We start from the raw sequence: 56,099 nt of genomic DNA on the forward strand, positions 1-56,099 counted from the left end.
AGCATCAGGATCATGACCACCGAGGTGAGCCCGGCCAGCGCGCCGATCGAGATGATGCTGGCGAAGACGGGCAGCCCGACGCTGCTGAAGGCCTCCGACAGGGGCGCCTCGGCGGACAGCTCGGTGTAGTCCTGCATGCCGACGACGACCAGCGAGACGGCCACGTAGAGGACCGTGCAGACGGCCAGGGAGCCGAGGATCCCGCGGGGCATGTCCCGCTTCGGGTCCCTCGTCTCCTCCGCGGCCGTGGCCACGATGTCGAAGCCGATGAAGGCGAAGAAGACGATCGACGCGCCGGCGATGACCCCGCCCCAGCCGAAGGTGCCCGGGCTGAACCCGAACAGCGTCTGGACCAGCGGGGCGTCCCAGCCGCTCGCGTCCGCCGCGGCGGGCTGGGCCGGCGGCACGAACGGGGTGTAGTTGGCCGCCTGGACGTAGAAGAAGCCGACCACGATCACCAGCAGCACGATGGCGACCTTGATCGCCACGATCACCGAGGTCACCCGGGAGGAGAGCTTGATGCCCAGCACCAGCACCGCGGTCATCACCGCGACGATGACGACCGCCGGGATGTTGAACCTCGCCTCCTCACCGGCGATCACGGTGGGCAGCGGGATGCCCAGGTCGCCCAGCAGCTGGTTGAGGTAGCCCGACCAGCCGACCGCCACCGTGGCCGCACCCAGAGCCAGCTCCAGGACGAGGTCCCAGCCGATGATCCAGGCGACGAACTCGCCGAACGTGGCGTAGGAGAACGTGTACGCCGACCCGGCCACCGGCACCGTCGAGGCGAACTCGGCGTAGCAGAGCGCGGCCAGCCCGCAGACCACGCCGGCGATGACGAAGGAGATCGCGACGGCCGGTCCGGCCTGGTCCCGGGCGACCAGCCCGGTGAGCACGAAGATGCCGGTGCCGATGATCACGCCGACGCCGAATACGGTGAGGTCCAGGCCGGAGAGGTTCTTCTTGAGCCGGTGCTCCGGCTCGTCGGTGTCGCGGATGGAGTCCTCGACGGACTTCACCCGGCGGGTGCTGGCGGCCACGGCGTCCTCGCTCTCGGCACGGTCGGGACCCCGGCAGCGTGGCACGGGGCTCCCCCGCCCGCACGCCTACGCTGCCGGCGTCGAGTCGATGGGGAGAGGAGTGCGGATGCCCGGCACGGAGGTCCCCCGCGGAACGCCACGCGGGCTGCCGACGGAACTCCCGTCGACCCGCCCCCGGCCCGAGGGCCGGCCGCGCACGACGCCGTCCCGGCCCCCGGGGGTGGGGCCGATCGTCGACTGCGCCGTCTACGTCGACGGGCACCGCCAGCCCCCGGTCGAGCCGCACGAGGCGCTGCCGGCCGCCGCGGCCCGGGGCGGCTTCGTCTGGCTGGGGCTCTACGCGCCGACCGAGGAGGAGCTGGGCACCATCGCCGCGCACTACGGGCTGCACCCGCTCGCCGTCGAGGACGCCGTCTACGCCCACCAGCGGCCCAAGCTCGAGCGCTACGGCGACGTCCTGTTCATGGTGCTGACCACCGCCACGTACGTGGAGCACGACCGGCTGACCGCGACCAGCGAGGTCGTGGACACCGGGGAGGTCATGGTCTTCGTCGGCCCGAACTACGTGATCACCGTGCGGCACGGTGAGCACGGCGCGCTGGCCGACCTGCGGCAGGGCCTGGAGGAGCAGACCGACCTGATGTGCCTGGGGCCGGCCGCGGTGCTCTACGCGGTCGCCGACCACGTGGTGGACGCCTTCGTCGACGTCGCCGCCGCCGTCGAGGAGGACGTCGAGGAGCTGGAGGCCTCGGTGTTCAGTCCCGAGCGGACCGACGACATCGGCCGGCTCTACCAGCTCAAGCGGGAGCTGCTGTCGCTGCGGCGGGCGGTCTCCCCGCTGGAGGTGCCGCTGCAGAAGCTGGCCGAGCGGCAGATCGACCCCGTCCCGGAGGCGATGCGCTCCTACTTCCGGGACGTCGAGGACCACGCCATCCGGGTGCGCGAGCAGGTCTCCGGCCTCGACGAGCTGCTCAGCTCGATCCTGCAGGCGTCGCTGGCGCGGGCCACGCAGGCCGACAACCAGGACATGCGCAAGATCAGCGCCTACGCCGGCATCATCGCCGTCCCCACGGCCATCGCCGGGATCTACGGGATGAACTTCGAGTTCATGCCCGAGCTGACCTGGCGGTACGGCTACTTCACGGTGCTGCTGATCATCGTCACGACGTGCTCCCTGCTCTACCGCGGCTTCAAGCGCAACGGCTGGCTGTAGGGGCTCTCTCCAGGCATAGGAGGCAATGCACACGTCACGACCCCTCACACCGTGTGCATTGCCTCCTATGCCTGCTGAGGGTGGTGACGCCAGTGCCCCGGTCGTCCACAGATTCCGAACAGACTCGCCGTCCGCCGCCTGGAACGGCGAGGCTCCGCCCGTGGACTGGCGCCCGGTGATCGCGAGGACGATGGCTGAGCGGGGTGGCTTGGCGACCCGCCGGCAACTGTTGGAGCACATCCCCCGCCGGGTCCTCGACGGCCACGTCGGTCGGCGCAACCTCGTGCGCGTCTTCCCGCACGTGTACCGGCTCCGGGACTCCCACGTCGACGACGCGACCGCCCTGCGAGCCGCCGTCCTCCACGCCGGCCCGGTGGCGGCACTGAGCCACACCACCGCCCTCGCTGTCTGGGGCGTCCGGCCACTCGAGCGGCCCCTGCACATGACGGTGGACCAGAGCATCAAGCGGGCGGGCAGCCCGGGTCTCGTCGTCCATCGGCGACTCCGCTTCGATCCGGAGTCGCGCCAGTGCGTCGAGCGGAGCGGGTTTCGGGTCACCGCGCTCGCCCGGTCGGTGATCGACTCCTGGCCGCTCCTGCCGACGGCGGAACGGCGTCCGCTCGCCCTGGACCTCGTGCGTCGAAGGCTGACGACGGCGGAACTGCTCGGCGAGGCACTCCTCGAGCGGCCCAACGTCGCCGGCCACCGGAGCCTGCGCCAGACCATCGAGCTCATCGCTGACGGCTGCCAGAGCGAGCTCGAGGTCCATGGTGTGCTGAACGTCTTCCGGCACCGTTCCCTCCCGCCCAGTGTCGGGCAGTACCGGCTCCGGCTCCCCACGGGGAGCGTTCGGATCGACCGGTGCTGGCCCGAGGCCATGCTGGCTGTCGAACTCGACGGCGCCCAGCACCACACCTCCCCGGAGGATCGGCGGAATGATCTCGGTCGGGACCGCGCTCTGGCCGCAGCCGGCTGGGTCGTGCTGCGCTTCACCTACGCCGACGTGTTGCGCGATCCGGCGGGCGTTCGTGCACGGGTCCTCGAGGTCTACCGGACCCGCCTGGCTCAGCTCGCCGGCTGAGCCCGCCCACCCGGGCCTAGGCATAGGAGGCAATGCACGCCCCTCAACCCACCCGGACGTGTGCATTGCCTCCTATGCCCGTCTCGCCCGCGGGTCAGCTGTCCTTCGCGGCGACCACGGCGTCGTAGACGGTGCGGCGGGGCAGCCCGGTGCGGACGACGACGGCGCGGATGGCGTCCTTGCGGGTGGCGCCCGCGGCCTCCTCGCCCGCCACCAGGCCCGCGAGCTCGGCCGGCGTCAGCACCACCGGCTCCGCGGGCGCCCCGCCGACCACCAGGGTGATCTCGCCGCGCACCCCGCCGGCCGCCCACTCCGCCAGGGCCGCGAGCGGCCCCCGGCGGACCTCCTCGTGCGTCTTGGTCAGCTCCCGGCACACCGCGGCGGGCCGGTCGTCGCCGAAGGCGGCCGCGGCGTCGGCCAGCGCGTCGGCCAGCCGGTGCGGCGACTCGAAGAACACCATCGTGCGGCGCTCGCCGGCCAGCCCGGTCAGCCGCGACCGGCGCTCCCCCGCCTTGCGCGGCAGGAAGCCCTCGAAGCAGAACCGGTCGACCGGCAGGCCGGAGACGGCGAGCGCGGTGGTCACCGCCGACGGGCCCGGCACCGAGGTCACCTCGACCCCGGCATCGATCGCCGCGCGCACCAGCGTGTAGCCGGGGTCGGAGACCGACGGCATGCCGGCGTCGGTGAGCAGCAGGACGGTGCGCCCCTCGGCGAGCGCGGCCAGCAGCCCGGGCAGCCGGGCCCGCTCGACCGACTCGTGGAAGGTCACCACCTTCCCGGCCGGGCGCACGTCCAGGTCGGCCGCCAGCCGGTGCAGCCGCCGGGTGTCCTCGACGGCCAGGACGTCGGCGGTCGCCATCGCCGCGCGCAGCCGCGGGCCGACGTCACCGGGCTGCCCGAGCGGCGCCCCACCGAGCACCAGCCGTCCACCCATGCCCCGAGCCTGTCACGGCGGCCGGCGCGGCACGCCCACATACCCTGGCCGCATGGCGGTGCTGGCTCCCGAGCGCACGGGGCGGGAGCCCGGGAGGCCCGGCCCCGCCCGCATCCGCCGCCTCCCGTTCCCCCGGCCGCGCCGCGACCGCACCCCGCCGCTGCCCGCCGACGAGCGCACCGCCTGGCTGCTCACCGCCCTGCTGGGCCTCGGCGCCTTCGCCGTGCGGGTGTGGGACCTCGGCTACCCCGGCGAGCTGCTCTTCGACGAGGCGTACTACCCGCCGCAGGCGCGCGAGCTGCTGGAGTGGGGCCACGAGTACAACCGCGGCTACACGTTCATCGTGCACCCGCCGCTGGGCAAGTGGCTGATCGCGGCCGGCATCGGGCTGTTCGGCTACGACTCCTTCGGCTGGCGGCTGCCCTCCGCGGTCGCCGGGACGATCGCCGTCGTCGTCCTCACCCGGCTGGCCCGGCGACTGACCGGCTCGACGCTGCTGGGCCTGCTCGCCGGGCTGCTGCTGGCGCTGGACGGGCTGGCCTTCACCCTGTCCCGGATCGGCCTGCTCGACGTCTTCCTGCAGGTGTTCGTGCTGTCCGCGGTGGCCTGCCTGGTCGTCGACCGCGACCGGGTGCGCGCGCGGGTCCGGGCGGGGGCGGCCGGGCCGCTGGGGCCACGCGGGTGGCGGCTGGCGGCCGGGTTCCTGTTCGGCTGCGCCTGCGCGGTCAAGTGGAGCGGGGTGTGGTTCCTGGCCGCCTTCGCGGTGCTGAGCCTGCTGTGGGAGCGCGCCGCCCGGTGGGAGGCCGGCGTCCCCCGGCCGACACGGGCCACGGCCCGGCACGGCCTGCCCGGGGCGCTGTGGGCGCTGGCCGCCGTCCCGGTGCTCACCTACCTGGCCAGCTTCACCGGCTGGTTCCTCGGCGAGACCTCGCAGGGCAGGGCGTGGGCGCAGCAGAACCCGGAGACGGCGTTCCCCTGGGTGCCCGACGCGCTGCGCTCGCTGTGGCACCAGCACGCCGAGTGGCTGGAGTTCCACAACGGGCTGTCCACGCCGCACCCCTGGGAGTCCGGGCCGTGGGCGTGGCTGGTCAACGGCCGGCCGATCCTGCTGTGGAACCCGCAGGGGCTCACCGACGCCGCCGGCGAGCAGGTGGTCCGCTACATCCTCATGGTCGGGACGCCGACCCTCTGGTATGCCTTCGCGCCGGCGCTGGTCTGGCTGGCCTGGCGGCTGGTCGCCCGCCGCGACCCGGCGGCCCTGGTCGTCGCCGTCGCGGTGGCCGCCGGCTGGGGCACCTGGTTCCTCAACCCCGAGCGCACGATGTTCGCCTTCTACACCGCGCCGGTGCTGCCGTTCTTCGTGCTCGCCGTGGTCCTCGTGCTGCAGGACGTCCTGGGCCCCCCGGGCGCGTCCCGGCTGCGCCGCCAGGCCGGCCTGGGCGTGGTCGCGCTCGGCGTCGCGGTGGTGGCGGCGACCTTCGTGTTCTTCCTCCCCGTCCTCACCGGGCAGCCGCTCACGCGCGTGGAGTGGCTGGACCGGATGTGGTTCCCGTCCTGGTTCTGACCCCCGGAGGACGACGATGACCGACCGGCCGGTGCGCACCGACCTCGACGGCGACGTGTGGCGGGTGACCCTCGCCGCGCCGGACACCGGCAACGCCCTCGACCCGGCGATGGCCGCGGCCCTGGCCGGGGCGCTGGGCGCCCGACCGCCCCGGGCCCGGGCGGTGCTGCTGCTCGCCGACGGCCCGCGGTTCTGCGTCGGCGGCGACGTGCGCGGCTTCGCCGCCGCCGCGGACCCGGGTGCGGAGGTGGGCCGGCTGGCGACCGACTGGCACGTCGTGGTGCGGGCGCTGCTGGACAGCCCGGTGCCGGTCGTGGCCGGGGTGCACGGGGCCGTCGCCGGCGCCGGCGTGGGGCTGCTGGGCGCGGTGGACGTCGTCGTCTGCGCCCGCTCGACCCGGATCCGCCCCGCCTACGCGGCGATCGGCTTCTCCCCGGACGGCGGCAGCACCTGGACCCTCGCGCACGCCCTCGGCCCGGCCCGCGCGCTGGACCTGGTGCTCACCGACGGCACGCTGGACGCCGAGGAGGCGCGGGCGTGCGGCCTGGTCGCCCGGGTGGTGGCCGACGACGACCTGCGCGAGTCCGCCGGGGCGCTGGCGCACGCGCTGGCCGCCGGGCCGGTGCGGGCGCTGGTGCGCACCCGCGCGCTCATCCGCGGCGCGGCCGCCCGCACCCCGGCCGAGCAGCTGGACCACGAGGCGCGGCTGATCGCGGAGTCCGCCGCGGACCCGGAGGGCCGGGAGGGCGTGCGGGCCTTCGTCGAGAAGCGGCGGCCGGACTTCCGCGCGGCGCGCTGACCCTCAGCCCGACAGCGCCGCCCGCAGCGCCGGCTCCTGCCCGGCCAGCCACGCCCGGTACTCCTCGGACCCCAGCCGCGTCCCCGACCGCCAGTACTCCAGGAACCCGGCGTGCCCGGCCGCGGCGTAGCGCTCGACGACCCCGCCGAACCACTCCTGGTTCTGCTGGATCGCCGCGGGCAGCGCCGCCCGTTCCGCGCCGGTCAGCCCGTAGGCGTCGGCGAACACCCGCAGCCGGCGCAGGCCCTGCCCCTGGCGGGCGTCGCGGACGGTCGCGTCGGGGCGCACCGGCGCCCACTGGCGGGCGGCGCACGCGACGTCCCACAGCCGGGAGCCGGGGCCGGCGAGGTCGAAGTCGATGAGCGCGACCGCCCGGCCGCCGCGGAAGACGACGTTGTCCAGGTTGAGGTCGTTGTGCCCCACCAGCTCCCCGGCGTAGGGGTCCGGAGGGGGCTGCGGCCAGCTGTGCGGCGTGGGGTCGAAGCCGGCGACGGCGCGGTGGTAGTCGGCCAGCAGCCGCGCCACGCTGCGCAGGGCGGCGTCGGTGAGCGCCCAGTCCGGGTAGGGCGGGGTCACCGCCGTCCCGGGGATGTAGCCGAGGACCTCCCGGCCCTGCCGGTCGGTGCCGAGCACCCGCGGGGCCCCGTCGAAGCCGACGGCGGCGAGGTGGTCCAGCAGGGCGTGCGTGGCCGGGCTGGTGCGGCGCAGCGGACGGCGGACGGTGTCCCCGACCCGGACCACCCGGCCGCGGTTGGCGACCCCGCCGGGCAGCGGGACCTCGGGGCCCGGCCGGTCCCACGGCGTCCCGGTGGTGCCCGCGGGACCGGTCACGTCGCCTCGAGCAGCGCCTGCGCGAAGGTGCGGTGGGTGACCAGGCCGCCGACCAGGCCGCTGCGCAGCGCGGCGAGCGCGGCGGGGACCTTGGGCAGCCCGTACGGGATGGCGAGCACCTCGGGCACGGCCCGCATCTGGTCGGCGTCGATGCCGAGCAGCCGCTCGGACAGCCCGGCGCGCACCGGCTCGCCGTCGGCGGTGAGGAAGACGCCGGAGACCTCGGCGCAGACGCCGAGCCGGCGCAGCTCCCGGCGGTCGTGCTCCCGGGCGGTGTCGTGGAGGGTGGACTGCCCGGGCGCCCAGGCGCCCACGCCGACGACGGCCTTCGTCACGCGCGGGAGCTGCGCGAGGGCGAGGGCGACCTCGTGCTGCCGGCGCAGGGTCCGGGCGGTGCCCGCGTCGGGCAGCGTGAACGGCGCGTAGAAGACGTAGGCCGGCCCGCCCGCCGCGCGGGCCACGTCGCGGACGACGTCGATCGAGGTCTCCTCGCCGCCGGGCAGGGAGAGCGCGCCGGTGAGCTGCACGACGGGGACGCCGGACAGCCGGGGCAGCGCCCGGGCCATCGCCCCGACAGCGCGCGACCAGGCGACCCCCAGCACGTCCTCGGGGCCGACCACCTCGGCGAGCAGGTCGGCGGCCACCTGACCGAGCTGCCGGCGGACGGCATCGGGGTGCTCGTCGCGGGTGTCCACGACCACCGCGTGCTCGAGGCCGAAGCGGCTGCGCACCCGCGCGGACAGGTCGACGTCGACCAGCCCCCGGTCGCCGATCTCGATGCGCACCAGGCCGCTGCTGAGGGCACCCTCGATGAGCCGGGCGACCTTGAAGCGGCTGAGCCCGAACTCCTCGGCGATCTCCACCTTGGAGCGCCCGTCGAGGTAGTAGCGGCGGGCCACCGAGGCGGACAGGACGAGGGCCGCCGGGCCGGTCAGCGGCTGGGCCACACCCGCACCTCCTGCTCATGTGAGCGGTCGGCGCCCATTCTGGCACTCGGCCCTTGACGTGCCCAGACGTGACTCAGAACACTCGGTGGAGCGAGCACACCGACCTCTTCCCCGCTCCCGCGGCGCGACGGCCGTCGGCGTGCCCGCGGATCCGGGACGCCCGACGGAGAGCAGAGGCACACAGTGACCGCAGCCGCACAGACGCCGACAGGCAGCTCGGGCGCGAGGGTCGCGGTGCAGAAGTTCGGCACCTTCCTGTCCGGGATGATCATGCCGAACATCGCCGCGTTCATCGCCTGGGGCCTGATCACGGCCTTCTTCATCGAGACGGGGTGGACGCCGGTCGCCGAGCTCGGCGGCTTCGGCACCGACGAGAACGGCGAGGAGAACACCGGGCTGGTCGGCCCGATGATCACCTACCTGCTGCCGCTGCTGATCGCCATCCAGGGCGGCCGGATGGTGCACGGGCTGCGCGGCGGCGTGGTGGCCGCGGTGGCCACCATGGGCGTCATCGTCGGCACCGACCAGCCGATGTTCCTCGGCGCGCTGGTCATGGGCCCGCTGGCCGGCTGGGTGATGAAGCAGCTCGACCGGCTGTGGGAGGGCCGGGTCAAGCCGGGCTTCGAGATGCTGGTGGACAACTTCTCCGCCGGCATCGTGGGCGCCGCCCTCGCCGTGCTCGGCTTCTTCTCCTTCGCCCCGGTGGTGTCCGGGATCTCCACGGTGCTCGGCAACGGCGTGGACTGGCTGGTCGACAACGGCGTGCTGCCGCTGGCCAGCATCATCATCGAGCCGGCCAAGGTGCTGTTCCTCAACAACGCGATCAACCACGGCGTGCTCACCCCGCTCGGGGTGTCACAGTCGGTCGAGGACGGCCGGTCGATCCTGTTCCTGCTGGAGGCCAACCCCGGCCCGGGCCTGGGCGTGCTGCTGGCCTGGATGGTGTTCGGCACCGGGATGGCGCGCAGCACCGCGCCGGCCGCCGCGGTCATCCACTTCTTCGGCGGCATCCACGAGATCTACTTCCCGTACGTGCTCATGAAGCCGGTGCTGCTGCTGGGCGCCATCTCCGGCGGCATGGTGGGCATCGCGACCCTGACCCTCTTCGACGCCGGCCTGCGCGCCCCGGCCGCCCCCGGGTCGATCATCGCCGTCCTGGCGCAGACACCCTCGAACGCCTTCCTCGGCGTCGTGCTGTCGGTGCTGCTGTCGGCGGCGACGTCCTTCCTGGTGTGCTCGGTGCTGCTCAAGGCCAGCCGCAAGAAGGACGGCGACCTCGCCGGGGCGACCGCCGCGATGGAGGGCATGAAGGGCAAGAAGAGCTCCGTCGCCGACGTCCTGGCCGGGCCGGCCGGCGAGCGCGTGGGCAGCGCGGCGGCCGGCGGGGAGGCCATCGAGGACGCCGCCCGCACCGACCGGGCCCCGATCCAGCGGATCGTGTTCGCCTGCGACGCCGGGATGGGGTCCAGCGCGATGGGTGCCTCGGTGCTCCGCAACAAGATCAAGAAGGCGGGCTTCCCCGACGTCTCGGTCAGCAACCAGGCCATCGCCAACCTGACCGACGACGCCGACCTCATCGTCACCCACCGCGACCTGACCGCGCGGGCCCGCACCATGGCGCCGTCGGCCGAGCACGTCTCGGTGGACAACTTCCTCAACAGCCCGCAGTACGACGCGATCGTCGAGGAGGTCCGGACCACCAACCGGCACGACGCGACGTCGTCCAACTGAGCCGGCCCGACGAGGAGGGGGACGCCCGTGAGCGACATCCTGACGCTGTCCCAGGTGAAGGTGCCCGGTTCGGCGACCACCAAGGACGAGGCGATCCGCGAGGCCGGCCAGCTGCTGGTCGACGCGGGCGCGGTGTCCCCCGACTACGTCGACGCCATGTTCGAGCGCGAGCGGTCGGTGTCGACCTACATGGGCAACGGGCTGGCCATCCCGCACGGGACCAACGAGTCCAAGGACGCCATCACGCGGTCCGCCCTGTCGGTGGTGCGCTACGACCGGCCGATCGACTGGGACGGCAACGAGGTCCGCTTCGCCGTCGGCGTGGCCGGCGTCGAGGGTGGGCACCTGGAGATCCTGGGCAAGGTGGCGATCGTCTTCTCCGACGAGGCCGAGGTGCAGGGACTGGTCGAGGCCTCCTCCGCCGAGGAGCTCTACCAGCGCCTGCTCGCCGTCAACGAGGACTAGCCCGCGACGAGGGGACGGCTCACGTGAAGGTCTTGCGCTTCTACGCACCGGAGGACCTCCGGCTCGAGGACGCCCCCGAGCCCGAGTGCGGGCCCGACGAGGTCAAGCTGCGGGTCCGCAACTGCTCGACCTGCGGCACCGACGTGAAGATCCTGCACAACGGCCACCAGAACCTCAGCCCGCCGCGGATCATCGGCCACGAGGTCGCCGGCGAGGTCGTCGAGGTCGGCGCGGAGGTCGACGGCTGGTCGGTCGGTGACCGCGCCCAGGTGATCGCCGCGGTGCCGTGCGGGGAGTGCCACGAGTGCCGGCGCGGGTGGATGGCGGTCTGCGCCAACCAGACCTCCGTCGGCTACCAGTACGACGGCGGGTTCGCGGAGTACATGATCGTGCCGCGCCAGGTGCTCAAGGTGGACGGGCTCAACCGCATCCCGGACAACATCGGCTTCGACGAGGCCTCGGCGGCCGAGCCGTTCGCCTGCGCCATCAACGCCCAGGAGCTGATCGGCGTCGGCCCGGGCGACACCGTCGTCGTCTTCGGCGCCGGGCCGATCGGCTGCCTGCACATCCGGCTGGCCCGGGCCCGCGGCGCGGAGCGGGTGTTCCTCATCGACGTGCTGGCCGACCGGCTGGCGATGTCGGCCAAGGCGGTGGAGCCCGACGAGGTGCTCAACGGCCGCGAGGTCGACGTCGTCGAGCGGGTGATGGAGCTGACCGGCGGCCGCGGTGCGGAGGTGGTGATCACCGCGACGGCGGCCAACGTCGCGCAGGAGCAGGCGATCCGGATGGCCGCGCGGCGCGGGCGGATCTCGTTCTTCGGCGGGCTGCCGAAGACCAACCCCATCATCGCGTGCGACTCGAACCTGGTGCACTACCGCGAGCTGATGATCATGGGGGCGAACGGGTCGGCGCCGGCGCACAACAAGCGGGCGCTGGAGTACATCGCCAGCGGCGAGGTGCCGGTCAAGGACCTGATCACCGTGCACCTGCCGCTGGAGCGGGTCATGGAGGCGTTCGACATCGTGGCGAAGGGAGAGGCGATCAAGGTCACCGTGGAGCCCTGAGGCGCCGCACCGGCGACGGCGGCCGCGGTGCTGTGCGGGGGCAGCGAGGGGGTCCGGGTCGGCGGCCGAGGGAGGGCGTACGGGCCTCCGTCGGGAAGCGCCGGCCGGACCTCCGCGGCGTCCGCCGAGCGCTCCGCGACCCCGGTCAGCAGGACGGGGTGAGCGTGGTGGTCGCGTCCTCGGACACCCAGGAGCCGCGGTAGGCCCAGACCCGGTAGGTGTAGGTGGTGCCGTCCACCAGGCCCGTGTCGGTGACCGTCGTCGTCCCCATCGGCGCGCTGCTGATCGCCTGCACCGTCCCGGCCACGACCCGCTCGCCCCGGTAGCCCGTGGCCCAGGAGCTCGGGGTCGCCGTCCAGGTGAGGACCGCGGAGGGCTGCTGCGGGTCGGGACGGAGGGCGATGGTCTGGGCGAGCCACTCGCTGGAGCTGCTGGTCGGCGAGGCGGCGGTGCGCGTCGGGGTCGCGCCGGTCCCCGCGAACGCCACGTCGCCGGCGGAGACCCCGTAGTGGGCGGTGCTGCCGCCGGAGGTCAACCGCCAGCGCTGCTGCGTCCCGGTCGGGGCGGGGAGGTCGTCCTGCCACTTGGCGGTGAAGTCCACCAGCATCGTGGCGGCGGTCGTCGTGGTCACCGACGGAGTGGTCGCGGTCGCGCTCGTCCCCGTCCTGACCTGCGACGCGTCGACCGGGTCGGCCGTGCTCACGCCCCGGTAGGTCGCGATGCCCCCCACCATCTCCACGGAGGCGTTGAGGGTGAACGTCGCGCTCGACGGCTCACCGGCGACCGCCGCCCGCCAGAACAGGGCCGAGGTCACCTGCGGCACGGCGTCGGGGCGGTGGACGGTGTCACGGCGGATCGAGGTCCACCCGGCCGGTGGCGTCAGCAGGGAGGTACCCCCTCCCTTGTTGCTGACCTGTGCGACGAGCACGTCCCCCGGATCGGTCCCCGGCGGGGTCTGCAGCACGAGCGTCCCCAGACCGGTCGAGGACGAGCTGCCCACGTGGACGATCGTGGCCGTCGAGCAGCTCTGCGTGGCGGTGAGCCCGGACGGCGGCTGCAGCCGGTCGGCGGCCAGGGAGTTCGCGGGATTGGTCGTCGTGGCCCTGAAGGCCGCGGCGGCCGTCGGCAGCACGAGCAGGGCGAGCAGGGCGAGCAGGGCGAGCAGGGCGGGGAGGGCGGGGAGGGAACGGCTGGGGACGGTGCGGCACCGGGACACGGGTCGTCTCCCCCTCAGCAGGACAGGGCGATCGTGGTGCTCACCGCTGAGGACTCCCACGTGCCGCGGTGGGCCCACAACCGGAAGGTGTAGCTGACCCCGTTGGGCAGCGGTCCCTCCGTGGTGGCCGTCGTCCCGACGGAGGTCAGCGACCGGGTCGCCTGGACCGTGCCGCCCGCACTGCGTTCGAGCCGGTACCCGTCGGCCCAGGAGCTGGGGCTGGCGGTCCACGTGAGGCTCGCTCCGGCCTGCTCCAGGGCCGGACGCAGGACGACCGCCTGGGCGATCCACGGGGTCGTGGAGCCGGACACCGTCGAGGTCCGCCGCGGGATGGCACCGGGCCCCGCGAACGGCTCGTCGGCCGCGGTGACGCCCTCGGAATCGGAGCTGAGCCGCCAGCGCCCGGTGGTGCCCGCCGGTGTCGGGAACTGGGCCGAGCCCTTCGCCAGGAGGTGGAGGACCACCACACCGGTCGCCGTCGTCGTCAGCCCCGGCGAGGTCGCCTTCTCGCCGGAACCGGTGGCCACACCCTCGACGGAAACCGGGGCGCTCCGGCTGACCCCGCTGTAGGCGACGATGCCGCCCACCATGTCGCCGTTGTCCGTGCTGGGACGAGAGAAGGTGGCGGCCGGCTCACCCGCCGCGGCGACCTTCCGGTAGACGGCGGAGGTCACGAGGCTCCCGCTCGTGTCCTTGCGGACGAGGGTCCAGTCGCTGGGGGCCGTGATGCTCGAGGTGCCGTAGTAGACGACCTGGGCCACCAGGACGTCGCCCGACCGGGTCTCGCTGGGGACACCGAGGCTGAGCGGCGAGGGACTGGTCGAGGCGAGGGCACCCCGGACCGCGATGGGTGCGTACGAGCACGCCTGGATGGCGGCCAGGTCCGACGGTGGGCGCAACCAGTCGGTCGCCAGGGAGTTGGCGGGGTTGCCGGTCGCGGCCGAGAACGCCGAGTGCGCCGTCGGGAGCGCCGGCACGGCGACGACCAGTCCCAGCGCGGTGACGACGGCGACCAGTGGCGCGCGGGGGAACCGCGGGGCACGCCGGTGCGGCCGGTCCATCGCCATCCCTCCCCGTCCGGTCCCGCGTGCCCGCAGGATCCCGGTCCAGGCATCGGCACCGGGAGGGCGTGGCTTGAGTCCGCCGAGGCCCGGAGGCCGTCCCCTGCCCCGGAGGGAGGAGCGCCACGGCGTCCGGTCGGAGGGACTCCGGTCAGGGGGCCGCGTGCGCCCGGGCCGGCACGGGCGGGAGCGGGAGCGCCGCGACGGTCGGCTCGTCGACGGCGACGCCGGTGACCGCTCCCTCCACACCCGCCAGGTGGGCCTGGTCCCGCCCGCCGGCCTTGGCGGCGTACAGGGCCGTGTCCGCGGTGGCGAGGAGTTCCGCGGCGGACAGGCCGGCCCCGAGCTGGCAGGCGATGCCCAGGCTCGCCGTGATCGGCCTCGGTGCCTCCACCTCCCGCAGGACCGTGCGCAGCCGGCCCGCGACCGCGACGGCGTCGTCCGCCGTGGCGCCGGGCAGGACCAGCGCGAACTCCTCACCGCCGTAGCGCGCGGCGACGTCGCCGGGCCGCACGCAGGACCGCAGGGCGGCACCCACACCGCGCAGGACGTCGTCGCCGGCCTGGTGACCGTAGGTGTCGTTGAGCTTCTTGAAGTGGTCGAGGTCGATGATGAGGACCGACACCGGCGCACCGGTGCGGGCCGCGACCGCCAGCTCCCGCTCGAACGCGGCGTCGAAGGCCCGGCGGTTGGCCACCCCGGTGAGACCGTCGGTGAGCGCGCTGGCCTGCAGGTGCTCGAGCAGCGCGACGCGCGCGAACGCCGTCGCGGCGTGCGCCACCGCCTGTTCGGCGACACCGACGCGGCGTCGCTCGATGCGCGAGCCGGTGCGCGCGTCGTCCTGGAAGGTCAGGACCCCGCTGCCGGAGCCGTCCAGACCGAACGGGACGGCGACCACCCGCCGGGCGCCCTCGAGCACCTCGTCCACCCATGCGTCCGGGCCCTTCATGGCCGCCAGGACCGTGCTGCCCTGGTCCACCGCTGCGGCGAGCAGCGACCCCGGTGGGGGTGCGCCGACCGCCCGCAGGGGCTCGGCGTCCTGGTCCCGGTGCTTGCGGACGGCCAGGTCGACCGCGGGTACCGCGCTGCCCTCGGGTACGTGGCAGTGCACCGCGGCCAGCGGGGAGTCGGCGGCGTCGACGGTGAAGTCGAGCAGCGCCTCGGCCACCTTGGCACCGGTGTCCGCCTCGTGCAGGGCGCCCGCCAGCCGGCGCAGCGCCTCCTCGTCGTAGCGACGGCGGCGCAGCTCGCGCTCGTTCACCGCGCCCAGGCCCGAGGTCATCACCGCGGTCACCCAGACGGCGACGAGGAACACCCCGTAGGGCAGGGACTCGAAGCCCTGGACGCTGCCGTGCGCGGGCAGCAGGGCCGTGTCGACCGCCTTGAGGACCGACATCACCACGAGCGAGTGCCACAGGGCGAGCTTGAGCCCGGTGCGGAACGAGCCCAGCAGCGTGACGCAGATGACGTGCAGGACGATCACGTACACCACCGGCCCGGTGATGCCGCCGGCGACGTAGAGCGCCCACCCCAGGTGGACCGCGTCGAGGATCACCGGCACCGTGATCGCCGCCACCGCCCAGCGACGGCCGAGCGCCGACAGCCGGTGCAGCAGGAGCCCCACGGCCAGCAGCACCACGCCGGGCACGACGAGGGTCTCCACCGCGGGTGTGTCGGCCGTCCGCGCGATCGCCCACGCCGCCACCGGCAGGAGGACGACGACGCCGATGCGGACGGCGAGCAGCCACCGCAGGCGGTCGGCCAGGGGCAGGTTGTCCAGGGAACCCTGTGGGGAGGCAGTCGTCTGACTCATGCGGGCGTCGTCCTCGGCAACTCGGGGAACTCGCGGAAGTCGTTCAGTTCCTGGTGGACCCGGGCCAGCGCCAGCTTCGGGTCCCTGCGGTCGAGACGGCCCTGCACGGCGAGGAAGCCCGCGGACACGGCGACCAGCGCGAGCGGGAACTGGCCGTCCTCGACGACCGCGAGGGCCGTCTCCCCCACCGCGGCGGCCACCTCCGCGACCGTCGAGGGGGACGCCTGCAACGGCGGCGCCTGGACGACGTCGCCGCCCCCGCGCGGAGCGGTCACCCGCGGGGTCGGGGCCGGGCTCGGGGCCTCGGACGTCGGGGCCGGCTCCGGCGGGGTGGTCGGGACGGCGGTCGGCGTGGGCGCCGGCGTGGGCGTGGGCGCCGGCGTGGGCGTCGGCGTGGGCGTCGGCGTGGGCGTCGGCGTGGGCGTCGGCGTGGGCGCCGGCGCGGGGGTCACCGGCGCGGGCGCCGGGAGTGGGGTCGGCTCCGGTGCCGGCTCGAAGTCGAGGGCCCAGACGAAAGCGGCCGCGGCACGCAGGCCCTGCGCCCGGTGGTCGTCGAGGACCGTGACGCTGACCCGATAGGTCGTCGAGGTCTCCACCCCCGGCCGCCAGCCCGTCGGGACCCCCGCGGCTGCCGTCCGGGGCAGCTGGGCCAGCGTGCCGCTCCACGCGGGTACGCCGACGAAGGACGCGCACCGCGCCGGGTCACCGAGGGCGCCCCGCTCGACGGTGAGGTACAGGTAGGGCGCGAGGGCGTCCTCGGCGACCTCGGCGCTGAGCGTCACCTCGCCGAGGGACTGGGCGGATCCGGTCACCGTCAGGGCCACGCACGCGCTCTCCGTGGAACCGGGGCGCAGGCCGGCCGAGGTGAACAGCGCCGCACCGCCGCGGTCGTCCACCAGGTTGACCGCGCTGGTGCTCGCGGCCGCCGGCTCGACCGGCACCGGGAGCCACCCGGCCGTCAGGTGGGCGAACAGGGCGGCGCCGGCGAACCAGGCGGCGCCTGTGCTGCTCCTCAGCAGGCGCGGGGATGCGGGAAGCGGTGCTGGGCGCACGGCTCTCCCCCTTCCTCGTGCGGTGCCGCGGTGCGGCCACGGGCGCCGTGCCGGCGTCCCCCTCCTGTCATCGGCCGCACGCGGCCGATGTTGAGCAGGCGGCCACGGTCACCGGACCGGGTCGCCGACCGCCACCGGCTTCCGGGCGCCGGTCCCGGGTCGGCCGGTGGGCGGCACGGGCGGCAGCCCGACCCGGGGGACGACGCGGTCCGGGGCCGGGGTGGCCGCGAGCCGGTCGGCGCTGGTGCGGCCCCGCGGCTCCGCACCCGGGCCCGAGCCCGGGCCCAGGGTGGAGACGCTCGCCGCGACGAGGAGGGCGGTGAGCAGGCCCAGCCGGCCCCACTGCCCGGTGCCCCGCCAGTACGCGGGCAGCCCGACGTAGGGGACGCGCAGCTGCGCCTGGCCGATGACGCTCGCGGCCGGCACGTGCGTGCTGTCGTTGCTCTGGTTGGCGTCGCCCCGGGTGACGAGGTCGCCTCGCTCGTCGAAGGAGACGAGGCGGTGGAGCACCAGCCGGTCGGCCCCCTCGGGATCGGGGAAGAGGATCACCTGGCCCGGCTGCAGCTCCTGGGGGAGCACCGCCCGCGTCAGCACGACGTCGCCGGGCGAGATCCGCGGCTCCATCGAGCCGGAGACGACCACGTGGCCCTGGAGACCGACGAGCCGCGGTGCGAGGGCGAGGAACACCAGTCCGGCGATGGCCACCAGCAGCGCCGCGATGGCCACACGGCACACCGAGGCGGCGTCGCCGCGCAGGCCGGCCGTGCGTCCGGTCGGGACCTGACGACGGGAACCGTCGCCCGGGGAGGTCGCGGTCACTGGGTGTTCTGCGCTTCCCACGTGAACGTGGCGCTCGACTGCTTGCTCTGCGCCCCGTTGTCGTCCTTGACGGCGTAGGTGACCCGGAGGGTCAGGTACGTGCTCGGCGCGGTGTTCGCGCTGACGACCACGCCGGTCCCGTAGTCCGCGTGGGTGGCCTTGAGGTGGGTCAGCGTCCGCGAGCCGTCCGCCGTGGAGGCATCGGCCTGCTGGGTGTTGTAGAGGAACGTCGGCGTGGTGGTGGAGGCGAAGCCGGCGCTGCAGTCGGCCGCCACCGTGGTCCCCGAGGCGACGTCCCTGCCCCGCTCCACGCTCATCACCAGATAGGGGTCCAGCGCAGTCGCGCCGCCGGACGGCGTCCCCGCGTACATGCGGACGTCGGCCGGCAGGCTGCCGGTGTAGTCGATCCGGATGCAGCGCGACCGGGTCGAGCCGGGCCTGAGGGCACCGTCGTGGGGGCTGACGGCGCTGTCGGTGGTGAAGAGGGCCGATCCGCTGTCGCTGTCGGCGAGGACCACGCTGCCGGTCTGCCACGAGTTGCCGGGGTTGTCGGTGCTCGCCGAGAAGGCCGCGTGGGTCGATCCCCACGTGACGGCGAGGCTCAGCACCAGGCCCACGGGCACCGCCACGGGGAGCACGGTGCGACGGGCCCGGGGTGCACGATGATGCACGGGAACTCCTCCGACGGTGGTGGTGGGACGCAGTGGCCTGCGTGTCCGACACCAGCTCATCGACACCGCGAGGAGGAAGCCCGCGGGTCCCGGCACCGCTCCTCACCCGATCGGGGGATGCCGGCGCCGCGCCGTCCCGGTCCACCGGTCGACGTCCGCACGGGAGGGCCCCGCGAGCGCGGCCGTGAGGGTGCCTGGGACCGGTGTGCCCGGCCCCGGTGCGACGGAAGCCCCGCCCGGGACCGGGCGGGGCTTCCGTGCTGTCGGGGTGGAGCTGAGGGGATTCGAACCCCTGACCCCCTCGATGCGAACGAGGTGCGCTACCGGACTGCGCCACAGCCCCTGACGGGAGATGAGCCTACCGCCCGCCTCCCGAGGCCCCGCGGACGGGGCGAGGCCCGACCGGTGACGTGCTGGCACCGATCCCCGTGCAGGGTCCCGCCGCGAGCCCACGAGCGGCGGGGGGCACGGGCTCCGCTAACCGTTGGCCACGCGGCGCGGCTGGTAGACGTCGATGTCGGCGAACCCGATGTCGTCGTCGTCCAGGCCGACGACCGCGCTGTTCTGCCAGCCCGCCGGGGCGGCGTCCCGGGCGGCCACGACGCGGCCGGGGCGCAGCGGGTGCACCAGCGCCAGCGGCAGGCTCGGGTGCAGCAGGCCGACGGTGGAGTGGTGCACCTCGGCGGCCGGCTGCTCGGCGACGGGGGCCGGGCGCGGCGCGGGCACCGGGCGCTCGGCGGGCCCGCGCACGGTGCGGGCGGCCGCCCGGGCGGCCCGGCGGGCGGCCAGCCGCTCCCGGCGGGCGACGCCGCGCAGCACCACCAGGTAGGCGACCAGCGCGACGTCGACCAGGCCCTGGGCGATCCACAGCCAGGGGCTCCACACCAGGGCGCCGACCAGCGCCACCAGCACCAGGGTCACCAGGACGGCCAGCGTGCGGCGGCGGGCGGCGTGCACGTCGACCCGCAGCTCCCCGCTGCTGCGCAGCGCGGCGCGGTCGACGGAGACCCGCTCGGTCGGGGCGTCGACCGCGGGGTCCACCGTCCGCCGGCGCTGCAGCGTCCGGCCGGAGTCGGCCCCCGAGGCGCCGGCCGCCTGCCCGTCGCCGCGGGTCACCACCATGGGCACCAGCACGACGAACCACAGCACGACCAGAGCGGCCAGCAGCACACCCGAACCCATCTGAGAAACACCACCCGTCACACGAGTCACCTGACGGGGGAAGGTACGGCGCGCTCCGGCTGGGGCGAGGGAGGCGCGCGGCGTGTCCTGGTCGTGGTGTGACGGGAGTGCCGGGACGGCGGCGTGTCGGCCCCGCGGCACCGTCCACGCGGCGCTCAGCGTGGTAGGCGGGCCCGCCACCGGGTGACCACGCCGCCGGGCACGTCCTCGGCGAGCAGCGCGAAGGTGTCGTGGTCGCGCCAGTCGCCGTCGATGTCCAGGTACCGGCGCAGCAGGCCCTCGTGGCGGAAGCCGAGCCGCTCCACCAGCCGCCGGCTGCGGACGTTCTCGGGGCGCACGTCGGCCTGCAGCCGGTGCAGCCGCGCGGGGCCGAACGCGTGGTCGCAGACCAGCGCCACGGCCAGCGTGGCCAGCCCCCGGCCGGCCGCCGACCGGTCGATCCAGTAGCCCAGGTTCCCCGAGCGCAGCGCGCCGCGGACGACGTTGTCGATGGTCACCTGCCCGGCGAGGCGGCCCTCGACCCGGACGACGAACGGCAGCGAGGTGCCCGCCGCGGCCCGGCGCAGCACCGCCCGCCGCATCGCCCGGTACGTGCCCGGGGTGTGCCGCGCGGCCCACGACCCGGGGGCGGTGGGCTCCCAGGGGGCCAGCCACGCCTCGTTGGCCACCCGGACCCGGCTCCACTCCTCGGCGTCCCGCCGGCGCGGCGGGTGCAGCTCGACCGGCCCCCAGGACAGGTGTGCCGGCCAGCCCGGCCGCAGGGCGGGATCGACCACCGCCCGCTCAGCCGCCGAGCAGCAGGGGCATGACGGTGACCAGGCCGCCGGCGGCCACCTCGGTGACGTCCTCGTCGACCACGATGAGGCAGTTGGCCCGCGCCATCCGGGCCAGCATCGCCTCGCCGCCGTCCCCCAGGGGCTCGACGACGTAGCCGCCGTCGGGGTGGCGCATGACCTGCCCGTGCAGGTACTGCCGGTAACCCAGCGGGGACAGCAGCTGCTCGGCGGCGATGGCCTGCACGGTGCGGCGGAACAGCTGGCGCTTGCCGAGCATCACCCGGATCGCCGGGCGCACGAACACCTCGAAGGCGACCAGCGCCGCGACCGGCTCGCCGGGCACGCAGATGACCGGCACGGAGTCCCGGCCGAGCCGGCCGAAGGCCTGCACCGGCCCGGGGTGCATGGTCACCTGGGAGAACTGCATGGGGCCGAGCTCGGCGAGCACCTCCTGCACCAGGTCGCCCTCGGTGGCGAGGGTGCCGGCGATGAGCAGCAGGTCGCTGCGCAGCAGCTGGCTCTCCAGCACCTCCGACAGGCGGCGCCGCTCGGCGGGGAGGATGCCCCAGCGGTAGGCCTCCGCGCCGGCGTCGCGCGCGGCCGCGGCCAGCGCGTAGCTGTTCACGTCGACGACCTGCCCGGGGCCGGGGTCGGTGCTGATCTCCACCAGCTCGCTCCCGGCGGACAGCACCGCGACCCGCGGCCGCGGGCGCACCTGCACCCGGTCGCGGCCGACCGCGGCGAGCAGGCTGATCTGCGCGGGGCCGATCGGGGTGCCCACCTGCACCGCGGTGGTGCCCGGCGCGACGTCGTCCCCGGCCCGGCGCACGTAGCTGCCGGGCTCCGGGCCGGCGTGCACCGCCACCTCGACCGTGCCGCCGTCGGTCCACACCCCCGGGACGACGACGTCCGCGCCGGCCGGCAGCATCGCGCCGGCCGCCACCGCGTGCGCCATGCCCGGCCCGATGGACGACGGGCCGCTGAGGCCGGCGACGGTCTCCCCCACCACCGACAGCCGGGCCGGCTCCGCGGGGGTGGCGCCCTCCACGTCGAGGGCGCGGACGGCGTAGCCGTCGAGCGCGGCCTGGTCGAAGGCCGGCAGCGCCCGCTGGCTGACCACCTCCTCGGCGCACAGCAGTCCCTGCGCGTCGAGGACGGCCAGCTCGATGGGGTCCGGCAGTGGCACGGCCGAGAGGATCTCGTCGAGGTGCTGCTCGACGCCGCGCGGCGGCGCCGGCACGGCGGCGGCGGGCGGCGGGGGCACCTGGCCGCGGTCGATCGCCGTGGTCTCGTGCCCGCCCGGGGTGGGGACGGCGGCGGCGGGGGCCGGCGAGGGCGCCGGCACGTCCCGCACCGGGGTGCCGCGGCGCAGGTCCAGCGCCGTGGTGTCCCGCTGCCCCGGGACCGATCCGTCCCCGCCGTTCCCGGTCATGCCCACCACGGGGGTCGATGCTGCCCCGGCGCGGTCCCGGTCAGGCCTGCGACGCGCCCGCGGCGGGCAGGTCGGCCACGAACTCGGCCAGCCACGCGCGGAAGCCGGGCCCGAGGTCGTCGCGCTCGGCGGCCAGCTGGACGACGGCCTTGAGGTAGTCCAGCCGGTCGCCGGTGTCGTAGCGGCGACCGGAGAAGACCACCCCGTGCATCGGCTCGCCGCGCGCCACGAGGGTGGCGAGGGCGTCGGTCAGCTGGATCTCCCCGCCGCGGCCCGGGGCGGTGTCCCGGAGGACGTCGAAGACCTCGGGGGCCAGCACGTAGCGGCCGATGATCGCCAGGCTGCTGGGCGCCTCGTCGGCCGGCGGCTTCTCGACCAGCCCGGTGATGGCCACGACGTCGGTGCCCCCCGGCTCGACGGCGACCGCGCCGTACTTGTCGATGTTCTCCCGGCCGACGTCCAGCAGCGCCACCACCGAGCCGCCGTGCTCGGCCTGCACCTGCAGCATCTGCTCCAGCAGGTGGTCGCGGGCGTCGATGATGTCGTCGCCGAGCAGCACGGCGAACGGCTCGTCGCCGACGAAGGCGGCGGCCTGCAGCACCGCGTGGCCCAGCCCGCGGGCCTCGCCCTGGCGGACGAAGTGCACCTGGGCGATGTCCGTGGACGCGTGCACCGCCGCGAGCCGGGCGGCGTCGCCCTTCTCCTCCAGGGCGGTCTCCAGCTCCGGCTGGCGGTCGAAGAAGTCCTCGATCGCGGCCTTGCCGCGCCCGGTGACCATGAGCACCTCGCCGAGGCCGGCGCGGGCGGCCTCCTCGACGATGTACTGCAGCGCCGGCCGGTCGACCACCGGCAGCAGCTCCTTGGGCACCGCCTTGGTGGCCGGCAGGAAACGGGTCCCCATCCCGGCGACGGGGATGACGGCCTTCCGCGTCGGGCGGGTGCTCGGAGTCGGCATGGGCGCGAGCCTAGGGCGTGTCCCGCGGGGCGCGCCGACGGGAACGGGAGCGGGGCGGCTCCGGCCGGGGCGGCGCCGGGACGGGATCGGCCGGTACCCAGGCAGGCTGGCTAGCCTACGTCGGTGACCCCCGCGGACGACGTGACCGAGACCAAGGTCGCCCTCCGCACCCGGTTCCTCGCCCACCGCGAGGCCCGCCCGGCCGACGAGCGCGCCGCCGCCGGCGCCTCGGTCGCCACCGCGCTGCTGCGCGGCCTGGCCGGCGCGCGGACGCTGGCGGCGTTCGTCCCGGACCCCTCCGAGCCCGGCGCCGGCCGGCTGCCGGCGGCCTTCACCCAGCTGCGCGCGCGGGTGCTGCTGCCCGTGGTGCCCAGGGGCGGCCGCGAGCTGACCTGGGCGGTCGACACCGGCCGGCTGGCCCCCGGCCGCTACGGACTGCTGGAGCCGGTCGGGCCGCGGCTGGGTCCCACCGCGATCGGCACCGCCGAGATCGTCGTCGTCCCCGCCGTGGCGGTGGACCGCACGGGGGTCCGGCTGGGCCGCGGCGGCGGCTGGTACGACCGCGCGCTGCGGCACGTGCGGCCCGACGCGCGGCTGGTCGCCCTCGTCTTCGACGACGAGCTGGTCGACGAGCTGCCGGTCGAGCCGCACGACCAGCGGGTGACCGACGTGGTCACCCCCCGAGGGGGATGGCAGGCGCTCCCGGCCGGTCACTGACACAGTGGTCGGGCTCCGCGTTCTGCGTCCGCCGCCGAGAAGAGAGGCACCCCCGTGTCCGGACCGCTGGACGGCGTCCTCGTCGTCGACCTCACCCGCGCCCTCGCCGGCCCGCACGCCGCGATGATGCTCGGCGACCTCGGTGCCCGCGTCATCAAGGTGGAGAGCCCCGGCAGCGGGGACGACAGCCGCGGCTGGGGCCCGCCGTTCGTGCAGCCCGAGGGTGGCGACCGGGAGTCGACCTACTTCCTGTCGGCCAACCGCAACAAGGAGTCGGTCACCCTCGACCTCAAGGACGACGGCGACCGGGAGCTGCTGCGCGAGCTGGTGCGCCGCGCCGACGTGCTGCTGGAGAACTTCCGCCCCGGCACGCTGGCCCGCCTCGGGTTCGGCACCGAGGTGCTCGCCGAGCTCAACCCGCGGCTCGTCACGCTGTCGATCAGCGGCTTCGGCCACGACGGCCCCGAGGGCGGGCGGGCCGGCTACGACCAGATCGCCCAGGGCGAGGGCGGGCTCATGTCGCTCACCGGCTCCGGGCCGGACGACCCGCAGAAGGTCGGCGTCCCGATCAGCGACCTGCTGGCCGGCATGTACGGCGCCTACGGCGTCGTGTCGGCCCTCTACGAGCGGGAGCGCACCGGCCGCGGGACGGTGGTGCGCACCTCCCTGCTGTCCGCGGTGGTCGGCGTGCACGCCTACCAGGGCACCGCCTGGACCGTCGGTGGCCAGGTCAACCGGGCGCAGGGCAACCACCACCCCTCGATCACGCCGTACGGGCTGTTCCACTGCCAGGGCGGCACCGTGCAGCTTTCCTGCGGCAGCGAGGGGCTGTGGCGCCGGCTGTGCACCGAGTTCGGCCTGGACGCCGAGGCGCCGGGCATGGCCACCAACGGCGAGCGGGTCGGCAACCGGGAGCAGGTGATCGAGCTGCTGGAGCGGGCCTTCGCCGACATCTCCCCCGAGGAGCTGCTGGCCCGGCTCGCCGGGGCCGGCGTCCCGGCGGGCAAGGTGCGCTCGCTGGACGAGGTCTACGCGTGGGGCCAGACGCAGTCCCAGGGCCTGCTCGTCGACGTCGAGCACGCCACCCTCGGCCGGGTGTCGCTGCCCGGGCCGCCGCTGCGCTTCTTCGCCGCGGGGCCGGACGGCGAGACCGAGACCACCCGCCGCGAGCACGCCGCCCCGCCGGTGCTGGGCTCGGCCAACGAGGCGGTCCGCGCCTGGCTGGGCGGGTGAGCGGCGCCCCCGACGCCCGCACGCTGCGCGACCTCGTCCTCGACCCCGGCTCCTGGCGCAGCTGGGACGCACCGGTCGACACCGGGCACCTCCCGGCGGCCTACGCCGCCGAGCTGGCCCGCGCGGCACAGCGGTCGGGGCAGGACGAGGCGGTCACCACCGGCGAGGGCCTGCTGCGCGGGCGGCGGGTCGCCGTCCTCGCCGGGGAGTTCGGCTTCCTCGGCGGGTCGATCGGCGTGGCCGCCGCCGAGCGGCTGGTCACGGCGGTCGAGCGAGCCACCGAGGAGGGGCTGCCGCTGCTGGCCGCGCCGGTCTCCGGCGGCACCCGGATGCAGGAGGGCACCGTCGCGTTCCTGCAGATGATCGGCATCACCGCGGCCATCGCCCGGCACAAGGAGGCCGGCCTGCCCTACCTGGTCTACCTGCGGGACCCCACGTTCGGCGGCGTCCTCGCCTCGTGGGGGTCGCTCGGGCACGTGACGATCGCCGAGCCCGGCGCCGCGATCGGCTTCCTCGGCCCCCGGGTCTACCGGGCGCTCTACGGCGAGCCGTTCCCCGAGGGCGTGCAGACCGCCGAGCACCTCGCCGAGCGGGGGCTCATCGACGCCGTCGTCCCCAACTCCGAGATCGCCGAGCTCGCCGACCGCGCGCTGCGGGTGCTGGCCGCCCGGCAGACCTGGCACAAGGACGTCGCCGACGCCGAGCGGCCGACCCGGGAGGACGGCACGGACGCCGGGCTCGGCGGGGACGACGGCACGGACGGGCGCAGCGCCTGGGACGTCGTCACCGCCTCCCGGCGCGCGGACCGGCCCGGCGTGCGGGGGCTGCTGCGGACGGCGGCCACCGACGTGGTGGGCCTGTCCGGCACCGGGGCCGGCGAGAAGGACCCGGGGCTGCTGCTGGCCCTGGCCCGCTTCGGCGGGGCGCCGTGCGTCGTCCTGGGCCAGGACCGGCGCGGCCAGTCGATGTCGGCACCGCTGGGTCCGGGGGCGCTGCGCGAGGCCCGGCGTGGGATGCGGCTGGCCGCCGAGCTGCGGCTGCCCCTGGTCACCCTGATCGACACCCCCGGGGCCGCGCTGTCGCAGGAGGCCGAGGAGGGCGGCCTGGCCGCGGAGATCGCCCGCTGCCTGGCCGACCTGGTGATGCTGCGGGCACCCACGCTGGCGGTGCTGCTCGGCCAGGGCACCGGCGGCGGGGCGCTCGCGCTGGCGCCGGCCGACCGGGTGCTGGCGGCGGCCAACGGCTGGCTGGGCCCGCTGCCGCCGGAGGGCGCCTCGGCGATCGTGCACCGCACCGTCGACCGCGCCGGGGACATGGCCGCGCACCAGGGCGTGCGGGCGACCGACCTGTGGCGGGCCGGGATCGTCGACCGCGTCGTCCCCGAGCGGCCGGACGCCGCCGACGAGCCGGTCGAGTTCTGCCGGCGGCTGGGCCGGGTGCTGGGCGAGGAGCTGGCCGGGCTGCTGGGCCGGGACGACGGCGAGCGCTTCCGCACCCGGCTGCACCGCTACCGCCACCTCGGCCGCCGAGGCTCCCCGACGATCAGGTGAGCTGGTCATCCGCGGTCCTGGCTCACTGCCGGTCGTGAGCCAGGACCCGCAACGGTGAGCCCGGGTCGCCCACCCTCGACGCACGCCACCGGGGGCCGGAGCTCATCGACCACGTCCTCGTCCCGCGCCCCGGCGCGACGGCCGCCGCTCCCCGACCGCCACCTCTCGGCCCGGGTGACCGACGTCCTCAGCGGATCGCTGTCACCGCGCTGAGCGCAGCGCCGGCGGGACCGATCCGCTCCGGTGGGTCCGGCTGCAGGCCCGCCTCGCGGAGCTGACCGAGCAGCACGTCGGCGGCGGGCAGCTCCATGCGGCCATCCTGCGCCCGCAGCAGCAGATCCAGGTGCCGGCTGAACACCTGCGGCCCCGCCACCGTGGTGACGACCAGGAGAGCGCCGCCGGGTGTGAGCAGGCGGGCGACCGCGCGCAGCAGCTCGACCCGCTCGTCGACCGGCACGTAGTAGATGCTGTTGGCGAGCAGGGCCAGGTCGATGCCGTCGGCGAGGGCGCCCGGGAGTCCGGCAGCGAGCGCCTCACGGATGTCGACCTCCTCGACGCCGGCCCGGTCGGCCAGGCCCCGCTCGCTCAGGGTGCGGCGGGCCAGGGCCGCGACGTCGGGGTCGACGTCCACGCCGATGCCGACGGCCTCTGGAGCAGCCTCGAGCATCGCCGCCAGGAGCAGGCCGGCACCGCACCCGATGTCGAGCACCCGGCGCGGCCGGCGCGCGGTGACCGTGCGGACGAGCAGGTCGCGGATCAGTGGGTGGATCGCGGCGGAGAGCCGGGCGACCACCTCGCCGCTGTCCACGGTGTCGTGCCGCCCCGGGCCACCGCGCAGCAGGGCCGGCAGCGCCCGGTAGAGCTCGCTGTGGTAGCCGCCGAAGCCCTCGTACGACGCGCGCACCACGTCGTCGCCGGCGACTGCCCGGCCGTACCGGGTGAGCCGCCACGAGGCCTCCCCGGTGACCAGCCCGGCGGCAGCGAGCACGCGGAGGTAGGCGGCCAGCAGATCGTGGTCGACCACACCCAGGCGCCCGGCCAGCTGCTCGGTGCCGGCCGGGCCCTCACCGAGTGCGTCGAGCAGGCCCAGGTCGAGCGCAGCGGCGATGACCTGCAGCCGGACCCCGGTCAGGCCCTCACGCGCGGCGCGCAGCCGCGCGTGGACGTGCCCGGTGCGCAGCACCTCGGCCAGCACTCGCGGGTTGGGCATCCTCACCGTCGGGCACCCCCTCGGCCCAGGGAGGGCGACGGTAGCGCACCTCGAGCGCCCGGTTCGCGGTCCTGGCGGCCCACCCGCAGCCGGCACCCCGGCCATCCACCACTCCGTTCCGCGGCCGCGCACCGGAGCCGGCACCGCGATCCCGCACGCGCCGCCGCAGGGCGACGCACGGCTGCCACCGCAGTCCCACGCTCACGCGCCGCGAGCATGACGCTCGCCGACACACGTTGGACGCGGGGGGCCGCGGCGCGCATCATTGGCAGTCGCCGGGTGGGAGTGCCAGCCCGGCCCGCCTGACGAGGAGTGCCCGCACCGTGCCCACGTACCAGTACGCCTGCACCAACCCGGCCGACAAGCACCAGTTCGAGGTCGTGCAGAGCTTCACCGACGCCCCGGTGAGCGAGTGCCCGGAGTGCGGCAGCCCGGTGCGCAAGGTCTACGGCTCGGTCGGCGTGGTCTTCAAGGGGTCGGGCTTCTACCGCACCGACAGCCGCGCCAAGGCGTCCTCGGGTGAGAACGGCTCCTCGTCCACCGGCAAGGACGGCGCGACCAAGGACGCCGGCACCAAGGACGGCGGCACCAAGGACGGCGGGGCCAAGCCGGCCGCGGCGAGCACGTCCTCGACGGGCGGGACCGGCTCGACCTCCAGCAGCAGCGCCGCCACGAGCTGACCCGCGGCGCGGTCCACAGCCGGCCGCGTCGTCCACAACCCGGCCGGCACCGCCCCGCCACCGGCCCGGGGCGGCCAGCCTGGGCCCATGGTCCGCCTCCGCCGCCCGCGCCGGCCGCTGCACACCGCCCGGCAGCTCCTCGCCGCGCTGCTCGCCGCCGGCGCGCTGGTGCTCGCCCTGCGGCCCGCGGCGGCACCGGCCGCCCCTCCGGCGACGGTGCCGGTCGTCGTCGCGGCGGCCGACCTGGCCCCGGGCGCCGTCCTCACCGCCGCGGACCTCGTGGTCGCGCGCTACCCGCCGGCCCTGCGGCCCGCCGGCGCGGTCGACGACCCGGCCGCCGTGGTGGGCCAGGCGCTCGCCGGTGCGGTGCGGTCCGGCACCCCGGTCACCGACGCCGGGCTGGCCGGCACCGCCCTGACCGGCCGGCTGGCCGCCGGGCAGGTGGCCGCGCCGGTGCGCCTCGCGGACCTCGCGGTCACCGCGCTGGTGCGGCCCGGCGACCGGGTCGACGTCCTCGCCACGGCCCCGGACGCCGCGCGGGCCGACGTCGTGGCCGCCGGGGCGCCGGTGCTCGCCACCCCCGGTCCGGACGGCGACGGCCTGCTGCTGCTCGCCGTCGACGGCGACACCGCCACCCGCCTGGCCGCCGCGGCCACCACCGCCACCCTGACGCTCAGCCTGCCGCCACGCCCTGCTCCGGGTGCTGGACCCCCCACCCCGCGTGTGGGTGGATGACGCCCGTGCTCTCGGGCTTCGAGGACTTCCTGCTGCGCGGCAACGTGGTCGAGCTGGCGGTCGCCGTCGTCATCGGCACGGCGTTCACCGCCGTCGTCAACACCTTCGCCGCGTCCTTCCTCACCCCGCTGGTGGGCCTGGTCAGCGGCGGCGGCCAGCTGGGCGGGGTCTTCGTGGTCGACGGGCAGGCGGCCGTCATCTACTTCCTCGTGGTGCTGCCGATGAAGGCGCTGGTCGAGCGGCGCGCCCGCGGCGAGGGGCCCGGTCCCGCCCGGCCGACGGAGACCGAGCTGCTGGCCGAGATCCGCGGCCTGCTGCGCGCCAGGTGACGTGCTGGAACGGCCACCGTCCAGGGGCCCGCGCCGAGCCTGCGAGGCGTGGGGAGGACGGTGGTCCTCTCTCTAGTCGGTGCCCCAGTGCGGCGGGCGGTCCTCGAGGTGGCGCCGGTCGTCGGCCGAGGGCTCCTCGGGCCGCTCGCCCCAGCCCACGTCGCGGTCGTCCGGCGCCCGCCCGGCCGGGCCCTCCGGCCGCGGCGCCGCCGGCTCGGCCAGCGGGCGGCCCAACCCCGCGAGCACCTCGGCCCCGGGCAGCGCGGCCAGCACGGCCCCCGGCACGGCGAGCTTGCTGCCCCGGGTCCCCGACCCGACGACGACCAGCTCGGCGGCCGCGACGGCCGGGTCCACGAGCACCGGCCAGGACGGCGGCAGGCCGAGCGGGGTGATGCCGCCGTAGGCCATGCCGCTCTCGGCGACGGCGACGTCCTGCGGGGCGAAGGACACCTTGCGGGCACCGAGGTGGCGGCGGACCAGGCCGTTGACGTCGGCGCGCGCGGTCGCCGGGACCAGGCACGCGGCCAGCTCGGTCTGCCCGGCCCGGCGGGCGGCGACGACCACGCAGTTGGCCGACACCTCCGGCGGCACCCCGTAGGCCTCGGTGAAGGCGGCGGTGTCGGCGAGGTCGGCGTCGATCTCGGCCACCCAGGCGGGCCCGGTCAGCGCGCCCAGCGCCGCGGCCACCGGGGCGGCCAGCAGCTCGGGCCGCTCGGCGGCGGGGGTCCAGGTCAGCGATCCGAGCCGGGGTGCGGTCGAGGGGTCCACGCCGACGATCCTGCCCCGCCGGCCCGGTCCCCGCGGACGGCGGCCCGGCACCCCGCTGGTCGGGCCCGGGCCCGGCCCGCAGGATGGGCCCATGATCGGCCAGCTGCACTCCGTCGTCATCGACGCGCCCGACGCGCACGCGCTCGCCACCTTCTACGCCGACCTGCTGGGGATGGAGGTGAGCAGGGGCGGGCCGGGCGACGACTGGGTGGTCGTCACCGGGCAGGGGTACCGGCTGGCGTTCCAGCAGGCGCCGGACCTGCGGCCCCCCGACTGGCCCGACCCCGAGCACCCCCAGCAGTTCCACCTCGACATCCGGGTGGCCGACGTCGAGGAGGCCGAGCCGAGGGCGCTCGCGCTGGGTGCCCGGAGGCTGCCCGGCGGCGGAGGCGACTTCCGGGTCTACGCCGACCCCGTCGGCCACCCCTTCTGCCTGGTCTGGGACGCGGCGTGACCGCCGACCTGCCGGCGGTGGACCCGGCATCGGCCAGCCGGTTCGTCGCCGCCACCGGGCTGGAGGTGGGCGAGGTCAGCGGCACCCGGGTCACCGGGTCGGTGCAGGTCGGGCCCGAGCACCACACCCCGTGGGGCGTCGTCCACGGCGGGCTCTACTGCGCCGTCGTCGAGTCGGCGGCCAGCATCGGGGCCAGCGTGGCGGTGGCCGACTCCGGGCAGTTCGCGGTCGGCGTCAACAACACCACCGACTTCATCCGCTCGATGACCGAGGGCCGGCTGGAGGTGGTCGCCGAGCCGGTGCAGCAGGGCCGGACCCAGCAGCTGTGGCAGGTGCTCATCACCCGCGCCGGGGACGGCAAGCTGGTCGCCCGCGGCCAGGTGCGGCTGCAGAACATCCGCCGGCCGGGCGCCCGAGGGGCTCACACCAGCGGCAGCGCCGGCTCGCGGTAGGTGGTGCCGGCCAGCGCCGGCGGGAGGACCTCCGGGTCGAGGACGACGGAGAACAGCGCCCGGGGGTCCTGCAGCGTGGCCGGCGGGCGCGCGGCCGCCCTCGGGACGACGCGGTCCCAGCGGGCCGGACGGCGGTGCGGCAGCAGCTCCCGGCCCTGGAACAGGTAGTCCCCCAGCACCTCCCCGAGCAGCAGCCCGGCGCCGTGCTCGACGGGCAGCGCGACCGGGTCGCCGGGGCGGATCTCGTCGAGGAAGGCCGACAGCTGGCGCAGGTCCTTGGCGGGGCGGCGTCCGGACAGCTCCTTGGCCAGGGCCCGCAGCTCGGCCGGGGACAGCCCGGTGGCGTCGACGTCGATGCCGGACTGGGTGCCCAGACCGACCACGCCGGCGGCCAGACAGGCCCCGAGCTCGTTGTGCGCGCGGGGACGCACCACCCACACCCGCGCGCCCTCCGGCGGGGCCGGCGGCGGCAGGTCGTCGGGCTCGGGCCAGACGTAGGGCAGGTCCTCCGGCTCGGGGCCGAAGCGCGGGCCGAACCGCGGCCGGTAGAACTCCGGCTCCTTGGCCAGCAGGTTGGACCGGTGCGACCGGTGCACCGCCTCGTCACCCACCCAGGACGGCAGCATCCCGGCGCGGGCCAGCTCCTCCTGCGGGACGCCGACGGCGTCCGGGGCGAACTCCGCGATCAGGGTGTGCGTGCTGTCGGCGAAGCCACGCTCCTGCCAGGCCCGGACCGTCGCCAGCCCGTAGGCGACCAGCGCGGGGGTGCGGCCGCGCCACATGCGGACCACCGGGTGCGACGTCCAGCCGTAGTCGGGCAGCTCCAGCGCCCGCAGCACCTGCAGCGTCTCGACCCGCTGCTTGCCCAGGCGGGGCGAGTCCAGCAGCCGGGCGCTCTCGGCGAAGTCCGGGACGGGCAGGAAGGTCTGCATCGACGGCCTTCCTGCCCGGGCCCGCGCGCGGTCAACCGCCGGACGGGTCGAGCGCAGCGAGGGCGCCCTCCCAGCGGGCGCGGCGGGCGCCGTCGTCCTGTTCCCACCAGGCCGGACCCCGCTCGCCCAGCCCGGTCTTGGCCAGCTGCACGCGGGCGCGGGCGGCCGCCAGCGCGGTGTCGTCCCCGGCCCGGCCGGCCGTGCGGACGGCGGAGCGGGCCACCCCGAGGTGGTGCAGCAGCCGGGTGCGGACGTCGTCGGGCAGCGCGGGGTCGGCCGCCCGCCACCGGCGGCCGTCGACGACCAGCCAGCGGCCGTCGTCGGTGCGCGTGACCACCCGCGTCATCCCGCGGAGACGCGCCGCACCAGGTCGGGCAGCACCGTCCCGAGCGGGGCGTCCACCCGGACGTCGACCTTGGCGTCGCCGCGGGTGGGGCCGAGGTTGACCAGGCCGACGGGGACGCCCAGCTTCTCGGCGCGCAGCACGAACCGGTAACCGCTCATCACGGTCAGGGAGGAGCCCAGGACCAGCAGCGAGCCGGCCCGCTCCACCATGGCGAAGCAGGCGTCCACCCGGTCGCGCGGCACCGTCTCGCCGAAGAAGACGACGTCGGGCTTGAGCGGTCCGCGCCCGCAGGCGGTGCAGTCGACCATGACGAACCCGTCGAGCACCTCGTCGGGCAGCTCGGCGTCGCCGTCGGGGTTGACCTCGTCGGCGTGCGGGCCGAAGTGCGGGTTGGCCGCCCGCAGCCGCTCGTGCAGCTCGCCGCGGCCGGCGACGTCCCCGCAGGCCAGGCAGATCGTGCGGTCCAGCCCGCCGTGCAGCTCCAGGACGTCGCGCGCCCCGGCGGCCTGGTGCAGGCCGTCGACGTTCTGCGTGATCAGCCCGCCGACCAGGCCGGCGCGCTGCAGGTCGGCGACCGCCGCGTGCCCGGCGTTCGGCCGCGCCTCGCGGATCTGCGGCCACCCGACGTAGCTGCGCGCCCAGTAGCGGTGGCGGCCGCGGGGGTCGCGCAGGAAGGTCTGGTAGGTCATCGGCGTGTGCCGGCGCAGCGAGCCGGTGGCCCCGCGGTAGTCGGGGATGCCGGAGTCGGTCGACAGCCCGGCTCCGGTCAGGACGACGACGTCGCCGTCGGCCACCAGCCCGGCCAGCGCGTCCAGGGTGCCGGGGTCGGCGGTGGCCGGGTGGACGGCGGTGGGGACGGCGGTCACGCCGCCATGGTCCCCCTCGTCGTCCACCCGCGCCCGCGGCTCAGGGGGTGGCGAGCTCGCGGTCCAGCCGGGCGAGCAGCTCCTCGTGGGTCCGGCGCATCCCGCGGGGCGCGAAGGTGCGCTCGAAGAAGCCGCCGATGCCACTGGCGCCGTTCCAGGTGGTGCGGACCCGGACGGTGGTCGCCCCGGCGTCGGCCGGGTGCAGCGTCCAGGTGGTGACCATCGAGGACCGGGTGTCGGTCTCGACCAGGGTGTCCGGGTCGGGCCGGCTGACCTCGACGAGCTGGTCGCGCACCCGCTTGGCGGTGGCGGCGAACCGCCAGGCCACCCGGGTGCCGGCGCCCTGGCCGCCGCTGTGCACCCGGTAGGCGCTGAACTGCTCGGGGAGCACGCGGGGGCGCACCCCCTCGTAGTCGGCGAGAGCGAGGCGCACCCGGTCCACGGGCGCGTGCACGACGTGCTCGGCGGTGGCGACGACCTGACCCATGCCCCCATCCTGCCGCCGTCACCAGGGCGGCCGCCGCCGGGGACGGCGCACGTGGGGAGGCTCACCGCTCGGCGGCCGGCCACCGGGTACCCCCTCCTGCATGGCTGCACCGCTGTCCCTCACCCGCACCGGCTCCGGCGAGCCCCTCCTGCTGCTGCACGGCATGGGCAGCTCCCGCCGTGACTTCGCCGCCGTCGTGGGCGACCTCGCGGAGACCTTCGACGTCCTGGACGTCGACCTGCCCGGGGTCGGTGGCTCCCCCACGCTGGACCGGCGACCCACCGTGGCCGCCCTCGCCGACTCCGTCGAGGCGACCCTCGACACGGAGGGCGTCGCGGCGGCGCACGTGCTCGGCAACTCGCTGGGCGCCCGGGTCGCGCTGGAGCTGGCCCGGCGCGGCCGCGCCCGGTCGGTGGTGGCAATCGCGCCGTCGGGGTTGAACCTGCCGCGGGAGCGGGTGGTCCAGGCCGGCGGGATGGCGCTGGCCCGTGTCGCCTTCCGCGCCGGTACGCCCCTGGTCGACCGGCTGTCCGGGTCCGCGCCCGGCCGGACGGCGCTGCTCGCACCGCTCAAGGCCCGCCCGTGGCGCACCTCGGCCGAGGAGGCCGTCGGGGCGCGCGAGGGCTTTGCCGACGCGCGTGGCTTCTGGCGCACCCTGCTGTGGGGACTGGTGCTCGACCTGCCGCGGGGCCTGCGCCGCATCGACTGCCCGGTCACCCTGGTCCAGGGCGTGGCCGACTGGATCGCCTCCGGCCAGACGGTGCGGTACCTGCCGCTGGTGCCGCGTTCCCGGTTCCGGCCACTGCTCTTCGCCGGGCACGCGCCCCAGTCCGACCGGCCCCGGACCATCGTCCGGCTGGTGCGGGAGACCGCCCGCAGGGCCGGTCAGCCCGCGGACTCCTCCGCGTTGAGGTACGCGCAGCGGAACCGGGCGCCGGCCATCGCCTCGGTGAACCGCGCCTCCCAGGCCGGGTCGGCCGCTGCGAAGGCGGTGTAGACGCGGTCCTCGAGGACGACCGGCAGTCCGTCGGGCCCCGGGCAGGAGCGCCGCAGCAGCACCCGGGTCCGGCCGTCGACCTCGTCGTGCGCCGCTGCCCACCGCGCCGGCCCGACCGCGGCCGGCCCGAGCCGACCCCGGCCGGCGCCCGCGGGGACGAGGGGGCGGGCCGACCAGACGCCCAGGGCGTACAGCAGCACCCCGAGCAGACCCAGCAGGACCAGCAGCCAGACCAGCGCGACGACCACGGACCGACGGTAACCACCCGGCGGCCCTCCGGGGAGGGGGACGGCGGCCCGCCCGCTAGCCTCGACCGGTACTCCCCGGTCGGCCCCCGCGCCGACGAGCCCCCGTAGCTCAGGGGATAGAGCATCGGTTTCCTAAACCGTGTGTCGCAGGTTCGAATCCTGCCGGGGGCACCACAGAGGTGCGGCCGGCCTGCCGCCGGCCGCCCGGTGAACCATCCCTTGCGGGACAGACGCTGACTGCTTCTCGGCAGCTCTTGCTGCGTCGGTAACGGTTCGCCTACTGGGACAGGCCCTCGTGGCGGATAGGCGGCACAGTCAGCGGTTGCCGGCAGCCAAATCCGTTGCCTGGATACCGTGTCGAGGACGCCACCGCCCTCTCCCCATACCGGGGCTGACCGGGGAGGAGGGCTCAGGAGGCGCGCGCGGCGACCGCGGCGTACTTCCGGTCCGGTCGATCTGGGGACTGCTGCTGCAGGCGCTGCACCTCCGTGAAGCCAGCCTTCGCCAGGTGCTGGGTGAAGACGTCGACCGGCCAGCGGTACGCAGTCATGACCTTGTGATCGAAAGCGGCCACGTCATCGTCGCTGTCGAAGAAGCCGACGACGAGCATGCCGGAGGGCGCCAGGAGCCGGCGGAACGCGGCGAGCACCCGGTCGAGTTCCGTCGGCGGCAGGTGGATCGTCGAGTACCAGGCAAGGATGCCCGCCACGGAGTGCTCGGGGATGTCGAGCTCGGTCATGGAGCTGAGCTTGAACTCCGGGCCGGGATGGGTCGCCCGTGCGTGTGCGATGAACTCGGGGACGATGTCGACGCCGGTGACGTCAGCGCCCAGGGAATGCAGGTAGGCGGTCCAGTGACCGGGCCCGCACCCGAGGTCGAGCAGGGGTCCGGCGAGTCCTATCAGGTGCCGCCGGACGAGGGCCGTGTCGTCCTCGTGGTCTTGCCAGCCGCCGTCGAACAGGCCGATGTACTGCTTCGACATGGACGAGTACGCATCGCGCACCGGCCCCAGATCCACTGCGGCAGGCTAGAGCACGGACACGTGCTCTGAGCGCTCAACCAGCAACTACACGGTGTCCCGCCGGCCGATGGTCTACAGGTCAGCGAAAATGGCCGGGTGCTCGAGGACAGCGCCTCGGAGACCTCGCCAACCAAGGATCCTTCGCCATGACAGTGGCAACAGCGGGCAAGGCCGCTGCGACCAACGCCTACGAAACCCTGTGTCACAGGGTCGTCACTGCGCCTCGCGGGTGACAGGGCTATGAGAGGTCGCTCGTTCCCGGGCGGCGCCTGCGCGCAGCACGGGGAGGCCGCGGGAGCAGCGTCGACGAACTGATCTTCCGGTGGTAGACGATGCCGTCGTAAGCGCGCCCCGGGTCGATGTGGGTCACCGACGTCCGGTAGACGACGGGGACGACTTGGGCGCCGTACGCGCGTGCGGTGCTGTGACGGGACAGCGCCTTTGCTGTCCAGCCCGCGTGCTGGCGGAGGTCAAGAACGTATGCGTCTCCGTCGACCCGGTCGAGCACGTGCTCGACCAGCGGCAGGCCCGCCATCAGCGTCACGCGCCGCCGGCGAGGGCGGCGTTGCAGGGACGGGGCGATGACGCTCTTGGCGAGGAACTCTCCTCGCCCGAAGAGCTGCGCTAGCGCGTAGTACCGATCGCCGAGCTCGTCGGCGAGGATCGCGCCGAGCGGGCGGTACCGGGCGTCAACGGGGACCTCCCGCGAGATGTGCACATTGTGGGCGAGCAGCACCACCGGTGCCCGGCCTTGCCCGTCCGCGGCCCTATGGAGTGTCAGCAGGTCCGCCATGCGCTGGTCGCGGAGGCCCTCCCGAGCCCCGGGGTGAAGCCCGCGCCGCCGCATGTCCGTCTCTAGCTCCAACCCGGTGAGCAGAACGCGGCAGTCGAGCAGGGCCGCCCGCGCGAGCTCGTCGCCGGAGGCCGCGCCTGCGCTGCTGACGCCGCACTCGTGGGCGAGCAGCGCCTCCCGGACGCCGGTCGCGGCCTCGATCAGCCCGGGCAGGTCCCGGTCCCTCGCCAAGAGCTTCCCGTCGCGTTCGGCGAGCGGGGCAAGGCGGTCGAGCGCTGCCACGGCGGCCCGGCCGCCGGGGGGAGACCTGCGCAGACGCGCCAGAGCCGAGCCGGCCCCGTTGGGGTCGACGCCGACGACCCGGACCCTGTCGGATACCGGGTGCCGGGCATTCCACGACGCGATCCAGGCCAGGAACTCCAGCATCTCCCGCACGTTCCAGGTCCAGTAACCCAGGCCGCCGAGGGCGTCCACGATCTGGGCCTCGGTCGGGCCACAGCCGAGGGTCCGGTCCAGATCCACGGTCGCCGCAGCGCTCGCCTCAAGCGCGACCAGGCGCACGCCGTGGTCCTGGACCATCTGGCGGACGATCGCCGCGCGAGTCCGGAAGAACTCACTGCTGCCGTGGGTAGCCTCGCCGACGGCGAGCACGTCGCTGGTGGCTGCCGCGGACGGAAGCGGGAGGACCCCATCCGCCGCCGGGCCACGCGCGGCACCCCGCACCCGGTCGACCGCTGCGCGGTCCAATTCCAATTCAGGCATGCCGGTCAGTCCCGGTAGCCGCGCGCTTGGGTGAGCAACATGCTCCGGTATCCGTTAGCCGAGATCATAAGGTCGGAGTGGCTCTTGACGTGGACCCATCGCCTGCCCGGCAGTTGAACCGGCTCTTCGCGGTTCCTGGTGAACGATCCCCTGCGGGACGCCGCCGCCGCGAAGATCGCGATGTCGCCGTAGCGCCTTCCCCCTCGGCAAGTGCGGTTCCGCCCCGTTGCGTTCAAAATCTTCAGATGCACCTCGCCGACTTTACCGCTATCGCCGAGGCGTCCCGCGAGTCTGGGGGAGGATTCACAGCGTTCCGTACAGCCGAGCGAGTGCTCGAGCTCGGGTGGCCGGATGACGTCGCTGAGCAGTGGCTGTACGACCACTCTGACAAGGGGCCATTTCTCCGGGACTACGGCGATGTCGATCTGTCGCTTATCCACTGGGACCTCGAAGCGCTGCGAGCCGCAGACATCGCCGCGATGCCGACAGGCCCTTCGGAGCGCGACATCATCGATGAGTTCGCTGCGGATCCTGACCACTGGATCAACGTGCGAGACTCGGGCGTCCACCTCGGTGTCGCGCAAATGTGGGATTTCCACGGCACCTGGAAGCGGTGGCCTGTCTTGATCGACCGCAGGTTGCTCAGGCCGCCGGGCGCTGGCCTCCAGGTCGTCGAGGGTCGGACTCGTGTCGGAATCCTCAAGGGCCGCCTCAAGCAGGGTGCGTTCGTTGCGGATCGGCACCTGGCATGGGTCGGACGCTCGGGTGCAGCTCAGGACGCGACGTAAGGCATGCCGCTGGTCAACCATCCGCACCATGACCGGTAACAAGATCGTCTGTCCGGAGAACCCTCGACATCGCCTGGAGCCGCTGAGCCGCCACTACCCGCGCGTCCTGACGATCAGGACGCAACGGGGGTCCATCGTTCGGCGACTGTCCGACGACGGGGTGCGTGCCTTCGAGTGCGTGACCTGCCGGATCATCATCGAGACTAGCGACTGAGGACTGAGTGGGCACGGCGTGGTGGTCCCGAGTGCTCCGCGGGCCACCACGCCGGTCACCAACCGTCCGGCCAAGCAGACCAGCTCCAGGGTCGCTGCAGGCATCCACAGGTCTCGCCACCCTGCCGGCGGCGCCGCTGTTTCCGCGCCTCCGCCAGCAGCCGGCGTTGGGATAGGGCGGAGGTGCCGGAGATGAGCGGCCCGGGTAGGTCCGGCGAGCCCGCCAGTGCCTGGCAACGGGCCCGAACGCCGGGCGCCCACCTTGCAGTCCGCACAGAGTCCGCAGAAAGTCCGCGGAATGTCCGTCTTCCACCATCGCGAGCCAACGACCTCCCTTACCCATAAACGCAGCTCAGAGCGCTGGTTCAGGTGATCCGGGCAGGTCAGCGGCTCACCCGTCAATCATGTCCGGGATCACGCCACGATCGCCCGCCGCGGCATCGAGACCAGCGATCGGCTGGGCCGGCACCGCTGGGTCATCGAGCGCTCTCTGGCCTGGCTGACCGGCTACCGCCGGCTGACCCTGCGCTATGAGCCCTGCGCCCGGCTGTTCACCGCATTCCTCACCCTGGCCGCAACGCTCACCTGCTACAAGAAGCTCTCCACGTGAGACAAGCCTCAAAGCGATGGCGAGTCGGTGACGTGCCGGTGACGCACGCCCGGGAGGCTTTGTATTACGACGCAGACCGGGCACGGGGGACGAGGATGGCCTTCTACCGCTCACCGCATGGATACAGCAGAGACCGTGCTATTACCAAGGGAGGAATGACGGTGGAAAACGAAGGTCACGGCTACGACATCGAGGTAGGCTTTGTTGGCGGACTAAGAAGACGTTGCGGAAGTCCTGCTCCGCTTGACCCGCCGACAGGCCGCGCTGGTGAGGCGCCCGTCGCGCAGCGGGCCAACCCCGCTGGCGTACTTCCGCAACGACTCGTAAATCCCGGTCAGCAAGCCGCGTTCACGTCAGCAGCGGACCGCTGGTCTCTGATCATCTCTGCCGACGGGCCCGCCGCTGCGAAGCCGAGCGCGCCGGAGTGGTCGCTGTGACCGCGGCGGACGTGCCTCCCGGGAAGGTGCTGGAGCACCTCGAGGTGTTCCAGGCCATCGCCAACGCCAACAACGGCAACCGGGCCTCGGGCACGTCCGGCTACCGGGGCAGCGTCGACTACGTGGTCGGCAGGCTGAGGGCCGCCCGCTACGCCCCGCGGGTCCAGGACTTCTCCATCCCCTTCTTCCAGGAGGTCAGCCCGGCCACGGTCAGCGCGGGCGGCAGGCAGCTCGCCGCCGAGGACGTCGCGGTCATGACCTATTCCGGCTCCGGGACCGTGACGGCACCGGTGCAGGCCGTGGGAACGACCGGCGAGACGGGCGCGAGCACCAGCGGGTGCGAGGCCGGGGACTTCGCCGACTTCGTGCCGGGGAACATCGCCCTGCTCCAGCGGGGCACGTGCGCCTTCGGGGTGAAGGCCGCCAACGCGGCGGCCGCCGGGGCGTCCGCGGTGCTGATCTTCAACACGGGACTGCCCGGGGCGGAGGGGGCGGTCGCCGGCACCCTGGGCGAACCGGGGGTGACGACCGTCCCCGTGGTCGGCCTGAGCTACACCGCCGGGGTCGCCCTGCTGGGCGGGGTCGAGGTGACGGTCAGCACGCAGACCGTCTCCGAGACCCGGGAGACCTCCAACATCCTCGCCGAGACCCGCTCGGGTGACCCGGAGCGCACGGTCATGGTCGGCGCGCACCTGGACAGCGTCCCGCAGGGCCCCGGGATCAACGACAACGCCTCCGGCTCCGCGGGGATCCTGGCCATCGCCGAGGTGCTCGCGGGCACGGAGACCGCCAACGCCGTGCGCTTCGCCTGGTGGGGCGCGGAGGAGGTCGGCCTGCACGGGTCCCGCCACTACGTCGCGGACCTCAAGACCAACGACCCCGCGACGCTCGGCAACGTCGCGCTGTACCTGAACTTCGACATGATCGGCTCCCCGAACCACGGCCGCTTCGTCTACGACGGCGACGCCTCGGCGTTCGGCCCGGACGACGGCTCGGTGCCCGCCCCGGCCGGCCCGGCCGTGATCGAGGCGGCCTTCCACGAGCACTTCGGCTCCCTGGGCCTGCCCTCGGGCGAGACCGAGTTCAGCGGCCGCAGCGACTACGGGCCGTTCATCGCCGAGGGCATTGCCTCCGGCGGGCTCTTCACCGGCGCCGAGGGGATCAAGACCGTGGAACAGGCCGCGCTGTTCGGCGGCCGGACCGGCATCGGCTACGACTTCTGCTACCACGCGTCGTGCGACGACCTCAGTAACATCGACCACCGGGCGCTGGACGAGATGACCGGCGCGGCCTCCGCCGTGATCCTGCGCTTCGCCAACTCCCCCCTGGACCTCGAGGAGCAGGGCCGGCGGCTACTCGCCGCCGTGGCGCCCGTACCCGCCGCCACCGTCGACCAGGGACACGGCCCGAGCAACGCCGCCGAGGCGAGACAGCTGCGCTGAGGCGGTCGCGGTGGGGCCGATGCCCGGCCCCACCGCGGGGGCCGTGGCCCGCACAGGATCCAACGGTCACGAGCAGGCCGGGCAGCCGCGTCTGTCCGCGCGTGGACGATGCTCCTGGACCGCGACCGACTGTGCGGAGGAACGCGTCAGTGGCCGCGTCCTGAGTCTCGACGGTGGAGCGCCCTCACACCTCTGCCTGCTTCTCTACGACCGGCGTCCCTCCGACTGTCGCAGGGCGGGGGGGTGGGCCGTAGGCCCATCCCGTAGGGACGCGGAGCGCCCTCCAGGCGAACGGGACAGGCGGAGGACTGCCATCGGGTGGGAGGCGGCACCTCCAGCACCGGCACGGCGTCCCAGGGCGGAGGTCTGACGCTCGGCTGCTCGCGCTTGCTGACATGTGGTCAGCACTCCGTCGCCCCTCGCGCCGCCGGGTCCTTCACACCGGGACGGGGATGCCGGCGGCGGCGGCGGGCTTCTTCCCGATGAGCATCAGCTTGACCGCGTCCCCCGCCGACAGCGGCCGCGAGAAGTGGTAGCCCTGGCCGAGCGGGCAGTCGAGGGCGCGCAGCGCCTGGAGCTGATCGCCGTCCTCGAGGCCCTCGGCGACCACCTCCAGGTGCAGGTTCTGGCCGAGCTGGGTGATCGCGGCGACGAGGGCATGGCCCTCGAGACTGGTCGCGACCCCGTCGATGAAGGACTTGTCGATCTTCAGGGTGTCGATCGGGAAGCGTCGCAGGTAGGACAGCGACGAGTAGCCCGTGCCGAAGTCGTCGAGCGCCAACCGCACGCCGAGGTCCTTGAGCAGCCCGATCTTGCGAGACGTCGCCTCGATGTCCTGCGCGAACAGCGACTCGGTGATCTCCAGGGTGAGCAGTGACGGCTCGAGACCCGATCGGGCCAGCGCGTCGGCGACGTCGTGGACGAGGTCGGGGTGCTGGAACTGCCGGACCGAGACGTTGACGCTCATGCGCAGCCGGCCCAGGGGCGAGCGGTTCTGCCACTCGGCCGCCTGACGGATGGCCTCCTGCAGCACCCAGCGGCCGATCGGCACGATGAGGCCGTTCTCCTCGGCCAGCGGGATGAACTCGAGCGGGGACACCAGACCGCGTTCGGGGTGCCGCCACCGGAGCAGCGCCTCGAAACCGATGACGCGCTGGGTGGGGATGTCCACGATCGGCTGGTAGTGCAGCTGGAGCTGCCCGGCGTCGAGCGCCCCGGACAGCTCGGCCCGGACGGCGTCGCGCTGCAGCATGGCCGTGTGGTGGCTGGGCTGGAAGACCTCCAGGCGGCCCTTGCCGCCCGTCTTGGCCCGGTACATCGCCAGGTCCGCGGCACGCAGCATGTCGATGCCGCTCGCGGCGCAGGCCTCCGACGTCGCCAGACCGATGCTCAGCCCGGTCCGCGCGAGATGACCGTTGATCTGCACCGGCGCGCGCAGGGAGTCGATGATGCGCAGTGCCACCCGTTCGGCCTGGTGCGGGCTCCCGGGCCCGACGAGGAGGATGGCGAACTCGTCGCCGGACAGGCGGGCCACCGTGTCGGTGTCCCGGACGACGCCCGTCATGCGCTCGCCGAGCATCCTGATGAGGATGTCGCCGCCCTCGTGCCCCAGGCTGTCGTTGACCGCCTTGAGGTTGTCCACGTCGAGGAACAGCACGGCGGACTGCATGCCGGACTCCTGCCGGAGCCTGTCGGCCTCAGCGAGCTCGTCCATGAACCTGGCACGGTTGGGGAGCCCGGTGAGCATGTCGTGGTAGGCCTGGTACCGCAGTCGGTTCTCGAGCTCCTGCCGGCCTTCCACCGCCCCCAGCAGACTGTTGAACGCGCGACCGGCCTCGCCGATCTGGTCGTTGGAGTCGATGGTGATCCGCTCGAACACCGCCTCCGACCAGTCACCGGTCTCGGTCGCGGACGTGATGGAGCTGGTGGCTGCCCGGAGGTGGCCGCCGAGGACCTCCATCCGGCCACCGACGACGCCGCGGCAGAGGGCGTAGTTCATCGCACCCACCAGGAAGCCGGCCAGCAGACAGGCGGACCGGAAGCTCGGCCGGTGCGCGATGGCCTCCGGCACGCCCAGCAGCAGCGCGAACGGCGGGAAGACCAGACCGACGACGAGTCCCAGACCGACCATGTAGATGGCCATGTCCCAGAACACGCGCGAGGTCAGGCGGAGGCCACGGCGGTTACGGGACCCCGTCTCGCCGTGGGGAGCGTGCGTCGTCATGGCTGGCGTATCGGTGCCGGTGCGTGGTGGCTTGAGCGAATCGACCCCTCTTCCTCCGGCACCCCACCATTCTTGGGGAGTGCGGGCGCTCTCCGGCGTCCGCGTCCCGGTCCGACTCGGGCGCTCCCACCGGGTCCGGCCGGCGCCCGATGCCTCGTACCCTCCTGCCCGGCCGCCGTGCCCGGCCGTGGAGGCGATCGGGTGGATGGCACGGACCGGCGACGCCGGGACACCTGCCCTGCGACAGGAGCTCGTCGGCGGTGGACGCCCATCCCCGTCGGAATGCTCGCGCCCGCATTCCAGGGAGATTGTTCCCGTCGCACATTAAAGTCCGGCCGGGAAACGGTCGATGACGGTGGCATGGAGATGTCCCTGTCCTTCACGGCCGGTCAATTCGTGGGAGACGACCTGTGGGTGTCCGTGCTCGACGGCGACCCTCGCCAGTACGTCGACCTCGACACCGCCGCGACCAGTTCCGCCTCGGTCGCGGTCGCCCACGCGGTCCAGGAGTTCCTGCCGTGGTACGCGAGCGTGCACCGCGGTGCAGGGATCCGGTCCCAGCTGACCAGCGCCCGGTACGAGGGCGCCCGCGACACCATGGTGCGGTTCGTCGGGGGCGACCCGGCGACGCACGTGGCCCTGTTCCCGCGCAACACCACCGAGGCACTCAACCTGCTGGCGTTCCGCCTGGACCTCACCAAGGACGACGTCGTCGTCACCACGGCCGTGGAGCACCACGCCAACCTGCTGCCCTGGCAGCGGCACGCCCGGCTGCGGGTCGTGGACGTCGACGAGCAGGGGACCTTCGACGTCGCCGCCGTCGAGGCGGCCCTGGACCAGCACCCGCGGCCCAGGGTCCTGGCGGTCACCGGCGGCTCCAACGTCACCGGCTGGCTGCCCGACCTCCGCGGCATCGCGGCCGCAGCGCACCAGCGCGGCGTCCTGGTGGTCGTCGACGGAGCGCAGCTCGTGCCGCACCGCCCCGTCGACATCTCCGCACTCGGCGTCGACGTGATCGCCTTCTCCGGGCACAAGATGTACGCGCCGTTCGGCGCCGGTGCCCTGATCGCCCCGCGGTCGCTGTTCACGGACGGGGAACCGTTCCTCGTGGGTGGCGGTGCGGTGGGGGCGGTGTCGTTCGACGACGTCGTCTGGGCCAACGGCCCGGACCGCGACGACGCCGGTTCCCCCAACGTCATCGGCGTCGTGGCCCTGACCGCCTCCGCGCAGGAGCTCAGCAGCGACGGCTGGTCGTCGGCGCTCGCCCACGAGGAGCACCTCCTGCGCGCGCTGGACTCCGAGCTGGCCTCGGTTCCGGGCCTGCACCGGCTCGGGCCCGTCACCGGGGACCGGCTGCCGGTGGCCACGTTCAACCTCGAGGGCGTGCCGCACGGGCTGCTGGCTGCCCGGCTCGCCAACGAGTACGCGATCGGCACCCGCAGCGGCTGCTTCTGCGCACACCCGTACATGGGCCGGCTGCTCGGGCTGTCGGAGGGCGAGGTCGGCCGGTTCCACGCCGACGTCCGCGCCGGCTTCCGCCACCGGCTCCCGGGTGCGGTGCGGGTGAGCGCCAACCGCCAGACCTACCTCACCGACATCCCGGTGCTCGGGCAGGCGCTGCGGGAGATCGCGGCCACCCCGGAGGGGGCCGCGCGGTACGAGCTCGACGAACGCGGCGACTTCGTCCCGCGGGAGCGCGTCCTCGTGCCGGCGCCGGTGTGCTGACCGAGGACCGAGGAGCGAGCCCGTCCCCCGGGGTGATCCGTGGACGGGATGCACAGGGGGTCAGCACACGGGTCCGGCCTGCCGATGAGCAGTAGGTGGATGACCGGGCCGACGACCGACCGGCCGTGACCGCTGCGCGGGGACGAGGCGGCAGGGGTCCCGGTTTCCGGCTGACCGCCCGGGTCTTCTGGGACCTGGCCATCTACATGGTGGGGCTCGGGCTCGCGGTCGGGCTCGTCTTCCCCCCCTTCGCCACGGCGCTGGGTGTACCCGGCGTCTACGCCGAACGGTCGTGGTTCCGCGCTGCCTGCCTGATCGCCGGCTTCCTCGTCGGCGCGATGAGCTACGCCCTGTGCCGCTGGGTGGTCGGCGGCCGGCTCGCCCTGCTCAGCGCCCACCTGCGCCGGGTCGCCGAGGCCGTGGCGCACGCCAGTCGCACGGGGGACTGGTCGGCGTCGAACTCCGCGCGCATCCGCGTGGACTCCGACGACCAGCTGGGCGAGACGGCACAGGCGTTCAACAGCCTGCTGGACGCACTCGAAGCGGGGCAGCACTTCCGCTCCCTCATCCGCAACGCCTCCGACGTCATCACCATCGTCGACGAGACGGGCGACGTCAGCTACCAGACACCGTCGGTCGGCTGGGTCCTGGGCTACCCGCCCGGAGCGCTGATCGGCACCCACCTCGCCGCCCTCATCCACCCCGAGGACGCCGAGGACTTCGCCGACCAGGTCGCGCGGACGGAGCCCGGGATGCCGGCGCAGGCGCCGATCAGCTGCCGGATGCGCCACCGCAACGGGTCCTGGCGATGGACCGAGACCGTGGTCAACAACCTGCTGCACGACCCCACCGTGAGCGGGGTGGTGCTCAGCACCCGCGACGTCAGCGACCGGCGGGAGCTCGAGGAGCAGCTCCGCACCCAGGCGTTCTACGACCAGCTCACCGAACTGCCCAACCGCGCCTACCTGCTCGGCCGGCTGCGGGAGGCCGAGGAGGCCCTCGCGCTCCACGGCACGCCCCTGGCGCTGCTCTACCTCGACATGGACAACCTCAAGGCCGTCAACGACCACGTCGGCCACGAGGGCGGCGACCGGCTGCTGCAGGTCGTCAGCTCGCGGATCGCCGACTGCCTGCGGCCGGGCGACGTGTTCGCCCGGCTGGAGGGCGACGAGTTCGCCGTCCTGCTCACCGGGCCGGCCAGCGAGCGGGAGGCCGGGCGCACCGCCGAGCGGATCCTCGCCGCGCTGACGCCGCCGGTCCTCATCGACGACAGCTTCGTCCAACCAGCCGCGAGTCTCGGGCTCGCCACCTCGGCCGCCAGCGCCAGCAGCGGGGTCGGACTGCTCCGGGCGGCCGATGTCGCCCTGTCCGTCTCGAAGAACACCGGGAAGGGGCGGTACGCCACCTTCCAACCCCACCACCACGCCGTCCAGGTCGAGCGCGAGCGCCTGCAGGTCGATCTCGAGCAGGCGCTCGACGCCGAACAGCTCGTGCTGCACTACCAGCCCCTCGTGGACCTGGCCAGCGGTCGCGTCACCGGCTACGAGGCCCTGCTGCGCTGGCAGCACCCGCACCGTGGGCTGGTGTCGCCCGCTGACTTCATCCCCCTCGCCGAGAGTTCGGGCATCATCGTCCCGATCGGCCGCTGGGTGCTCCGTGAAGCGACGCAGCAGGCTGCCGGGTGGCAGCACTCGGGCCCACCGGACGGGGTCCACGTCAGCGTCAACGTGTCCGTCCGCCAGTTCCGCCATCCCGACCTGGTCCGGGACGTCGCAGACGCCCTGCGCCGATCCGGTCTGCCCGGGCACCTGCTCACCCTGGAGATCACCGAGAGCCTGTTCGCGACCGACATCGCCGACGTCACGTCGACGCTCGAGCGCCTGAAGGACCTCGGCGTGCGACTGGCCCTCGACGACTTCGGGACCGGGTACTCGTCGCTGTCCTACCTGCGTCACTTCCCCTTCGACACCCTCAAGATCGACAAGTCCTTCATCGAGGGCATCGACGTGAACCGGCAGAACCAGGCCGTGGCCGGCGCGATCGTCACCCTCGGCCAGACCCTGGACCTGAGCCTCGTGGCCGAGGGCATCGAGACGTCCGGCGAACTGCGCAGCCTGGAGGCGCTCGGGGTGCAGCTCGGCCAGGGCTTCCACCTGGGCCGTCCGGGGCCGGCCGCGCTGGTCTGCCCCAGCCCGGGCATCCGCCCTGCCGACCGCAGGGACCTCGGGTCGGTGGGTGCCCCCCTCCGGGGCCCGATGGACACGAGGACCCGGCCGACCAGGATCAGCGCGCTCCCCCCGGTCCCGCACCGCGGCCGCCACGCCGCCGGCGGCTGACCTCCACCACGCGAGCCGATCCGGTCACGAGCCCGCTGGGACGACGTCGACCCGACGGCGGGTACCCGGGCGGCCCCGGGCGGTCCCGCCACTCCCCGTGCACGCCCGTCGGGCCGGCGGTGGGCTGAGGTCCGGCGTCCGCGGGTAGGTCCGGCACATGGCACTGCGCAACGCGGCGGTCGCGGCCGCCGGCCAGTGGGTCGACCCCGACGACGGCGTCCGCTACCCCGCGGGCGAGGTGCACGGGTGGGAGCGCGGCCGCAACGAGACCGTGTGCGGCCTGTCGCTGAGCAGGTCGCTGCTGGCCCGCTTCCCGCACGTCCCCTGGGCCGACGTGCAGCCGGCGTCCGGCCGCCACGCCGAGGAGGTGCAGGCGGTGTGCCGCCGGTGCGCCGCGGCGCTGGGCCGGCGTCGGGACGACCGCGGCTGGACGCGCACGAACCCCCGACCCTGACCGGTCAGCGGCGCCCGCGGGGCCTCGGCCACCGGGCCGAGGCGCTCGGTGGACCGGGAGTGGAGGGGCACGGCTCCCCACTACCCACGCGGGCGACATCCTCCGCGCGCGGCATCCCCGCGGGCTGCAACGCGTTACCGTCTCTGCACGCAGGCCGAGCCCCGGCAACGGCGCCGGGGACGAGCGGAGGGGATCCAGCATGGAGACGAGCGTGGTCGACGTCCCGGAACGGGGACGTTTCGAGATACGGCTCGGCGACCGGGTCGTGGGCCTGGCCAGCTACCACGTCGAGGACGGCACCATGGCGCTGCCGCACACCGAGGTGGACCCCTCGATGGGTGGCCGCGGCATCGGCTCGGCGCTGGTCGCCGGTGTGCTCGCCGCCGCCCGGGAGCGCGGGGTGACCGTGCTGCCCTACTGCTCCTTCGTCCGCCACTACATCGAGCAGCACCCCGAGGTCCTCGACCTCGTGGCCGAGGCCGACCGGCCGCAGTTCGGCCTGGCCACCGCCGACCACTGACCTGCAGGCCCGCGCAGCGCTGCCTACCCTCGCGGGGGTGCCCACCGCGCTGCTCTGGTTCCGCCGCGACCTGAGGCTGGGCGACCACCCCGCCCTGCTGGAGGCGGTCGCGGCCGCCGGACCCGACGGCGCCGTCGTCCCGGTCTTCGTCTTCGACCCCCGGCTGTGGGGCCCCTCCGGGCTGCCCCGCCGGCAGTTCCTGCTCGACTGCCTGGCCGACCTCGACCGGCAGGCCGGCGGCGCCCTCGTGCTGCGGCACGGCGACCCGGCGCGGGTGCTGCCCGGCCTCGTCCGGGAGGTGGGCGCGGTGGGCGTGCACGTCTCGGCCGACACCGGCGTCTACGGCCGGGAGCGGGACGCCGCGGTCGAGCGGGCACTCGGCGGCGTGCCGCTCGTGCGCACCGGCTCGCCCTACGCGGTGACGCCCGGCCGGGTCACCAAGTCCGACGGGACGCCGTTCCGCGTCTTCTCCCCCTTCGCCCGCGCCTGGCGGGAGCACGGCTGGCGCGACCCGGCGCCCCGGCCCGACGCGGTGCCGTGGGCCACCGGCGTCGCCTCCGAGGACCCGCCGGAGGTCACCGGCCTGGACGGCGTCGCGCTGCCCCCGGCCGGTGAGGCGGCCGGCCTGGACGCCTGGCGGCGGTTCCGGGCGCAGCGGCTGGAGGGCTACAGGACCAGCCGCAACACCCCCGGCACCGATGGCACCAGCCGGCTGTCGGCCTACCTGAAGTACGGCTGCGTGCACCCGCGCACGCTGCTGGCCGACCTCGCCGGCCTGGACTCCGAGTCCGCCGACAGCTTCCGCAACGAGCTGGCCTGGCGGGACTTCTACGCCGACGTCCTGTGGCACCGCCCGGAGTCCGCCCGCGAGCCGCTGGACCGGCGGATGCAGGCGATGACCTACGACAGCGGCCCGGAGGCCGAGGAGCGCTTCGCCGCGTGGGCGGAGGGCCGCACCGGCTACCCGGTCGTGGACGCCGGGATGCGCCAGCTGCTCGGCGAGGCCTACGTGCACAACCGGGTGCGCATGATCGTCGCCTCGTTCCTGGTCAAGGACCTGCACGTGGACTGGCGGCGCGGCGCCCGCCACTTCATGTCCCACCTGGTCGACGGCGACCTGGCCAGCAACAACCACGGCTGGCAGTGGGTCGCCGGCACCGGCACCGACGCCTCGCCCTACTACCGGGTCTTCAACCCCACCCGGCAGGGCAAGGAGTTCGACCCCGGCGGCGACTACGTGCGCCGCTGGGTGCCCGAGCTGCGCGACGTCCCGGCCCGCTACGTGCACGAGCCGTGGCTGGCGCCGGCCGGCGTCCCGGCCGGGTACCCGCTGCCGGTCGTCGACCACGCCGAGGAGCGCCGGGTGGCCCTGGAGCGGTACGAGCGGGTCCGCGACCGTGCCTGAGGGCCACACCCTGTTCCGGCTGGCCCGGGACCAGTCGCTCGCCTTCGCCGGCCGTCCGGTGCACGTGACCAGCCCGCAGGGCCGCTTCGCCGCAGGCGCGGCCCTGCTCGACGGCCGGGTGCTCGACGAGGTGACCTCCTACGGCAAGCACCTGTTCGCCTGCTTCGGCCCGGACACCCTGCACGTGCACCTGGGCCTCTACGGGAAGTACACCGCCGGCAGCGGGCACCCCCCGCCGCCGCGCGGGGCGCTGCGGATGCGCTGGGAGGGCGAGGGCCCCGACGGCCTGGGCGTGTGGACCGACCTGCGCGGCGCCACCGCCTGCGAGGTGCTCACCGCCCCGGAGGTCGACCGCATCCTCGACCGGCTCGGCCCCGACCCGCTGCGCCCGCGCGCCGACGGCACGGTGGCGCACCGGCGGATCGCCGCCAGCCGCACCGCGATCGGCGCGCTGCTCATGGACCAGTCCGTGCTGGCGGGGGTCGGCAACGTGTACCGCGCCGAGATCCTGTTCCGGCACGGCGTCTCCCCGTTCCGCCCCGGCCGGGAGGTGGACGCCGGCACGTGGGCGGCGATGTGGACCGACCTGGTGGTGCTCCTGCGCTCCGGCGTCCGGATGGGCCGGATCGTCACCACCCGCCCCGAGCACCGCGGCCGCCGCGGCGGCGCCGTCCGGCGGGAGGACGCGCACTACGTCTACCGGCGCACCGGGCTGCCCTGCCGGCTGTGCGGGACGCCGGTGCGCACGGAGCTGATGGTGGCCCGCAACCTGCACTGGTGCCCGGTCTGCCAGGCCGTGTGACTACAGCGCCCCCTTGGCCTCCTCGCCGGCCGGCACGGCGCTGAGCACCTGGAGCTCCGGGGTGCCGGCCAGCTTGCCCTCCAGCTGCCGGGACAGCTCGGTGAACGGCTCGCCCTTCCCGTGCGCGGCCAGCGCCTCCGGGCCGGCCCACTGCTCGATCATCACCAGGGCGCCGTCGCGCGCCTCGTGCAGCGCGTAGCGCTCGCACCCCTCCTCCGCGTGCACCCGCGGGATCGCGGCCAGCACGGCCTCGCGGACGGCCTGGGCGTGCTCGGGCTGCGGGGTGATGCTGGCGATGACGACGACGGACACGGGCTGCCTCCTGGGGACGGGGTCTGCGAGCCTGGTGCTTGCCCACCCGGGCGGGTCAGGATGCGTGGGTGACGGCCGACGACGAGACCGGTCCCCCGCCCGCCCCGGCACGGCTGCGGGTGGCCGTCGTGGGCGCCGGGCCGGCGGGCATCTACACCGCCGAGGCGCTGACCCGGCAGCAGGACGTGCCGGTCGCCGTCGACCTGGTCGACCGGCTGCCCACCCCGTTCGGCCTGGTCCGGCACGGCATCGCCCCCGACCACCCGAAGATGCGGGCCATCCGCGACACCCTGCACCGGGCGCTGGACCACCCCGCGGTGCGCTTCGTCGGCAACGTCGAGATCGGCCGGGACATCTCCTGCCGCGACCTGCACGCCGCCGTCGACGCCGTCGTCTACACCTACGGCGCCGCGCTGGACCGGCAGCTGGGCGTGCCCGGCGAGGAGCTGCCCGGCAGCCTGGCCGCCACCGAGCTGGTCGCCTGGTACACCGGCCACCCCGACGCCGACCGGGCCAGGGTGGAGGCGGCCCTGGCGCGGGCCCGGTCGGTCGTCGTGGTCGGGGTCGGCAACGTGGCGCTCGACGTGGCCCGCGTGCTGGCCCGAACGCCCGCGGAGCTCGAGCCCACCGACATGCCCCAGCACGTCCTCGACACCCTCGCCGCCGCGCCGGTCGAGGCGGTCACCGTGCTCGGCCGCCGCGGCCCGGCGCAGGCCACCTTCACCACCCAGGAGCTGCGCGAGCTCGGCGAGCTGGCCGGCGCCGACGTGCTGGTCGACCCGGCCGACCTCGACCTGGACCCCGCCACCGAGGAACGGGTGGCCGCCGACCGGGTGGCCTCGCGCAACCTGGCGGTGCTGCGCGACTGGGCCGGCCACGGGCCCCGCCCGGGCCGGGCGACGGTGACCCTGCGGTTCTTCAGCCGCCCGGTGCGCCTGCTGGGCGAGGACCGGGTGACCGGCGTCGAGGTGGAGCGCACCCTGGTCGACGCCGACGGCCGCGCCGCGGGCACCGGCGAGACCACCGTGCTGCCCGCGGACCTGGTCGTCCGCTCGGTCGGCTACCGGGGCGGGGAGCTGCCCGAGCTGCCGCTGGACCCGCACCGCGGCACGGTGCCCAACGAGCTCGGCCGGGTGCTGCGCGGTGGGGAGCCCGCGCCGGGCGAGTACGTGGCCGGGTGGATCAAGCGCGGGCCGACCGGCGTCGTGGGCACCAACAAGCACGACGCCCGGGAGACGGTGGCCACCCTGCTGGCCGACGTCGCCGCCGGCGTGGTCCGCCCCGGCGGCAGCGCGGACGCCGGCCCGGACGGCGACCTGGTGGGCGCCCTGCGGGCCCGCGGCGCCGACCCGGTGCTGCTGGAGGACTGGCGGGCCATCGACGCCGCGGAGACCGCCCTCGGCGCCACCCGCGGGCGGGCCCGCACCACGCTGCACGAGTGGGAGACGCTGCTGGCCGCCGTGAAGGCGGCGGCCGCCCGCGTCCGCTGATCAGGCCAGCTCGCGCAGCAGCTCCCGGGCCCGCTGCTCGGTGCCGGCGGCGACGAAGCGGATCAGCGTCTCGGTGTCCGGGCGCAGCAGCAGCGGCTCCCCGTCGCGGTCCAGGGCCACCCCGCCGGCGGCGGACAGCAGGGCCAGCCCACCGGCGACGTCGTGCACGTGGGTGCCGCTGCGGTCCAGGTTCTGCCAGGCGCCGGCGGCGCCGTCGGCGACCAGGCAGACGTCGACGGCGGTGCAGCCGGTCACCCGCACCCGCCGGGCGGTGCGCGGCACGCGGACCGCCGACCCGGACGGCGCCGTCGGGGCCACGACGGTGCCGGCGTCCCGCGGCCGCACCGGCACCCCGTCGCGGTACGCCCCGCCACCGGCCGCCCCGGACCAGCGGCGGCCGGAGGACAGGTCGGCGACCAGGCCGGCGACCGGCCGGCCGTCCTGCACCAGCGCCGCGGAGAACGCCCAGGGGGCCAGCCCCGCGCGGAAGTTGCCGGTGCCGTCCAGCGGGTCGAGGACCACCCACGGCTCGTCGCCGGAGACGGGGCGGTCGGAGCGCTCCTCGCTGAGCACGGTCACCCCCAGCGGGCGCAGCGCGTGCGCCGCGGCCAGGTGCGCGGCCTCGTCGGCGCCCAGCGACGGGCTGCCGTCGGACTTCGTGGTGTCCTGGCCGGTGTCCCGGGCCAGCGCGACGGCCACCTCCACCCGGGTGGCCGCCAGCGCGGCCAGGTGCAGGAACCGCGCGGCCGGCGGCGCGCCCTCCGCCGGCGGCGGGACGGGCACGACGTCGTCCCGCAGGCCGTCGCGCACCCGCTCGCAGCCCCAGCCGGCCGCGGTGGCGGTCACCGCCGGCTCGGTGGCCCGGGCGCCGCGGCGGGCGACCAGCACCGCCTCGGCGTGCCCGTCGGCGGCCCACCCGCGGCGCAGCAGGGCGACGGCGCCCCCGCCGTCGACGAGCAGGCGCAGGCCCGGGTCGCTGAGGGTGGTCGCCAGCGCGGCCGGCGCGACGCCGAGCGCCCGCGCCGCGGCCTGCACGTCGCCGGAGCCCCGGGCCACCCGGAGGTCGACCGGCTCCGTGCCCATGGTGGACAAGCATCGGCTGCGGGCCCGCCTGGCGCGCGTCGGGGCGGCCGCGCCGGGACGATGCCGGGGTGCACCGACTCACCGCCACGCCCGTGCCCGGCCTGCCGCCCGCCCAGCACGGGGAGGGCCCGACCTGGGACGCCGGGCGCGCGGAGCTGCTGTGGGTGGACATCGCCGCGGGGCAGGTCCGGCGGGCCGTGGTCACCGCCGACGGCGGCCTCACCGAGACGGGGGTGCACCGCGGCGGGGACACCGTCGGCGCCGTCGTCCCGGCGGCGGCCGGCGGGTGGCTGCTGGCCGCGGACGGCGGCTTGACCCACCTCGCCGCCGACGGCACCGCCCGGGTGCTCGTGGCCCTCGCCGGGGAGGGCGGGACCGCGGAGGGCGGCGGCACGCGGATGAACGACGCGGCCTGCGACCCCGCCGGGCGGTTCCTCGCCGGGACGATGGCCTTCGACGAGCGGCCGGGCGCCGGCGCGCTGTACCGGCTGGACCTCGACGGCACCGTGACCACCGTGCTCGACGGGCTGACCGTCTCCAACGGCATCGACTGGTCCCCGGACGGGCGCACCGTCTACCTCGCCGACTCCGGCCCGGGCGTGGTGCACGCGTTCGGCTACGACCCGGACACCGGGGCGTTCGGCGCCGGCCGGCTGCTCCTGCAGTCAGGCGGGGACGACGGCGTGGCCGACGGTCTCACCGTCGACGACGAGGGCTGCGTGTGGACCGCGCTGTGGGGCGGCGGGCAGGTGCGCCGCTGGTCACCGGACGGCGACCTGCTCGCCGTGGTGGAGGTACCCGGGGTGACGCAGACGTCGAGCTGCGCCTTCGCCGGCCCCGGCCGGGACCTGCTGGTCGTCAGCACGTCGGCGGAGGGGCTGGACGACGCCGCACGGGCCGCCCAGCCCGACGCCGGCCGGTTGTTCACCGCCCGCCCGGGGGTCACCGGCCCGCCGGCGCGCCCCTACCGCGGGCCGCTGTCGGGGATCGTCCAGCGCTGAGGCCCGCCTCCGGTCAGGCGCCGCCGAGCTCGCGCAGCGCCTCCGCGGCGAGGTCGTCGCCGTCGGCCGCGCCCAGCCGGAAGTGCTCGACGGCACCGTCGAGGTCGCCGCGGTCGGCCAGCAGCACGGCCAGGTTGTGGTGGCAGTAGCCGTCGCCGGCGGCGATGCCGGCGCGGTAGGCCTCCTCGGCCGCCTCCTCGTCGCGCAGCTCCTCGGCGTAGAAGTTGCCCAGCGGCAGCCACGCCTGCGCCTCGCCGAGCTTGGCGCCGCGCTCCAGGGTGGAGCGGGCCTGCGGCACCCGGCCGGTGACCCGCAGCAGCGAGGCCAGCGCGACCCGGGCGCCCGGGTAGCGGTCGGCCGCGGCCCGCAGGTCGGCCTCCAGTGACGTGTCGTGCGAGGCGGCCCACCGCCAGCAGGCGGCCACGGCGGCGGCGACGTCGTCCCCCGCCGCGGCGAGCTCGGCCACCACCTCGAGGGCCTGCTCCTGCTCGCCCTGCTCGTGCAGCAGGAAGGCCAGGTGCATCCGGCCCTGGGCGTCCCCGGCCGCGACGGCACCGCGGTAGGCGCGCAGGGCGCCGGCCCGGTCGCCGAGCTCCTCGAGCACCACGCCGAGGTTCAGCCAGGCGTCGCGCTCGCCGCCGGCCAGCGCGCGCTCGTAGGCGTCGATCGCGTCGGGGACCCGCCCGCGCGCGGCCAGGGAGTTGCCGAGGTTGAACCAGCCGAGGGCGTCGCCCAGCTCGGCGGCCCGCCGGAAGCAGCGCTCGGCGTCCCGGTGCCGGCCGGCGTCGGCCAGGTCGCAGCCGAGCTCGATGACGGCGTCGGCGTCCCGGCAGGCGCGCAGCCGCCGGAGGCGCCCGTCCAGGTCCTCCCGCATGCCGGTGATCATCACCGCGGCCGGGGGCGCCGTCGTCCCCCGGCAGGTGACTCTCACCCGTCGGAGGGCGGTGCCGCTCAGCCGCGCTCGGCGCGCAGCGCCTCGCGGATCCGGGTCCGCCCGCTGGTGCGCAGCAGCGCGCCGGCGTAGACCCGCCCACCGACCCGCACGATGAGCGCGATCGCCACCAGCATGAGGACGACGGCCAGCAGCACCTGCCACGGGGCGGCCTCCCCGGCCGCCTGGCGGACCGGCATCACCAGCGGCGAGAGGCCCGGCACGTAGGAGGTGACCGTGGCCAGCGTGCCGCCGGGGTCGCCGGCCGCCTGGATGGCCACCACGAAGCCGCCGACGAGCAGCATCGACGCCGGCGTGAGCACGCTGCCGAGGTCCTCCTGCCGGCTGACCAGCGACGCGGCGACGGCGAAGACGCAGGCGTAGAAGGCGTAGCCGAGGACGAACCAGGCGACCACGGTGGCCACCGTGCCGACCAGCTCCCCCGGGACGTCGACCAGGTCGAGGGCCAGCGCGGCGGTCACCCCCACCACGCCGATGACCACGATCTGCCCGAGGCCGAGCAGCCCGAGGCCGAGCACCTTGCCGGCCAGCAGCTGCCACGGCCGCATGGTCGCCAGCAGCAGCTCCACGACCCGGCTGGCCTTCTCCTCGACGACGCCCTGGGCGACGAACTGGGCGAACAGGATGAGCAGGCCGTAGAGCACGACGACGCCGATGATCGCCACGACCACCTGCTGCCCGTCGTCCGCCGACCCGTCGAGCGTCGTCACCGCCACCTCGGGCAGGGCCTGCAGCTCCACCCCGGCCGCCAGCAGCCGGTCGGAGACCGCCACGCCGCTGACCGCGCCGGAGACGAGCGCCTCCAGGGTCGCGTCCCGGCCGGCGAGCAGCAGCTCCGGGGTGGGGCCGGCCCCGTCGAGCAGGGCGCCGTCGACCTCCTCGGCCTCCACCGCGGCCCGCGCCGCCGCCTCGTCGGGCAGCTCGACGACGTCCACGTCCAGGCCGACCGCGCCGGCCTGGGCCTCCACGGCCGGCCCGAGCCGCCCGTCCTCGGCCACGATGCCCAACCGGCTCACCCCGTCGCCCGCGCTGACCACCACCTGGAAGGCCATGAGCCCCAGCAGCAGGACGACGATGAC

The 56,099-nt window shown here is 75.1% G+C and carries 54 protein-coding genes, 2 tRNA genes and 1 pseudogene (2 of these 57 only partly in view); 27 read left to right on the forward strand and 30 right to left on the reverse strand.

Features of this window, described 5'->3' with window-relative positions:
* Positions 1–1,040: the 5' portion of an amino acid permease gene (locus CHB98_RS14890; protein ID WP_089306379.1), read on the reverse strand. It extends 484 nt beyond the left edge of the window; 1,040 of the gene's 1,524 nt are visible here — the first part of the coding sequence; the start codon lies at positions 1,038–1,040; its stop codon lies off the left edge, out of view.
* 106 nt (positions 1,041–1,146) lie between these two features.
* Between CHB98_RS14890 and CHB98_RS14895 the strand changes: the two genes are divergently transcribed.
* Positions 1,147–2,253 carry a magnesium and cobalt transport protein CorA gene (locus CHB98_RS14895; RefSeq protein ID WP_089306380.1) on the forward strand — a complete coding sequence of 369 codons (1,107 nt, stop codon included), beginning with the start codon at positions 1,147–1,149 and terminating at the stop codon, positions 2,251–2,253.
* Between the two features lie 160 nt (positions 2,254–2,413).
* Positions 2,414–3,334 (forward strand): DUF559 domain-containing protein, encoded by a 921-nt coding sequence (locus CHB98_RS14900; RefSeq protein ID WP_089306381.1) that lies wholly within the window; start codon positions 2,414–2,416, stop codon positions 3,332–3,334.
* 94 nt (positions 3,335–3,428) lie between these two features.
* Here CHB98_RS14900 and rsmI read toward each other — a convergent pair whose 3' ends face one another.
* The gene (gene rsmI, locus CHB98_RS14905; protein ID WP_089306382.1) at positions 3,429–4,268 is read right to left on the reverse strand and encodes a 16S rRNA (cytidine(1402)-2'-O)-methyltransferase; all 840 of its coding nucleotides are present in this window, start codon (positions 4,266–4,268) and stop codon (positions 3,429–3,431) included.
* Positions 4,269–4,320: 52 nt separating this feature from the next.
* Between rsmI and CHB98_RS14910 the strand changes: the two genes are divergently transcribed.
* Positions 4,321–5,832 (forward strand): dolichyl-phosphate-mannose--protein mannosyltransferase, encoded by a 1,512-nt coding sequence (locus tag CHB98_RS14910; protein WP_089306383.1) that lies wholly within the window; start codon positions 4,321–4,323, stop codon positions 5,830–5,832.
* 16 nt (positions 5,833–5,848) lie between these two features.
* On the forward strand, positions 5,849–6,631 hold the full coding sequence (locus CHB98_RS14915; RefSeq protein ID WP_089306384.1) for an enoyl-CoA hydratase/isomerase family protein: 783 nt from the start codon (positions 5,849–5,851) through the stop codon (positions 6,629–6,631).
* Positions 6,632–6,634: 3 nt separating this feature from the next.
* On the opposite strand, the gene CHB98_RS14920 is transcribed toward CHB98_RS14915, so the two are convergent.
* Both CHB98_RS14920 and CHB98_RS14925 read right to left on the reverse strand, forming a co-directional pair.
* On the reverse strand, positions 6,635–7,462 hold the full coding sequence (locus CHB98_RS14920) for a phosphotransferase (RefSeq protein ID WP_089306385.1): 828 nt from the start codon (positions 7,460–7,462) through the stop codon (positions 6,635–6,637).
* Positions 7,459–8,409 carry a sugar-binding transcriptional regulator gene (locus CHB98_RS14925; protein ID WP_089306386.1) on the reverse strand — a complete coding sequence of 317 codons (951 nt, stop codon included), beginning with the start codon at positions 8,407–8,409 and terminating at the stop codon, positions 7,459–7,461. Before CHB98_RS14925 ends, CHB98_RS14920 begins: the two co-directional genes overlap by 4 nt.
* Before the next feature lie 183 nt (positions 8,410–8,592).
* On the opposite strand from CHB98_RS14925, the gene CHB98_RS14930 reads away from it, so the two are divergent.
* The 3 genes from CHB98_RS14930 to CHB98_RS14940 are packed head-to-tail and all read left to right on the forward strand — an operon-like array spanning position 8,593 to position 11,669.
* On the forward strand, positions 8,593–10,140 hold the full coding sequence (locus CHB98_RS14930; RefSeq protein WP_089306387.1) for a PTS mannitol transporter subunit IIBC: 1,548 nt from the start codon (positions 8,593–8,595) through the stop codon (positions 10,138–10,140).
* Between the two features lie 27 nt (positions 10,141–10,167).
* Positions 10,168–10,605: a PTS mannitol transporter subunit IIA gene (locus tag CHB98_RS14935; RefSeq protein ID WP_089306388.1), complete on the forward strand. Its 438-nt coding sequence runs from the start codon at positions 10,168–10,170 to the stop codon at positions 10,603–10,605.
* Between the two features lie 23 nt (positions 10,606–10,628).
* The gene (locus CHB98_RS14940; protein WP_089306389.1) at positions 10,629–11,669 is read left to right on the forward strand and encodes a zinc-dependent dehydrogenase; all 1,041 of its coding nucleotides are present in this window, start codon (positions 10,629–10,631) and stop codon (positions 11,667–11,669) included.
* A 145-nt stretch (positions 11,670–11,814) separates the two neighbouring features.
* On the opposite strand, the gene CHB98_RS14945 is transcribed toward CHB98_RS14940, so the two are convergent.
* From CHB98_RS14945 to galU, 11 genes are all read right to left on the reverse strand, one after another.
* Positions 11,815–12,885, reverse strand: coding sequence for a fibronectin type III domain-containing protein (locus CHB98_RS14945; protein WP_089306390.1), 1,071 nt, complete (start codon positions 12,883–12,885; stop codon positions 11,815–11,817).
* 14 nt (positions 12,886–12,899) lie between these two features.
* Complete coding sequence (locus CHB98_RS14950) at positions 12,900–13,946, reverse strand: hypothetical protein (RefSeq protein ID WP_143425096.1); 1,047 nt, start codon at positions 13,944–13,946, stop codon at positions 12,900–12,902.
* Positions 13,947–14,097: 151 nt separating this feature from the next.
* Complete coding sequence (locus tag CHB98_RS14955; protein WP_089306392.1) at positions 14,098–15,759, reverse strand: GGDEF domain-containing protein; 1,662 nt, start codon at positions 15,757–15,759, stop codon at positions 14,098–14,100.
* On the reverse strand, positions 15,756–16,700 hold the full coding sequence (locus CHB98_RS21720; RefSeq protein WP_179224525.1) for a hypothetical protein: 945 nt from the start codon (positions 16,698–16,700) through the stop codon (positions 15,756–15,758). The genes CHB98_RS14955 and CHB98_RS21720 overlap by 4 nt, the downstream gene beginning before the upstream one ends.
* A 219-nt stretch (positions 16,701–16,919) precedes the next feature.
* Positions 16,920–17,537, reverse strand: coding sequence for a signal peptidase I (locus CHB98_RS21725; protein WP_179224527.1), 618 nt, complete (start codon positions 17,535–17,537; stop codon positions 16,920–16,922).
* An 89-nt stretch (positions 17,538–17,626) separates the two neighbouring features.
* A complete protein-coding gene (locus CHB98_RS21730; protein WP_179224529.1) occupies positions 17,627–18,259 on the reverse strand; it encodes a hypothetical protein in 633 nt (210 codons plus the stop codon).
* 311 nt (positions 18,260–18,570) lie between these two features.
* A tRNA-Ala gene (locus tag CHB98_RS14970) sits at positions 18,571–18,644 on the reverse strand.
* A gap of 134 nt (positions 18,645–18,778) precedes the next feature.
* Complete coding sequence (gene sepX, locus CHB98_RS14975; protein ID WP_089306394.1) at positions 18,779–19,483, reverse strand: divisome protein SepX/GlpR; 705 nt, start codon at positions 19,481–19,483, stop codon at positions 18,779–18,781.
* Between the two features lie 155 nt (positions 19,484–19,638).
* On the reverse strand, positions 19,639–20,259 hold the full coding sequence (locus CHB98_RS14980) for a GNAT family N-acetyltransferase (RefSeq protein ID WP_089306395.1): 621 nt from the start codon (positions 20,257–20,259) through the stop codon (positions 19,639–19,641).
* 7 nt (positions 20,260–20,266) lie between these two features.
* A complete protein-coding gene (gene glp / locus CHB98_RS14985; protein WP_245821205.1) occupies positions 20,267–21,691 on the reverse strand; it encodes a molybdotransferase-like divisome protein Glp in 1,425 nt (474 codons plus the stop codon).
* A 40-nt stretch (positions 21,692–21,731) separates the two neighbouring features.
* Positions 21,732–22,646: a UTP--glucose-1-phosphate uridylyltransferase GalU gene (gene galU, locus CHB98_RS14990; RefSeq protein ID WP_089306397.1), complete on the reverse strand. Its 915-nt coding sequence runs from the start codon at positions 22,644–22,646 to the stop codon at positions 21,732–21,734.
* Positions 22,647–22,769: 123 nt separating this feature from the next.
* On the opposite strand from galU, the gene CHB98_RS14995 reads away from it, so the two are divergent.
* From CHB98_RS14995 to CHB98_RS15005, 3 genes are read left to right on the forward strand one after another with little or no spacing between them, the layout of a single operon-like run.
* On the forward strand, positions 22,770–23,363 hold the full coding sequence (locus CHB98_RS14995) for a 5-formyltetrahydrofolate cyclo-ligase (protein ID WP_089306398.1): 594 nt from the start codon (positions 22,770–22,772) through the stop codon (positions 23,361–23,363).
* Positions 23,364–23,417: 54 nt separating this feature from the next.
* Entirely contained in the window at positions 23,418–24,596 is a 1,179-nt protein-coding gene (locus CHB98_RS15000) for a CaiB/BaiF CoA transferase family protein (protein ID WP_089306399.1), read from the forward strand.
* Positions 24,593–26,146 (forward strand): carboxyl transferase domain-containing protein, encoded by a 1,554-nt coding sequence (locus CHB98_RS15005; protein ID WP_089306400.1) that lies wholly within the window; start codon positions 24,593–24,595, stop codon positions 26,144–26,146. Before CHB98_RS15000 ends, CHB98_RS15005 begins: the two co-directional genes overlap by 4 nt.
* 187 nt (positions 26,147–26,333) lie before the next feature.
* Here the strand turns inward: CHB98_RS15005 and CHB98_RS15010 are convergent, their stop codons facing one another.
* Positions 26,334–27,356, reverse strand: a complete 1,023-nt coding sequence (locus CHB98_RS15010; protein ID WP_089306401.1) for a class I SAM-dependent methyltransferase — start codon at positions 27,354–27,356, stop codon at positions 26,334–26,336.
* A 323-nt stretch (positions 27,357–27,679) separates the two neighbouring features.
* Between CHB98_RS15010 and CHB98_RS15015 the strand changes: the two genes are divergently transcribed.
* The 3 genes from CHB98_RS15015 to CHB98_RS15025 all read left to right on the forward strand — a co-directional run bounded on the left by CHB98_RS15015 (position 27,680) and on the right by CHB98_RS15025 (position 29,100).
* On the forward strand, positions 27,680–28,036 hold the full coding sequence (locus tag CHB98_RS15015) for an FmdB family zinc ribbon protein (protein ID WP_089306402.1): 357 nt from the start codon (positions 27,680–27,682) through the stop codon (positions 28,034–28,036).
* Positions 28,037–28,123: 87 nt separating this feature from the next.
* On the forward strand, positions 28,124–28,771 hold the full coding sequence (gene cpaB / locus CHB98_RS15020) for a Flp pilus assembly protein CpaB (protein ID WP_089306403.1): 648 nt from the start codon (positions 28,124–28,126) through the stop codon (positions 28,769–28,771).
* Positions 28,768–29,100: an MscL family protein gene (locus tag CHB98_RS15025; protein ID WP_089306404.1), complete on the forward strand. Its 333-nt coding sequence runs from the start codon at positions 28,768–28,770 to the stop codon at positions 29,098–29,100. The genes cpaB and CHB98_RS15025 overlap by 4 nt, the downstream gene beginning before the upstream one ends.
* Positions 29,101–29,172: 72 nt before the next feature.
* On the opposite strand, the gene CHB98_RS15030 is transcribed toward CHB98_RS15025, so the two are convergent.
* Entirely contained in the window at positions 29,173–29,868 is a 696-nt protein-coding gene (locus CHB98_RS15030) for a YbaK/EbsC family protein (protein WP_245821177.1), read from the reverse strand.
* A gap of 91 nt (positions 29,869–29,959) precedes the next feature.
* Here CHB98_RS15030 and CHB98_RS15035 point away from each other — a divergent pair, with 91 nt between their 5' ends.
* Positions 29,960–30,322, forward strand: coding sequence for a VOC family protein (locus CHB98_RS15035; protein WP_089306406.1), 363 nt, complete (start codon positions 29,960–29,962; stop codon positions 30,320–30,322).
* A complete protein-coding gene (locus CHB98_RS15040; RefSeq protein ID WP_089306407.1) occupies positions 30,319–30,774 on the forward strand; it encodes a PaaI family thioesterase in 456 nt (151 codons plus the stop codon). The genes CHB98_RS15035 and CHB98_RS15040 overlap by 4 nt, the downstream gene beginning before the upstream one ends.
* Here CHB98_RS15040 and CHB98_RS15045 read toward each other — a convergent pair.
* The 4 genes from CHB98_RS15045 to CHB98_RS15060 are packed head-to-tail and all read right to left on the reverse strand — an operon-like array spanning position 30,744 to position 33,405.
* A complete protein-coding gene (locus CHB98_RS15045; RefSeq protein WP_089306408.1) occupies positions 30,744–31,706 on the reverse strand; it encodes an MSMEG_6728 family protein in 963 nt (320 codons plus the stop codon). The genes CHB98_RS15040 and CHB98_RS15045 overlap by 31 nt on opposite strands.
* 31 nt (positions 31,707–31,737) lie before the next feature.
* Positions 31,738–32,052 (reverse strand): ParB N-terminal domain-containing protein, encoded by a 315-nt coding sequence (locus tag CHB98_RS15050; protein ID WP_089306409.1) that lies wholly within the window; start codon positions 32,050–32,052, stop codon positions 31,738–31,740.
* Entirely contained in the window at positions 32,049–32,918 is an 870-nt protein-coding gene (locus CHB98_RS15055) for an NAD-dependent protein deacetylase (protein ID WP_179224531.1), read from the reverse strand. The genes CHB98_RS15050 and CHB98_RS15055 overlap by 4 nt, the downstream gene beginning before the upstream one ends.
* Positions 32,919–32,958: 40 nt before the next feature.
* Positions 32,959–33,405, reverse strand: coding sequence for an SRPBCC family protein (locus CHB98_RS15060; RefSeq protein WP_089306411.1), 447 nt, complete (start codon positions 33,403–33,405; stop codon positions 32,959–32,961).
* A 100-nt stretch (positions 33,406–33,505) separates the two neighbouring features.
* Here CHB98_RS15060 and CHB98_RS15065 point away from each other — a divergent pair, with 100 nt between their 5' ends.
* Positions 33,506–34,402 (forward strand): alpha/beta fold hydrolase, encoded by an 897-nt coding sequence (locus CHB98_RS15065; protein ID WP_179224533.1) that lies wholly within the window; start codon positions 33,506–33,508, stop codon positions 34,400–34,402.
* On the opposite strand, the gene CHB98_RS15070 is transcribed toward CHB98_RS15065, so the two are convergent.
* The gene (locus tag CHB98_RS15070) at positions 34,291–34,650 is read right to left on the reverse strand and encodes a hypothetical protein (protein ID WP_089306412.1); all 360 of its coding nucleotides are present in this window, start codon (positions 34,648–34,650) and stop codon (positions 34,291–34,293) included. The genes CHB98_RS15065 and CHB98_RS15070 overlap by 112 nt on opposite strands.
* Positions 34,651–34,748: 98 nt before the next feature.
* Between CHB98_RS15070 and CHB98_RS15075 the strand changes: the two genes are divergently transcribed.
* A tRNA-Arg gene (locus CHB98_RS15075) sits at positions 34,749–34,824 on the forward strand.
* Between the two features lie 235 nt (positions 34,825–35,059).
* On the opposite strand, the gene CHB98_RS15080 is transcribed toward CHB98_RS15075, so the two are convergent.
* The 3 genes from CHB98_RS15080 to CHB98_RS21735 form a co-directional block, all read right to left on the reverse strand.
* Entirely contained in the window at positions 35,060–35,668 is a 609-nt protein-coding gene (locus CHB98_RS15080) for a class I SAM-dependent methyltransferase (protein ID WP_179224535.1), read from the reverse strand.
* Between the two features lie 241 nt (positions 35,669–35,909).
* Entirely contained in the window at positions 35,910–37,115 is a 1,206-nt protein-coding gene (locus tag CHB98_RS15085; RefSeq protein ID WP_179224537.1) for an erythromycin esterase family protein, read from the reverse strand.
* 116 nt (positions 37,116–37,231) lie between these two features.
* On the reverse strand, positions 37,232–37,969 hold the full coding sequence (locus tag CHB98_RS21735) for a hypothetical protein (RefSeq protein ID WP_179224539.1): 738 nt from the start codon (positions 37,967–37,969) through the stop codon (positions 37,232–37,234).
* A 682-nt stretch (positions 37,970–38,651) separates the two neighbouring features.
* On the opposite strand from CHB98_RS21735, the pseudogene CHB98_RS23085 reads away from it, so the two are divergent.
* Positions 38,652–38,837, forward strand: a pseudogene (locus CHB98_RS23085) (transposase); the annotation flags it as partial.
* Between the two features lie 448 nt (positions 38,838–39,285).
* The gene (locus CHB98_RS15105) at positions 39,286–40,716 is read left to right on the forward strand and encodes a M28 family peptidase (RefSeq protein ID WP_245821181.1); all 1,431 of its coding nucleotides are present in this window, start codon (positions 39,286–39,288) and stop codon (positions 40,714–40,716) included.
* A 436-nt stretch (positions 40,717–41,152) separates the two neighbouring features.
* On the opposite strand, the gene CHB98_RS15110 is transcribed toward CHB98_RS15105, so the two are convergent.
* Positions 41,153–42,871, reverse strand: coding sequence for a putative bifunctional diguanylate cyclase/phosphodiesterase (locus tag CHB98_RS15110; RefSeq protein WP_179224541.1), 1,719 nt, complete (start codon positions 42,869–42,871; stop codon positions 41,153–41,155).
* 429 nt (positions 42,872–43,300) lie between these two features.
* Here CHB98_RS15110 and CHB98_RS15115 point away from each other — a divergent pair, with 429 nt between their 5' ends.
* The 6 genes from CHB98_RS15115 to CHB98_RS15140 all read left to right on the forward strand — a co-directional run bounded on the left by CHB98_RS15115 (position 43,301) and on the right by CHB98_RS15140 (position 50,182).
* Positions 43,301–44,665 (forward strand): aminotransferase class V-fold PLP-dependent enzyme, encoded by a 1,365-nt coding sequence (locus CHB98_RS15115; protein WP_179224543.1) that lies wholly within the window; start codon positions 43,301–43,303, stop codon positions 44,663–44,665.
* 125 nt (positions 44,666–44,790) lie between these two features.
* A complete protein-coding gene (locus CHB98_RS15120) occupies positions 44,791–47,001 on the forward strand; it encodes a putative bifunctional diguanylate cyclase/phosphodiesterase (protein WP_143425097.1) in 2,211 nt (736 codons plus the stop codon).
* Positions 47,002–47,158: 157 nt separating this feature from the next.
* A complete protein-coding gene (locus CHB98_RS15125; RefSeq protein WP_089306420.1) occupies positions 47,159–47,455 on the forward strand; it encodes a hypothetical protein in 297 nt (98 codons plus the stop codon).
* A 199-nt stretch (positions 47,456–47,654) separates the two neighbouring features.
* Positions 47,655–47,975, forward strand: coding sequence for a GNAT family N-acetyltransferase (locus CHB98_RS15130; RefSeq protein ID WP_089306421.1), 321 nt, complete (start codon positions 47,655–47,657; stop codon positions 47,973–47,975).
* A gap of 37 nt (positions 47,976–48,012) precedes the next feature.
* The gene (locus CHB98_RS15135) at positions 48,013–49,380 is read left to right on the forward strand and encodes a cryptochrome/photolyase family protein (RefSeq protein WP_089306422.1); all 1,368 of its coding nucleotides are present in this window, start codon (positions 48,013–48,015) and stop codon (positions 49,378–49,380) included.
* Positions 49,373–50,182 carry an Fpg/Nei family DNA glycosylase gene (locus tag CHB98_RS15140; RefSeq protein WP_089306423.1) on the forward strand — a complete coding sequence of 270 codons (810 nt, stop codon included), beginning with the start codon at positions 49,373–49,375 and terminating at the stop codon, positions 50,180–50,182. The genes CHB98_RS15135 and CHB98_RS15140 overlap by 8 nt, the downstream gene beginning before the upstream one ends.
* Here CHB98_RS15140 and CHB98_RS15145 read toward each other — a convergent pair whose 3' ends face one another.
* The gene (locus CHB98_RS15145) at positions 50,183–50,494 is read right to left on the reverse strand and encodes a putative quinol monooxygenase (RefSeq protein ID WP_089306424.1); all 312 of its coding nucleotides are present in this window, start codon (positions 50,492–50,494) and stop codon (positions 50,183–50,185) included.
* 68 nt (positions 50,495–50,562) lie between these two features.
* Between CHB98_RS15145 and CHB98_RS15150 the strand changes: the two genes are divergently transcribed.
* Positions 50,563–51,984: an FAD-dependent oxidoreductase gene (locus tag CHB98_RS15150; RefSeq protein ID WP_089306425.1), complete on the forward strand. Its 1,422-nt coding sequence runs from the start codon at positions 50,563–50,565 to the stop codon at positions 51,982–51,984.
* On the opposite strand, the gene CHB98_RS15155 is transcribed toward CHB98_RS15150, so the two are convergent.
* Positions 51,985–53,067 carry an inositol monophosphatase family protein gene (locus CHB98_RS15155; protein WP_089306426.1) on the reverse strand — a complete coding sequence of 361 codons (1,083 nt, stop codon included), beginning with the start codon at positions 53,065–53,067 and terminating at the stop codon, positions 51,985–51,987.
* Between the two features lie 68 nt (positions 53,068–53,135).
* On the opposite strand from CHB98_RS15155, the gene CHB98_RS15160 reads away from it, so the two are divergent.
* Positions 53,136–54,068, forward strand: a complete 933-nt coding sequence (locus CHB98_RS15160) for an SMP-30/gluconolactonase/LRE family protein (protein WP_089306427.1) — start codon at positions 53,136–53,138, stop codon at positions 54,066–54,068.
* A 13-nt stretch (positions 54,069–54,081) separates the two neighbouring features.
* On the opposite strand, the gene CHB98_RS15165 is transcribed toward CHB98_RS15160, so the two are convergent.
* Complete coding sequence (locus tag CHB98_RS15165; RefSeq protein WP_245821183.1) at positions 54,082–54,999, reverse strand: tetratricopeptide repeat protein; 918 nt, start codon at positions 54,997–54,999, stop codon at positions 54,082–54,084.
* Positions 55,000–55,019: 20 nt separating this feature from the next.
* Positions 55,020–56,099, reverse strand: the 3' portion of a protein-coding gene (locus CHB98_RS15170; protein ID WP_089306428.1) for an ABC transporter permease. 111 nt of this gene lie beyond the right edge of the window; the window shows 1,080 of its 1,191 coding nt (coding positions 112–1,191); the start codon falls outside the window, past its right edge; its stop codon occupies positions 55,020–55,022.

The sequence above is a fragment of the Geodermatophilus pulveris genome (assembly GCF_900188375.1).
Lineage (GTDB): Bacteria > Actinomycetota > Actinomycetes > Mycobacteriales > Geodermatophilaceae > Geodermatophilus > Geodermatophilus pulveris.

Excerpts from the sequence above, each read along its gene's own strand:
- CHB98_RS14895 (WP_089306380.1), top strand. The coding sequence starts at position 1,147 with ATGCCCGGCACGGAGGTCCCCCGCGGAACGCCACGCGGGCTGCCGACG.
- rsmI (WP_089306382.1), bottom strand. The coding sequence starts at position 4,268 with ATGGGTGGACGGCTGGTGCTCGGTGGGGCGCCGCTCGGGCAGCCCGGT.
- CHB98_RS14910 (WP_089306383.1), top strand. The coding sequence starts at position 4,321 with ATGGCGGTGCTGGCTCCCGAGCGCACGGGGCGGGAGCCCGGGAGGCCC.
- CHB98_RS14915 (WP_089306384.1), top strand. The coding sequence starts at position 5,849 with ATGACCGACCGGCCGGTGCGCACCGACCTCGACGGCGACGTGTGGCGG.
- CHB98_RS14950 (WP_143425096.1), bottom strand. The coding sequence starts at position 13,946 with ATGGACCGGCCGCACCGGCGTGCCCCGCGGTTCCCCCGCGCGCCACTG.
- CHB98_RS14955 (WP_089306392.1), bottom strand. The coding sequence starts at position 15,759 with ATGAGTCAGACGACTGCCTCCCCACAGGGTTCCCTGGACAACCTGCCC.
- sepX (WP_089306394.1), bottom strand. The coding sequence starts at position 19,483 with ATGGGTTCGGGTGTGCTGCTGGCCGCTCTGGTCGTGCTGTGGTTCGTC.
- glp (WP_245821205.1), bottom strand. The coding sequence starts at position 21,691 with ATGACCGGGAACGGCGGGGACGGATCGGTCCCGGGGCAGCGGGACACC.
- galU (WP_089306397.1), bottom strand. The coding sequence starts at position 22,646 with ATGCCGACTCCGAGCACCCGCCCGACGCGGAAGGCCGTCATCCCCGTC.
- CHB98_RS15010 (WP_089306401.1), bottom strand. The coding sequence starts at position 27,356 with ATGCCCAACCCGCGAGTGCTGGCCGAGGTGCTGCGCACCGGGCACGTC.
- cpaB (WP_089306403.1), top strand. The coding sequence starts at position 28,124 with ATGGTCCGCCTCCGCCGCCCGCGCCGGCCGCTGCACACCGCCCGGCAG.
- CHB98_RS15025 (WP_089306404.1), top strand. The coding sequence starts at position 28,768 with ATGACGCCCGTGCTCTCGGGCTTCGAGGACTTCCTGCTGCGCGGCAAC.
- CHB98_RS15035 (WP_089306406.1), top strand. The coding sequence starts at position 29,960 with ATGATCGGCCAGCTGCACTCCGTCGTCATCGACGCGCCCGACGCGCAC.
- CHB98_RS15045 (WP_089306408.1), bottom strand. The coding sequence starts at position 31,706 with ATGCAGACCTTCCTGCCCGTCCCGGACTTCGCCGAGAGCGCCCGGCTG.
- CHB98_RS15050 (WP_089306409.1), bottom strand. The coding sequence starts at position 32,052 with ATGACGCGGGTGGTCACGCGCACCGACGACGGCCGCTGGCTGGTCGTC.
- CHB98_RS15060 (WP_089306411.1), bottom strand. The coding sequence starts at position 33,405 with ATGGGTCAGGTCGTCGCCACCGCCGAGCACGTCGTGCACGCGCCCGTG.
- CHB98_RS15065 (WP_179224533.1), top strand. The coding sequence starts at position 33,506 with ATGGCTGCACCGCTGTCCCTCACCCGCACCGGCTCCGGCGAGCCCCTC.
- CHB98_RS15115 (WP_179224543.1), top strand. The coding sequence starts at position 43,301 with ATGGAGATGTCCCTGTCCTTCACGGCCGGTCAATTCGTGGGAGACGAC.
- CHB98_RS15125 (WP_089306420.1), top strand. The coding sequence starts at position 47,159 with ATGGCACTGCGCAACGCGGCGGTCGCGGCCGCCGGCCAGTGGGTCGAC.
- CHB98_RS15130 (WP_089306421.1), top strand. The coding sequence starts at position 47,655 with ATGGAGACGAGCGTGGTCGACGTCCCGGAACGGGGACGTTTCGAGATA.
- CHB98_RS15155 (WP_089306426.1), bottom strand. The coding sequence starts at position 53,067 with ATGGGCACGGAGCCGGTCGACCTCCGGGTGGCCCGGGGCTCCGGCGAC.